We start from the raw sequence: 57,378 nt of genomic DNA on the forward strand, positions 1-57,378 counted from the left end.
TTCACCGGCGGCTTGTCCGACGGCGGCCGATCACCGAAGTCGTTGAACGCGGTGATCCGCGGCCGCTTCTCCACCGTGGCGAGCAGCTCCTCGAGATCCTTGCGATGCAACGTCTCTCGCTCCAGCAGCGCGGTCGCGAGGACATCGAGCACGTCGCGGTACTCGTTGAGAATCGCCCACGCCTCGGTGTGCGCGGCCTCGATCAGGTTGCGCACCTCCTCGTCGATGGCGCCCGCGACCTCGTGCGAGTAGTCCGAACCCATGCCCATCGAGCGACCGAGGAACGGGTCACCCTGTTCCTGGCCGTAGCGCACCGCGCCGAGACGAGCGCTCATGCCGTATTCGGTGACCATCGCGCGCGCGATCTTGGTCGCCTGGTCGATATCCGAGGACGCACCGGTGGTCGGCTCGTGGAACACCAGTTCCTCGGCCGCACGGCCGCCCATCGCCATCACCAGGCGAGCGATCATCTCCGAGCGGGTCATCAGGCCCTTGTCGTCCTCGGGCACCGTCATGGCGTGACCCCCGGTACGACCGCGGGCCAGGATGGTGACCTTGTAGACCGGCTCGATATCCGGCATCGCCCACGCGGCGAGGGTGTGGCCACCCTCGTGGTAAGCGGTGATCTTCTTCTCGTGCTCGCTGATGATCCGACTCTTGCGGCGCGGACCACCGACAACGCGGTCCACCGATTCCTCGAGCTGTTCGCCGGTGATCACCGCACCGTTCTCACGCGCCGTCAGCAGGGCGGCCTCGTTGATCACGTTCGCGAGGTCAGCGCCGGACATGCCGACGGTGCGCTTGGCCAGACCGTCGAGATCGGCCTCGGGCGCGATCGGCTTGCCCTGCGAGTGCACCCGCAGAATGGCGCGGCGACCGGCGAGGTCGGGATTGCTGACCGGGATCTGCCGGTCGAACCGGCCGGGACGCAGCAGTGCCGGGTCGAGGATGTCGGGGCGGTTGGTTGCCGCGATCAGGATCACACCGGTGCGGTCACCGAAGCCGTCCATCTCGACGAGCAATTGGTTGAGGGTCTGCTCGCGCTCGTCGTGACCACCGCCGAGGCCGGCGCCGCGCTGGCGGCCGACGGCATCGATCTCGTCGACGAAAATGATGCACGGGCTGTTCTGCTTGGCCTGCTCGAACAGGTCGCGCACCCGGGAGGCGCCGACACCGACGAACATCTCGACGAAGTCCGAACCGGAGATGGTGAAGAACGGCACGCCCGCCTCTCCCGCGACGGCGCGGGCCAGCAGCGTCTTGCCGGTTCCCGGCGGACCGTAGAGCAGCACGCCCTTCGGGATCTTCGCGCCGAGCGCCTGGTAGCGCACCGGGTTCTGCAGGAAGTCCTTGATTTCGTACAGCTCTTCGACGGCCTCGTCGGCGCCTGCCACGTCCGCGAACGTGGTCTTGGGCATGTCTTTGGACAGCTGTTTGGCCTTCGATTTACCGAAGCCCATCATGCCGCCGCGACCACCGCCCTGCATGCGGGACATCACGAAAATGAACAGGCCGAGCAGAATCACCATCGGCAGCACGAACAGCAGAATCTGGGTGAACCAGCTCTCCTGTTTGACCACGGTGTTGAACGGCGCGCCGGATTTCTGGACAGCGTCGAATACCTGCGCGGACGCCTCACCACCGCCCGGATACTTGGCGATGATCTTCGCGGAGCCGCTGGTTGCGTCGTTGCCATTGTTCAGCTCGATGCGCAGCTGCTGCTCGCGGTCGTCGATCTGGACGTTCTTGACGTTGCTCTTGTCGTTCAGCTGAGTCAACGCCACCGAGGTGTCGACGCTCTTCCAGCCGCGCGTGTCATTGCCGAAATAGCTGAACGCATAGATCACGAGCAAGATGCCCGAGACTATGGCCAGGGTGCGAAACACAGTCTTGCGGTTCATAGAGCGTAGGCCGGGCGGCCAGTCCTTTCCGGTTCTCCGGTGCATGCCTGCGAAGCGTCGGGGTCGGCGGTAGCAGTTCTCACCCTGCTCCCAGCCGGATTCCGGGTGGGTTCGGATGCGGACAAGCCACGTTACCGCGTACGGTCTACTCGATACATCGCGCAGTTCGGCAGTTGGTGCAGTTCGACAGGTAAACGGCCGGGGAACGACGGTGGTTCCCGAGGTCTCCGGTCGGGTTACTCCAAGTGGTCACAATCATGGCATGTTCGGCCTATCGTGAGCGACGACACAACACCGCGGCGTGAGCGACGGGCCCGAAGGCGGTAGCGCAGCGTAACCACGCAGGGCACCGCGAGCGCCGCAAATCAGACAAGAGCGCAGGGGGTATGGACATAGTCGAGCTACGGACACCCACAGCGATAGTGCGGCACGGGCGCGGGCGATTGATCGTCCTACGACCGGGCACCGACGGCGAGCGCGTATTGGATGTGCCGGTCACCGACCTGTTGAAGGTCCGACTGAACCGTCGCGCCGATGATGCCGTCGTCATCGAAATCTATCTTCGTTATCCCACTCCGGTGCTCACGGGCGTGCCTGCAGACCGCACTCCGCTACCGGTATTGATCGCAGAACACGATGTCCCCGCAGCGACCGAGATCGTCGATCGGATCAACGATCAGATCCTGACCTCGCAGCGCATCGACGTGGCCGCCCCCGATCTGAATCCGCCCGCCCCTGCGTGGGGCAAGGCCGGACCGACTCGCGCGGACGTGGATCGGGCCGTGCGACGAATGACGCCCACGCGCGACGCGAAGTCGGCGATAGCCGCACTGCATCGCTATGTCACAGTCGACGAATATGTGCTCGAGACCGCGATCGCGGTGGCGCACCCGCCTGCGGGCACCGGACCGGGCCTGCTCGCCGCGACCACCGGACGGCTGCTGTTCATCTCCATCGGCACCGGTTCCCGCTACGCGCACGAGCTACCCATCCCCGCCGTGCTGTGGGCTCGCACCACCGAGGGCACGGCACCGGCGCCGGGTGAGATCGGCTCGAACCGCGGCGAGACGGGCATCGACGTGCACGACGGTAATATGACGCTGCATTTCACCGGCGCCGACCGGGCCGACACCGAGCGGGTCACCTGCGCGGTGAACTTCGCCGTCCGGCGCGACTCCTCGGACGGTGCGGCAGGCCCTGCCGATCCCGGCGTCTCGCAGCTGTATTCCGAGTGGGAGCTACTGGTCGAGCGGCATTCGCTCGGCATGGTCGACGACACACAGTTCCAGCGCTATGGGCGCGGGATCCTGCGGTCACTCCCCGACGGGAACTGACTGCAAGCCGATCCGCCGCCACGGACTGGTCGTGCGGGTCCACAGGCGCAGTAGTTCCATGCGCCGGTCCACGCCGCCGTTCTTGAGTTCGGCGAGGTCCTCGCAGGCCTGCCAGTAGGTCCAGCCGGTGAGGTAGGCGTCGCCGAACTGACGCCAGTTCTTATATTTGCGCTGTGCCAGTGGCAGGGCGCGCGCCAGGTAGCCCCATGCGACGTCGGCGTCGAGATAGCCTGCGGTGAAAGCCATTCGAGCCACCGCAACAACCCGGGCCAGATCCCAGGCGTGGATATCACTCGGCAGCGGCCGAGCGAGATGATCGGTGAAGCCGATCTTGATCGCCTGCGACCAGATGTCGTAATCGCGTACGAGCGCCTCGGGATTGTCCATGCCGCGGAACGAGCCGACCTGACGTAGAAAGGCGCGGTGCCGATCGGCCCGTTCGCCGAACCGATCCCGCTCGCTCGCATTGATCGAGGCCATCACCAGCGGATGCACCATGGCGTAGAGCGGCGCGTGCATGCCTTCGAGTAGCTGTTCCATCGAGGCCTGCGCCTCGGTGCCGTCGGTAATGCCCCAGGCACCGGTCAGCGTGTCGATGGCGAGTTCACGGCGGTCACCGAGCGGATGTTCGCGTTCGGGGCCGAGTAGCAGCGCGTCGTGGAAGGCGTCCCATCGAGCCGAATAGAAGGCGCCCAGCGCCAACGATCGCAATTCGTCCTCGGAGACCGCGGCGCCGGACCAATGGTCCTCCTCCCGCTTGTCCAGCTCTTCGTAGGGGAAGGTAGTCAGCGTGGGCACACCGCGGGCAGGCATGCCCCCGATTGTTCCCCATCGATCTTGAAACAACCTGAGTAATCGCCAAGGGAATCGACGGGTGTCGGGTCGGCGGATTCGATCCGCCGGTCGCGACCCGAGCAACCACCACGGTGCGCGTCCGACAAGCGCCGTTCGCCGTCGCGGCAAATAAACCTGATTCTTTCCTGTTTTTTCCCTGTCCTGGGATTCTTGCCGTGCCACAGACGGTACAGAGGGCTAATGTGCATCCATGAGTGGAAACATCACCCTCCTGCGTGGCCTGGATCCTGCCCCTACCGAGCAGGAAATCTATGCTGCCGCACTGCAGTACGTGCGCACGGTCGGTGGCGTTTCCGGCCTGAGCACCACCACGAAAGCCGCTGTCGACAAGGCTGTCGCAGCCATTGCCGCAGCAACGACCCAGCTGCTTGCCGATCTACCCGACGGTAGAGTCGAGCCGCCCCGGGAAGAGTAACGGCCACCGCGTCGACGACCCGATCACGGCAGCACGTCGACACCATAGGTAACGACGCAGGTCAGCGCGAGTTCCAATGGCAGACTGCGCTCTTCGATCGGATAACCGAGCAGTTCCTCGATTCGCTGGATCCGGTAGCGAATCGTGTTCTTGTGCACCCCAAGCAGTTTCGCCGCGGCCTCCGGGCTGCGATGGCTCGACAAGTAAGCGTGCAGCGTCTCGCGCAACCGTGCGGCATTGGCGTCACGGTGGGCAAGCACCTGTAACTCCCTGCCGATGAGCGCACGCATCGCCGCGCCATCAGTGCCTACGAGGTGGGCGATCTCCACCTCGCGATAGCTCGTGACCCGATCGGCATCCACCGGCCCGCGCTCGGCGACTTGCCTGGCCGCGACCGCTTCACGATGGCTCTGCCGAAAACCCGCGACCTGCGCGGCGGGCACCCCGAAGGCGACCCGCACCGGCGGCTCGACCAGTCCCGCGGTCAGCTGCGCCAATCGACCCGGCGCCGCCAGTTCCGCGGCGTGCTGTTCATCGTCGAGGCCGACCCACGCCCACATCCCGCTGGCACCAGACGGCATGCCGAGCACTCGGCCGCTGCCGAGGGCCGACGCGAGCCGCGCGGCGACCCGGTCCAGCAGACCACTCATCGCACCGTCACCGCCCGCAGGCTCGTCGGTCCACAGCACGCAAGCAAGGTGCTGTTGGGCGAGCCGGTAGCCCAGGCGCAGCGAGGCCTGCTCGACATCGGGTTCGTCACCGGCCAGCAGGGCGTGCACGGTTTCGGTGCGCCGATTGAGAGCGGCGCGCAGCACCCGCTCCCGTTCCTCCATGTAGGTGTCGGTGAGCATCTCCACTGAGGTGCTCACCCATCGGGTCGACCGCTCGAACAGCCGCAGCAGCACCGCACGCTCGATCTCCGGTGGCGGTGTCCGCTGGTCGATGGCCTCGGTCATGTACTCGAGCACCGCCTCCTGCCCCACGTGATAGGTCCGTAGCAGCAGCCGCAGGTCATAACCGCGCCGGGCCAGCGTGCGCGCGAATGCGTGCGCCTCCTCGGGCAAGGCGAATTCGAAAGTGTCACTGGTGAGTCCGCTCAAAACCACCCTGGCGTGCGCACGGGTGCTCGCCGCGAGGTCGCGGCGAATATCGCGATCGGCCAGCTCCGGGATACGCGCGACGATCGCGCCGTCGAGTCGGTCGACCACCTGCTCGAGCGCCTCGCTGCGCATCGTTTCGTACACGTACTCGGCGAGCCAGTCGCGCACTACTTCGCTGCTGGGCCCAACTGTGTCGGCCCTGGCTCGCGCGCGTTGCGTCACGATTCCTCCAATTTGTGCCTAGAGAACAAATTCAGCCGCATTCGTTGACAAATCGGTCCAAGAAAGTCCCGCTAACTTGTGCCACGATCATAGGTCAGTGAACTGATTCACAGTATCGTTCGCCAGCGGTGCACAGCACAACATCAGTGGGAGAACAGCAGTGACCAACACCGAATCAGCGACCGGCGCGGCCAAGAAGGCCCCGGCACGCAAGACCCCCGTGAAAAAGGTCGAGCCCGCGGTCGATCCAGCCGTCATCGCGGTACGCAACCCCGGTACCGGCGAGGTTGTCGGCACCGTCCCCGACCAGAGCAAGGACGAGGTTGCGGCCAAAGTCCGCGAACTTCGGCTCTACCAGCCGGAATGGGAGGCCATCGGCCCCGACGGCCGCAAAGTATGGCTACTGAAGCTGCAGGATTGGCTACTCGACAACACCGAACACCTCGCCGATGTATTGCAGTCGGAGACGAGCAAGCCGCGCGTGGACGCCCTCATCGATCCGGCGTTCTCGGTAGATCTGACCGGCTACTACGCGCGCCGCGCCGCGAAGTTCCTCGCCGACGAGCACCCCTCCCCGCACAGCCCGCTCGGCCGGGTCAAGAAGCTCACCACGGTGTACAAGCCCTACCCGGTCGTCGGCGTCATAACGCCGTGGAACTTCCCGCTGGCCATGCCGGTGATCGATGTGATTCCAGCGCTGGCCGCCGGTGCCGCTGTGCTCCTCAAGCCGTCGGAAGTGACCCCGCTTTCCGCACTCGAACTGGCCCGCGGCTGGGCCGAGATCGGTGCGCCGCCGGTGTTCGCCGTGGTCACCGGGGCAGGCGCGACCGGCGCCGCGGTGGTCGATAATGCCGACTACATCCAATTCACCGGCTCGACCGCCACCGGCCGCAAGATCGCCGCGGCCTGCGTCGAGCGGCTGATCCCCTACAGCCTGGAACTGGGCGGCAAGGATCCGGCCATCGTGCTCGCCGACGCCGACCTGGATCGGGCCGCGCACGGCATCGCCTTCGGCGGCATGTTCAATGCCGGCCAGGTGTGCATTTCGGTGGAGCGGGTGTACGTGGAAGCGCCGGTCTACGACGACTTCGTCGCCAAGTTGACCGCCGCGGTGCAGGGCCTGCGCCAAGGCCTCGACGGCCGCGAGTCCAAGCATGATGTCGGCGCGCTCGCCAACGAGAACCAGGTGCAGATCGTGCAGCGGCACGTCGACGAGGCCGTCGCGGCCGGCGCCAGGGTCCTGACCGGCGGCAAGCGCACCGGCGTAGGAACCTGCTTCGAGCCGACCGTTCTCGTCGATGTCGATCACACCATGTCGTGCATCAACGAGGAGACCTTCGGTCCGACGCTGCCGGTGGTGAAGGTCGCCGACGAAGCCGAGGCGGTTCGGCTGGCCAACGACTCGGTCTACGGCTTGTCCGCCTCGGTGTGGACCGGCGACAAGGATCGCGGCGAACGGATTGCGCGCCTGCTGAATGTGGGTGCGGTCAATATCAACGACGTCTTCTCCAACCTGTTCAACTTCGCACTGCCCATGGGCGGCTGGGGGCAGTCCGGCGTCGGGGCACGCTGGGGCGGCGCCAACGGCGTCCGCAAGTACTGCCGCCAACAGGCGATCACCAAGCCGATCCTGCCGACCCCGCAGAAGGAGCTGCTCTGGTTCCCGTACCAGATGCCCAAGCTGCTGTTCGCGCTCGGCGCGATGCGCGCCGCGGGCGCCCGCGGCCTGCGCCGCCTCGACCTTCCGGCCTTGCTGAAGCTCAAGGGAGACAACAAGTGACCGCGGTGCGAGCGACAGGGCCGAACGCGGCAGCACAGCACGCAGGGCACCGGGAGCGCCGCCGATCCACCACAGACGGGGCGAAGATCCGGGGGAAGGTCGTCGTCGTTACCGGCGGCGCGCGTGGGATCGGGCTTGCCACCGCGACCGCTTTGCGGGCGCTCGGCGCGAAGATCGCGATCGGCGATATCGACGAGACCACCGTCAAGGAGTCCGGGGCCGCACGCGACTTCGAGTTCTACGGCAAGCTCGACGTCACCGACTCCACCTCCTTCGAGAGCTTCCTCGATGAGGTGGAACGCACCGTCGGCCCCATCGACGTGCTGATCAACAATGCGGGCATCATGCCGACCGGCAGGGTGGTCGACGAGCCGGATCAGATCACCCGGCGCATCCTCGACATCAATGTCTACGGCGTAATTCTCGGCTCCAAGCTCGGCCTCGCGCGGATGCTGCCGCGCAAGGCCGGGCACGTCATCAATATCGCGTCGCTGGCAGGCGAGACCCACATCCCGGGTCTGGCCACCTACAACGCGAGCAAGCACGCGGTACTCGGGTTCACTGACACACTGCGCGAGGAGTATCGGGGGTCGGGCGTCGAGTTCTCCTCGGTGTTGCCGACCCTGACCAATACCGAACTCGGTTCCGGTGTGAGCGGCCCGAAGTTGCTGCGTTCGGCGGAGCCCGAGGAGATCGCCGATGCCATCGCCGGGTTGATCGCCGCACCGAAGTCGAAGGTCAGGGTGACGGCGGTGGCCGGGTTCCTCTCGCAGCTGGTGAACCTGCTTCCCGAATCCGTCGCCGATGGTCTGGCACGGGTGCTCGGTTCCGGCGATGCGTTTCTCGGCGCGGTGGATGCCGAGAAACGCAAGGCTTACGAGGACCGGGCGCGCAGCGTCTGACCCGAGTACACAGCGAGGCGCTGCGGTCGTGGATGCCCGACCGCGGCGCCTTTCGGCTGTCCGGGTGGCGCCACACGACGGCCGGACATGGCCACCCGATCCACCCGACAAACCTATTCGTGACGAATGTCACACGCAGACCGATCGCGGCCCCCCAGGGCCTCGACGTCGATTCCCCGGCGGTGGCCGGCAATCCTCCAGCGGTCTCCATCGAGCCGCGCGCGGACACTTCGAATCCCATAGCCGCTGGTCAACCGTCCATGATCGCCGACAGCGGCCATACCCACGGCGGATGCGAGAAGTTCGCGGGCTCGATGATGCAAATGACCACGACAGGCAATATGCTGTCTTTAACAAACCCGTCGACTGTTTCTGCACCACTATCCGAACTTTTCGGCCTAATTAGGCTGGAAATTCAGGACCGATTCTGATAGCAAGGGGCTATGGACCCGCATTTGCGCGACCTGCGGTATTTCGTCGCTGTCGCTGAGGAACTGCATTTCACCAACGCCGCGCAGCGGCTGCACATCGCTCAACCCACCCTGTCGCGTCAGATTCGTCAGCTGGAACGCCAGCTCGACGTGGTCCTGTTCGACCGCAACCAGCGCAGTGTCGCGCTGACCGTCGCGGGCAAGGAACTGCTCGAAGGTGCCCGCAAGATCCTGGAGCTCTGGGAGGTCACCAACGTCTCACTCCAGGAAGCGGGCGAGGTGCTGCGCGTCGGCATCCAATCCGCGCTCGGCCGCGGCCTGATCAACGATCTGGAAAGCGCGAGCGGCCATCGACTGGCCCTGCACGCGGCATCCTGGACCGACCCGTCCAGTGGCCTGGCCGGACGGCAGGCCGACCTTTCGCTGGTTTGGCTGCCTCTACCCGACCCGAACCGCTACCGCTGGCAGGTGCTGCGTACCGAGCCGCGCTGGGTGCTACTGCCGGAGAACCATCCGCTCGCCGATCAGGACAGCATCGCGTTCGCCGACTTGCTCGACGAGCCGTTCATCGCGCTGCCCACCGAGGCCGGCGCGGTGCGCGACTTCTGGCTCGGCAACGACGCCCGCAACGGACGTCAGCCGAAGATCGGCGCGGAAGCCGCGACCGCCGAGGACAAACTGGAGGCCGTGAGCCTCGGCCTCGGCGTCTGCCTACTCGCCGAGAACAATGTCCCGATGTACCGGTGGCCCGGTCTGACCGCGCGCCCGGTAACCGGGCTCGCGCCGTGCGAACTGGCCGTGGCATGGCGGGCCGACGACAATCGCCCCACCATCCTCGAGTTCGCGGGCCGTGCCGCCGACGGCGGTTTCTCCGCGCAAGCGCCACAGCAGTCGGTCGCCTGACAGATCATGGTGGCGCGCCACGGTCACGACCGTCCGGCGCGCCACCATCACGACGTCGAACGCGCCATTGTCACGGCGCGGTGCGCTCCCACGGGTGCAGCGCTTCCAGTTGTGCGGACAACCGCAGCAGGGTCGATTCACTGCCGGGCGGTCCCGCAAGTTGTGCGGCCACCGGGGTACCCGAGCGGGGATGCAGCCCCATCGGCACCGACGCGGCAGGCCAGCCGACGATGTTCCACAGTGGGGTGAATGGTGAGAAACGGGCGCTGGCAACAACATTGGCCAGCCAACCCCTGGTGTGCCAGGCTCGAGCCTTCGGTGGCGCGGCGGCAAGCGTCGGCGTGATCACGACGTCGTAGCGTTCGAAGAATTCCAGCAGTCGAGCCTCTACCCGGTCGACCTGACCGGGGCGAATCACACCGAGTCGCTGCACCAACCTGCCGAGCGCGAGGTGGCGGCGGGTGCGCGGTTGCAGCCGGTCCGGACGGGCCAGCGTCGCGGCTTCGCGCGTGCCGACAGCGAGCCAGCGCAGCAAGACCGAGCTGATCGTTTCGCCATAGGGCAGCGTCGCCGGTTCCACCTGGTGTCCTGCGGCAGCGGCGGCCGATGCTGCGGCGCGGGCTGCCGCGGTCCAGTGCCGATCGACCCGGAACAAGCGGGACGGTGGCGCGACGGCTAGCCCGATGCGTAGTCGACCAGGTGGTTCGACCTCGGCTAGGTCCGGCCTGGCCGCCAGCACCGACAGGGCGAGCGCCGCATCCCCGACGGTTGTTGCGAGCACGCCGTTTTCGATCATGCCCGCCCACGAGTCGACGCCGACCTCCGCGGGCACCGTGTGGCGGCCCGGCTTGATCCCGAACACCCCGCAGCATGCCGCGGGGATGCGCAACGAACCGAGTCCATCGTTGCCGTGTGCCACCGGAACCAGCCCGGCCGCGACCGCTGCCGCAGAGCCGCCGGACGAGCCGCCCGCGCTGCGTGCGGTGTTCCACGGGTTGCGGGTGGTGCGGCCCTCACCGTCGGTCATCGCCCACAGCCCCAGCTCGGGAACCGCGGTCAATCCGACGATCACCGCACCCGCGGCACGCAGCCTGCGCACCACCGGATGGTCGGCGGCCGCCGGATGCGTATCGGTGGCGGCCGAACCGCACAGGTTCGGCTCACCTTCGACCTCGAGGTTGTGTTTGATCGCGATCGGCACGCCCGCAAGGGGGAGCACATCCAGATCGGAGCGCTGTTCCAGCGCGAGCGCCTCGGCCTTCGCCTTGGCCGAGCGAACGACGGTGAACGCGTTCAGCTTCCGGGTGTCGGCGGCGATGTGCTCCAGCGCCGCGTCGAGCACCTCGGTCGGGCTGGTCGAACCGTCTCGCACGCCGGCGGCGATCGCCACGGCGGGTCCGCGCGGCGCGCCGGGATCAATCGGAGAATTCGGACCTGGCGCCTGGTTCGTGCCCGTGGAGATCCGCGGAGCGGCTACTGTCTGCGGAGCTACTTGCGCTACGGCCGTACCGTCCGCCACTGCTGTGGCCTCATTGTGCATGTGCTGGTTCTCCCCCGTCGCATCGTTGTCGAAATCGGGTGATCCGCTGTGCAGGCGCAAGTTATCATTCCGGATACTGCGAGGGGGACGATGTCGTCGGGTGTGGCGGAATTTATCCGCCATACGAACAGACCGACCAGTGCGGATTCTTCGGTATCCGCGGAACCAGTAGGTCCGAGAATGAGTGCGAATTCCGAGAGAAGTTCCGAATCCACTTCGGGTTCCACGACCGGAGTGAGTCACGGTAGTGCGGTCGAAGCCTTCGCCACGGCGTGGAAATCGGCTGCCAGGCAATCACCCCAGCGACCGCCGGAGATCGCCGATTACCTACCCGATGCGCACACGCTGCGGCGGGAGGCCCTGATCGAATTGATCCGCGTCGACCTGCGCCACCGGTGGGTGCGGTGGGCCGAGTCCACCGCACCGCGCAAACGCTTGGCCGATTACTGTGCGGAATTTCCCGAACTCGAACCCGACGACCTCCCGGCCGGGCTGGTGTACGAGGAGTTCGTCATCCGCAGGCACAGCGGCGAGCGCGTGGATCCGCGGGAATGCCTGCGCGAATTCCCGGCTCAGGCGGCCGCCCTGCGGGCATTGCTCAACGCCGACGAGATAGATCAGAGCACCCGGCGGGCGGCGGTGGAAGACCCGACCGTGACCGCGCTTGCCGCGACCACAGCCGCGCAGGCCACGGATCTGAACCAAACCACCCAGTTCGCTCGTAATACGGAGGTGACCCGCGCAACCCCCGACCTGACCGGGACGGCGACCGCGACCCCGACCACGGTCGGGACCGGTCCCGGGAACTACGACGCGCTGGACCGGATCGAAATCGGCCAGCGGATCGATGATTTCGATCTGCTGACCGGTCTGGGCAGCGGCGCGTTCGCACGGGTCTTCCTGGCTCGGCAGCGCTCATTGCAGCGGCTGGTCGCGGTGAAGATCTCCGCCGACCACGGCACCGAGCCGCAGACTCTTGCCCAGCTCGACCACGACTACATCGTGCGCGTCTTCGATCAGCGCCTACTCGGCTCCGAAGACATGCGCGACAGTGGCGGCAGGCGGCTGCGTTTGCTCTACATGCAGTTCCTGCCCGGCGGCACGCTGCTCAGCGTGCTGCGCTGGGTTCGCGCCACCCCGCCCATCGAACGCACCGGACGGCTGCTGCTCGACGCGGTCGACGCCGCCATGGAGGAGAAGGGCGAGATCCGTCCGACCGATTCCAGTGTGCGCGCGGAAATCGCCTCGCTCAGCTGGCCGGAGACCGTGGCGTGGCTGGGACGCAGACTGGCGGAGGCACTCGAATACGCCTCCTCGCACGGCGTCCTGCACCGCGATGTGAAGCCTGCCAATGTGCTGCTCACCGCGGAGGCGGTACCGAAGCTGGCCGACTTCAACATCAGCTTCAGCCGCAACGTGGCCGACACCAGCCCGGTCGCCTATTTCGGTGGATCACTGGCCTACATGTCACCCGAGCAGCTGGAAGCCTGCCACCCCGGCCGCGAACGCACGGCAGCCGATCTGGACACCCGCTCCGATATCTATTCGCTGGGCGTGGTGTTGTGGGAATTGCTGACCGGTGCAAAACCTTTCGATGACAGCACCGCAGGCGCGAATGAATACGGCGACGACACCACACTCGAGGCGATGCTGGAGCGGCGCGCTTCGGGCGTGGATACGGTCGCGTTGGACCGACTGCCCGCCAACTGTCCGGCAGCATTGCGCCGGGTGCTGCTGACCTGTCTGGAACCCGACCGCTCCCGGCGCTGGTCGAGTGGCGCGGTGCTGGCCAAGCAGCTGGACCTGTGCATGGACGCACGCGCGCGGGATCTGGTCGACCCACCGAGCGGCAGCTGGCGGCTGAAGCTGCGCTCATGGCGATTGCTGATCGTCACGCTGGCCATCGGGGTGCCGAATGTGCTCGCCTCGATCTACAACATCCTCCACAACCAGCATTTGATCGTCAGCAGAATGAGTGAGGATGCCCAGCAGACCTTCCTGGTCATCACCGGTGTGGTGAACGCGGTGCTGTTCCCACTCGGCGCGGCGTTGATACTTTATATGTCACGCCTGGTGATGACGGTGCCGCACGGGCTGCGCAGAGGCCGACGATACGACGCGGACACACTCCGACGAGCTAGAGCCGATTCATTGCTGTTCGCCGATCGTGCTGTGGTCATCGTGTTCTCACTGTGGGTGTTCGCGGGCATCACCTTCCCGATCGCGTTGAAATTGTCCACCGGCGAGATCGCGGTGAGCGCGGTCGTGCATTTCCTCACCTCGATCGTGGTGTGCGGCGCGATCGCCGTGGCCTATCCGTTCTTCCTGGTGGCCTTCTACATGGTCCGCTGCATTTATCCGGTGTTCCTGCGGCACGGCGAAATCAGCACCGACGACGCGGTGTGGCTGCGTGGTCTCGATCGCCGCGCCAATGGCTATCTCGCGGTCGCCGCGTCGGTGCCACTGCTCGCGGTGGCGGGCGTGACATTCCTGCCGCCTGCCGATATTCCGCAGGTGATCTTCGCGGTCCGAGTGCTGTGCGCGGGCGGCATCGTCGCGTTCATCGGCTCCTACCTGCTTTTCCGGGCCTTGGAGGCCGACTTGAGCGCGCTGGAGCGGGTGGTCGCGCCGACTGATGCGATCGGACGGGAGCCCGCAGCTCCCGCCGGGGCGGAGCTCGAGGCGTGATCGAACCCGGCCTCGATCACGTCGCCAGGTTCGCCGCCGATTGGCAACGCTGCCTGCGCGAGGGCAGGCCCGACCCGCCGCTGGTGGCGGAATATGTACCCGATGGCGCACAAGTGCGGCTGGCGGTGCTCACCGACCTGGTGCGCATCGATTTACGACAGCGTTGGATCCGGCCCGGCCTCGGCAAGCGGATCATGGAGTACTGCAAGGAATTTCCCGAGATCGAGCACAGTCCGATATTGGCTGATCTGGTGTACGAGGAGTTCCTGATTCGACGCAGGCACGCACCCGTCGAGGCCGCGGATTTCCTTGCCGAATATCCGGATCTGGCCACCGAGGTGCGCGAACGTCTCGCCGCGGTCGGGGCCGACGCGGAAGATGAGCACTCCGAAATCCCGAGTGCGCCCGCCGAACTCGACAGCGCACGGGCCGCCGCCCTCGTCGCCGATCTGGCGCCGGGGCAGCGCATGGACGACTTCGATCTGCGTACCGATCTCGGGACAGGCGCACTCGGCCGCGTCTTCCTCGCCACGCAGCGCTCCATGCAGCGTCTTGTCGCCGTGCGTTTTTCCGCGGGTATCAGCGCCGCACCGCGCACCATGGCGCAGCTGGACCATCCGCACATCGTCCGGGTCTTCGATCAGCGCGTGCCCGTCGACTCGGCGGCACTGCGACTGGTGTACATGCAGTATCTGCCCGGCGGCACCGCGCTCGACCTGCTCGCCGAGCGGCGGCGTGGCCCGGAGTCGGCGGGCGGTGCGCTGCTGTTACGGGCCGTGGACGCGGCCATGGAGGCGAAAGGCGAGATCCGGCAGACGGATTCGAGGGTGCGCGCCGAGATCGCCGAGCTCAGCTGGCCGGAGACGGTCGCGTGGATCGGTCGGCGACTGGCCGATGCGCTCGATTACGCAGACCGCAACGGGGTGGCGCACCGCGCGATCAAACCGTCGAATGTGCTGTTCACGGCGGAGGGCATCCCGAAGTTCGCCGATTTCGCGTTGCACGACGCGACCAGGCCGACCGTGCAGGACGATTCGCCCACCTACCGCTCGCCCGAGGAGCTGGCAGCGGCCCTCGATCCTGCCGCGCCCGAACCGGATACGCGCAGCGATATCTTTTCTCTCGGCGTGCTGCTGTGGGAAATGCTCACCGGCAGTCCCCCGTTCGACGACGACAGCGACACCGCGGCAACCCTGCCGCACCGCGCGCTCGACCATCGCAGACGCGGGGTGCCGAGCCCTGCGCTGGAGCGTATTCCGGCGGACTGCCCGGCCGCGTTGCGCCGGGTTTTGCTTACCTGCCTCGCGCCGGAACCCGAACAGCGCTGGCCGAACGGCGCGACGCTGGCACAGCAGCTGGATCTGTGCCTGGATGCACGCGCGCGCGACCTTGTCGACCCACCGGAACGCAGCTGGCGCTCGCGCCTACGGCCGTGGCGGATCCTGCTGGTTTCCCTCGCGATCGCGGTGCCGAATGCCCTCGCCTCGGTGTACAACGTCGAGCACAACGCCAAGACGATGCACTATCGCCAAACCGAGGAGGCCCAGCACCGGTTCGAGATCTTCACCGCGGTGGTGAATCTGGTGTCCTTCTCCGTCGGCGCCGCCGTGCTCGTTTACCTGAGCAGATACCTGATTTCGGTGCCGCACGGATTGCGCAAAGGGGTCCGCTACAACCCGGAGGTATTGCACCGGACCCGCACCGACGCGGTGCTGTTCGGCGATCGCGCGGTCCTGGTCATCATCTCGATGTGGTTGCTGTCGGGTATCTCGTTCCCGATAGCCCTGCACGAGACCTCCGACGGCGTCGCCGCGGCCGACTACGCCCATTTCGTGGGTTTACATGTGGTGAGCGGCGCCATCGCACTGACGTATCCATTCTTTCTGGTGAACTTCTACGTCATCCGGTGCATTTATCCGATGTTCCTGAGTCACGGCGAGATCCGTGCGCGGGACGCGGCGCGGCTGCACGGGCTGCGACGCCGATCAGGGTTCTATCTGAGCCTCGCGGCGTCGATTCCGCTGCTCGCCGTCGCGGGCGCGACATTGCTCGCGCCATCGGATCTCGACAAGATCATCGTCAATGTGCGAGTGCTGTGCATCGGCAGCATCATCGCCTTCGTCGCCGTGTACATCGTGTTCCGAGCACTGGAGAACGATCTGCGCGCACTGGAACGAGTGACCGCGTCACATCCGCACAAGAACGCGGACGCATCGTGAGCGGGGAGAATCAGCAGCGATGAACGCTCCGTTCGGACGCCTGGTCAGTCTGTCGCATGTGCACGATCCGGCGACGACACCGCTATTTCCCGGCGACCCCGAATTTCGCACAGATATCGCGGCGACAGTGGCCGACGACGGGTACTACCTGCGCTATATCCAGCAGGGCGAGCACACCGGAACCCATTGGGGCGCACCGATTCATTTCCACGCCGACGGCCTGGCCGCCGACCAGCTCGACCTCGAGGACCTGCTGCTGCCCGCGGTGAAGATCGATGTGCGGGATCAATGCGAACGCGACCGCGGCTACGCGATCACCGTTGCCGACCTCGAGGAATGGGAAAGCAGGCACGGTCGCATCGCCGACGGGTCCGCGGTCATCGCCTGGACCGGCTGGGATGCGAAATGGGGCACTCCGGAGTTCCTCGACACCACCGGAGCCGGGAATCAGCAGCCGGGTTTCGCGGTCGAGACCATGGAATGGCTACTGCGCACCGGGCGCCTCGGCCATCGCGGTGCGCTCGGCATCGATACCTTCGGGCCGGATCTCGGCAGCGACGACACCTACGCGGTGTCGAAATTGCTGTATCGAGAGCACCGAATCAGCTTGGAATGTCTCGCCAATCTCGCCGCGCTGCCGGTCACCGGCGCCTGGGTGCTCGTGGGCGGTGCGCTGTATCGAGGCGGGTCGGGTTCGCCTGCCACGATATTCGTGCTCATCACCGATGGATCGGCGGAAACGTCGATCCCGGGCGCATTCCGGCGGGCGCCGGAATAGGCGGCGGCGTTCTCAGTTGCCCCCATAGACCTTGGGGTCGAGGGTGCCGATGTAGGGCAGGTCGCGGTAGCGCTCGGCGTAGTCGAGGCCGTAACCGACGACGAATTCGTTCGGGATATCGAACCCGACGTGTGCGACGTCCACGTGAGTACGCAGCGCGTCGGGCTTACGCAGCAGGGTGACAACCTCGAGCGAGGCCGGGTTACGGGTGGAGAGATTGCGCTTGAGCCAGGACAACGTGAGACCGGAGTCGATGATGTCCTCGACGATCAGCACATTGCGGCCCGCGATGTCTTTGTCCAGGTCCTTCATGATGCGCACGACGCCGGAGGACGAGGTGGACGAACCGTAGGAGGACACCGCCATGAATTCCATCTGGGTCGGAATCGACAGCGCCTTGGCCAGGTCGGTCATGAAGAAGATCGCGCCTTTGAGCACGCCTACCAGCAGCAGATCGCCTTCGGGAGCGTCGGCGGGATAGCGCTTGGCGATCAGCTCGGCCAGTTCCTGAGTCTTGGCGGCGATCTGTTCCTCGCTGATCAGCACCGACGCGATGTCATCCCCGTACACGTCAGTTGTGTCCTTCCGTGGTGTTGATCCCGAGCGACCGATCCATTATGTGCCATCGGCCCGAGCTTTATGCGTCATCAGCGCAGACGCATAGTCAGCCTGCCATGTTCGCGCGCCGCGACCAACCTGCTGCCCGGCCCGCCGCCGCCGACCGCGACGCCGCCCTGCCCGCGCCAAGCGGTGATCAATTCGTCCACGGCGTGTAAATGCTTGCCGGTCAGGGCTTTCGCACCGCCTGCGAGCAGCCAGGCCCGGATCGCCCGGCGGCGCAGCGCGGCGGGTGCAGTGGCGAGGGTCTCGATGGACAGGCTCACCCCATTACTCCCGGAGTCGTCACCGACGGCCTGTTCGCTGTCCGAGTCGGCGCTCGCAGCACGCAGCAGTTCGCCCGCCAGCGCATCCAGTACCGCACCGTCGGCGCGCAACTGCTCGGCGGTGCGTGCGAGCGCGGCCGCTACCCCGCCGCCGAGTACGTCCTCCAGCAGCGGCAACACCTCGGTGCGCAACCGCACCCTGGTGAACTCCGGCGCCGAGTTGTGCGGATCCTCGTGGGGGGTCAACCCGAGATCCGCGCACAGCGCTCTGGTGGCCGCCCGTCGAATCCCGAGCAGCGGCCTGCCCCATGGATCGGCGAAAGCCGCCATCCCCTGGATCGAACGTCCGCCCGACCCGCGCGCCAGGCCGAGCAAGACCGTCTCGGCCTGGTCATCGAGGGTGTGTCCGAGCAAGACCGGCAACCCGGCTCGTGCCGCGTCCAGCGCCGCGTAGCGAGCCTGCCGCGCCGCCGCCTCCAGCCCACCCGCGCGACCCACCCGTACCGCGAGCACGCGAGCCGACCGGCAACCGAGTTTCAACGCGGCCGCCGCGGCGACGGCCGCGACCTCCCCCGAGCCCGGCTGCAACCGGTGATCGACAACCAATGCCTCGACGTGCCCCGCCTCCACCACCGCTGCCGCCGCGAGGGCGAGTGAGTCGGCCCCGCCCGACAATGCGACCGCCACGCCGGACGAAGCCGCGGGCGCGTACTCGGCCAGCCAACCCCGCACTGCCCTGCGTACTTCGAGCACCGCCTCGGTCTCGGGGAGACGCGGCACCTTTTTACCAGCCCCCACCTGCGGGTTCCGTGACGTCGCTCGTCCCGCACCGCTCATACCTGGAGCCTACCGACGCACACCGGTTCACCCCGTCCCCGAGGGTAGTGAAGCGGCCTAACCGAGCACCCGGGTGATCCACCGCTGCGGGTCGTCGATTTCGTCCAGCCGCGGCAGGGTGTCCGCATCCGTCCACACGGTGTTGAACTCCGCCATGCCGACCCGATCGACGACATGGTCGACGAAGGCCTTGCCGCGCACGTACTGAGCCACCTTGGCATCGACGCCGAGCAGGGCCCGCAACAGGCGCTGTAGCGGATTGGTCGGGCGCTTGCGGCGCTTGTCGAAAGCAGCGCGGATCTGTTCGACCGATGGGACGACGGCCGGTCCGACCGCGTCCATCACGTGGTCGGCGTGGCCCTCGAGCAGGGTGCCCAGCATCAGCAGCCGATCCAGCGCCGCACGCTGCGGGGGCGCCTGGGTGGCGCGCAGCAGGCCGACGACACCACGCGCGCTCGGATCGTCGGTGGTGGCGCCGCTGCGGCGGTCGCGCACCTCGGCGAGCAGCCGGGACAGCATGTCCGCCAGCGGCTCGTCACCGACCGCGCCGAGAGTGTCGACATTGGCGCGCATGTATTCCGCCAGCCACGGCGCGGAGGAGAACTGCACCCGGTGGGTCACCTCGTGCAGGCAGACCCAGAAGCGGAAGTCGGTCGGCGAAACACCGAGCGCGCGTTCCACCGCCATGATGTTGGGCGCGACGAGCAGCAGCGTGCCGTCGGGACCGGTGAAGGGGTCGTATTGGCCGAGGATCGCGGTCGACAGAAAGGCCAGCATCGCCCCGGCCTGCACACCTGCGGGCTTGCCCGCGAACACGCCGCGCTGAGTGTCGGCATCGAGTCCGGTGCCGGTGAGCTGGCCCATGGAGTCGGCGGCTGCCGCGATCCAGCCGGGCCGGTCGACGATTCTCGCCGCGGGGATCGGCTGGTCGTCGAGCAAGCCGCTCACCTCGCGGACCGGCCCTTCGGCCCGTATCGACGCGTCGGCCAGTTCGGCGACGACCCGCTCGGCGGAATATCGCGAAGCCCGCGGCCCAGCGGGGACAAGGGCCGCACCGGTGCGCGCGGCCAACCGCCAGTCGACCGCGCCGGACAATCCGGAACGACGCCGTTCGGAGGCAGCGCTGTCTGGCCTCGAGCGGGTATCGGCTGTTTTGTCAGCGCCTTCGAACATCGTCATCCATCCGTCATGAGCATCCACAATTACGTAGCGTGCCTGCTATCGCGTCCAACGCGGGCCTGCTGGCCTCCGGTGGCCGATCGTTGGACATCAACGCGAACGTCAGCACCCGTCCATCGCGGTCGAGTACATAACCCACCAACGTGCTGGCCACCGACAGAGTTCCGGTCTTGGCACGTACCCACCCCGCGCCCGCCCGGTCCCGATTGACGTAGCGGCCTGCCAACGAACCGGTCGCACCGGCCACCGGCAGGTCATCCAGCAGCGGCGCCAAAGTGACCGCGAGCTGATCGGTTTCGGGCCTGGCCATGGTGTTGTTCGGCCGCACCGCGCTGGATCCGCTCGGCTTGGCCGCGGTGGCCAGGATCTTGTCGAGCAGCCGCGGCGGCACCCGATCCTCCGTCGAGAGTCCGCTGTTGTCCTGCATGGACATTCCGGTGAGATCGAATCCGGCTCGGCTCAGCGCGGCGGTCACCGCGGAAACCGCCCCGGTGAACGACGGCTCGGCTCCGGTCGCGGCCGCGATCTCACGGCCGATCGCCTCGGCGAGCACGTTGTCGGAGTGGACCATCATCTCGCGCAGGCGGTCCCGCAGCGGTGCGGACTGCACGTTCGCGACCTGCCGCGCACCCGGCAGTGCCGTGCCGATGCGGACCCGGCCCGGGTCGAGGCCGAGTTCGGTGGCCAGTCGCCGTCCGGCGTCCAGCGCCGGGGTCGCGGTGCGCGGGGAGTATTCGACGAGGGGATCGAGCCTGCCGCCGTCGATCATCACCGGTTCGATCGGCGCGATCGACCCCTCGGGGATGTCGACCGGTTCCCAGCCCGGCGCCATGGTCGGCCCGGCGAACGCGGAGATATCCACCACGATGGTGTCCACCGCACCGCCCGCGGCGTGGACCTGGGCCACCAGATCCGATAGGCGCGGCCCGTTCGGGTAGTAGCCGTTGCCATCGGGCTGCGCGGTCAGCGTCGGATCGCCGCCGCCGACCAGCACCAGTTCGTTCGGCGCCGAGCCGGCCACCACGCGAGTGATCACCCGATGGTCCTGCGGCAGGGTGAGCAGCGCGGTAGCCGTGGTCAGGATCTTCGCGGTGGAGGACGGGATCATCGGCTTGTTCGCATCACCGCTCCACAGCACGGTCGCACTGGCGGCGTCGCTGACCGATCCGGCGAACGCGCCCAGATCCGGATTGCCGATGACGGCGGCGAGCGCGGCGGCGATGCCGGCGGAGGTCGGTGCGGGCGCATTCGACGGCGCGGGCGCGACCTGCGGGAACGCCCGGGCCGGCGCGGGCGGGGCCGCGATCCTCAGCCCGCCGTGCCGAAATTCATCCGTCCACGGCTTCAGCGCGAGCAGCGCCGCTCCGGTCGCCACCAGCAGCACGACCAGGACAATCGAGAATCCGACCCACATGTTGCGGCGCCGCCGGGCGGCCAGACCACCGATATTTCTACTGCTCCGACCAACCACGTCCCGCCGTCTCTCCTCAACGCGGCCGCCTGCCGCACCCATGTGCTCGCCGACCACACTATCCTCGTTGCGCAACCGTTCCCCCGAACAACCTGACGAGTCGGCAGTTCGTGCCTGCTCGGCTCCTAAATGCACCGGAAGAAGGAGATGGCGTGGAGTTCGACGTCACGATCGAGATCCCTAAGGGTTCCCGTAACAAGTACGAGGTCGATCACGAGACCGGCCGGGTCCGGCTCGACCGGTTCCTTTACACGTCCATGGTCTACCCGACCGACTACGGCTACATCGAAAACACCCTCGGTGAGGACGGTGACCCGCTGGACGCGCTGGTCCTGCTCCCCGATTCGGTGTTCCCCGGCGTGCTGATCGAGGTGCGTCCGGTCGCGATGTACAAGATGACCGACGAAGCCGGCGGCGACGACAAGGTGCTCTGTGTTCCCGCGGGCGACCCGCGCTGGGACCACATCCAGGACCTGGCCGATGTGCCGGAGTTCGAGCTGGCGGCGATCAAGCACTTCTTCGAGCGCTACAAGGACCTCGAGCCGGGCAAGTTCGTCAAGGGCTCGGAGTGGGTCGGCCGCGCCGAGGCCGAGGCCGAGGTGGAGGCCTCCATCAAGCGGCTGCAGGACAACGGCGGCCACTGATTCCCCGGCACACAAGAGCGGGAAGTCCAGCGCGAACGGACTTCCCGCTCTTGTCGTTTCGATGCTTCCGGCCCCTGCGCGCACCGAGTCACGGGCGCTCGATGACGCGTTGGTACCGGGATCGACGCTCGGCGACGACCTGATCCAGATGTTCGCGCAGCAGCAGCACGATCGACGCTTCCAGCTCGTGGTCGAGCCGCTCGTGGGTGAGATGCGGATCCGGCATCGGTGCGAATATCTCGGCGGCCGCCCGGAACACGCGCGCGGAATCCGCCGCCCGCCCGAGCCTTTGCAGGATCACACCGTGCAGGACCAGCACTCGTGCACGGTGCAGCGGACCCGTCGCCCGCGTCAACGCCCGCACCGCGCCATCGACGACCGGCTCGGCCTCGGTCAACCGCCCCGCCATCAGGTACACGTGGGCAAGACGGGCCAGCGCCCAACCCTCCCGCAGCAGCACACCACTGAGCCTGGCCAGCCGAACCGCGGCGCCGCACAGTGCCACCGCGGCGCGATGATCGCCCTGATAGCTACGGCTCACTCCCAGCTCATGCGTGGCCAACGCCTCCAGCGCCGTATTACCGATCACGGCGGCCAGCGCCACGGCGCTGCGGGCATGCGCCTCGGCCTCGGCGAATCGACCGGCGTCGGACAATGTCTTGCTCGCGTGCACCAGGCAGGTGCCTTCGATCGCCGGATCGCCGACGCGACGCGCCAATCGGATCGCGCGGTCTACATGTGCGAGCGACGCGGCGTCCTCGACGCCCATTCGAGTGGAGGAGGCGAGCAGTTGCGCCGCGAAGGCCGTCAGCCTGGCATCGGTGTTCGAGTCGCTGCCCAGCGACAACGCGATCCGCTGATGATCGCGACCCGAACACATCGCACCGAGCGCGTAGGTGAAGATCGCGCCGAGAGCGACCCTGACCCGGCATTCGACCGCGCGGTCACCCGCGAGCAGCGCCGCGTCGAGCAGTAGTTCCAGTGCCCGCGCCAACTCCTGGCAGTTGGGCCCACCATCGATCAATTCCGCAGTGGCCCATGCGATGTCAGCGGCCACCGGCAGCGCGTCCCCGCCAACCTGCGCCGCCTGTTCATACAGCGAGACCAGATTCGGGCGTTCCGCGCTCAGCCACGCTTGCGCGGCCGTGCTGTCGGCGAAGGACATCCCCTTCGAGCCGGTGTTGCGTAGATGTTCCGGCAGTCGGGTGCCCGGATTACACACCGCCACCACGTTTTTCACGGTGGCGAGATAATGATCCAGCAGCCGCGACAGCGGTCCGGACGCGGGATCGGCTGCGGGACATGGCGGTAGGTCACGCGCGAACAATCGCGACAGATCGTGATAGCTGTAGCGGCCGGGTGCGGTGGACTCCATCAGGTTGAGATCGACAAGGGATTCACACACCTGCTCGATCAGCGCTCGGCCCGCACCCAGGATCGCGGCCGCACCGTCGAGCGAAATCTCGGCGACGCCGGGTACGGCCAGCATCCGGAATGCGGTGGCTTGTTCCACATGCAGCTGGTCGTAGCTCAATTGGAACGCCGCTTCCACGGCCAGATCGCCGGTGCGCAACAGCCCGAGACGCTGCTGTTCGTCGACGAGCCGTTCGGCCAGGGAACCGACGGTCCAGCTCGGCCGTGCGGCCAGCCGCGCGCCGATAATCCGCACCGCGAGTGGTAGCCCGCCACACGCGGCGATCACATCCTCGACCGCGGTGGGCTCGGCGGCGACCCGATCGACGCCGATGAGGGTGGCCAGCAGCTCACGCGCTTCGTCCCGGCCGAGCAGACCGAGTCGGACGTCGAGTACGCCGGGCAACTCGGCCATCGCCGATCGACTGGTGATCAGCACCGCCGAACCGGGCGTACCGGGAATCAGCGGGGCGACCTGCTCGGCGTCGCGCGCGTTGTCCAACACGACGAGCACCCGCCTGCCGTCCAGACAGCTGCGGTATTGGGCCGAACGCTCCGCGAGGGTGGGGGCGATTTCGCCCTCGGGTACCCCGAGGGCGCGCAGGAAATCACCGAGGGTGTCAATGGCAGGCGTCCCGGAACGCTCGGTCCCGTGTTGCCCCGGCTGGTGTGTGAATCCGTACAGATCCACATGCAATTGCCCGTCCGGGAACCGGTCCCGAATGCCGTGGGCGACATGTACGGCGAGCGCGCTCTTGCCGATCCCGCCCATGCCGCCGATCGCGCAGACAGCGACAGCACTGTGGTCGGTGCGGGTGAGCCGGTCGGTGATGCGCCGGATCATGTCGGCCCGGCCGGTGAAGTCGGCGATATCCGCGGGCAGCTGGGCGACGCGCTCCAGTGGGCGACGGGCGAGAGGCAGTGGCGCCTGCGTTGTCTCGACAAGTCCCGGTGCAGGTAACTCGGCGCACAACATGCGCTGGTGCAAATCGGCAAGCCGTTTGCCCGGCTCGATGCCGAGCCGCTCGATGAGCATGCGTCGGGTGTCGGCGTACACGGCGAGCGCTTCCGCTCGGCGGCCCGCGTGATACAGCGCGGTCATCAGCAGCGCACGGGTCTGTTCGCGCATCGGATGTTCGATGCTGAGCGGCGCCAGTTCGGCGATGGCTTCGGGGTAGCGGCCGAGCCGCAGATCGAGTTCGACGCGTTGTTCGAGCAGAGCGGCCCGGCGTTCGATCAGGTGGGTGCGCTGCCGGTCGGCGTAGGGGCCGGGCAGCCCGGCCAGCGGCGTGCCCGACCATAAGCGCAGCGCGGTATCCACACGCTGCCTTGCCGATTCCACTCCGTCGCGAGTGGCGGACTCGCGGTACTGCGCCAGGCAGTCCTCGACGAGCTCGACATCGACCGCGTGCGGCTCGAGCCGCAGCGCGTAACCACCGCCGATACCGACGAGCACGGTGGGTGGCGCGCCGGCCCGGCGATCGGGTTCCAGGACCCGGCGCAGGTGCAGGATGTGGTTGCGCACCGCACCGACCGCGCTCGGTGTCGGATGCTCGCCCCACAGGCCCGCCACCAACTCGTGGACGGTCGCCGTGCGCCCGTGACGCAACAGCAGCGCGGTGAGCAGCGCCCGGCGCTGCCTGGATCCGAGGTCGATTTCCGTCTCGCCACGCCAAGCACGAACCTCACCGAGCACAGCGAACCTCAGCATGAATTCCCCATCTCTGACCACTCCGCGACAACACCGATGACCCTGCACCATCGAAATGACACTCAACCAGAGCACTTATGAGACTTTCATGACGGCGAAAGGGACACCCGGCACAAGCCGAATGTCCCTCTCTGGTCCGCGGATTCGATCAGTAATAGATGTACAGATCCCAGCCGCTCCAGGTTTCCTGGCATTCCCAGTACCAGCCGCCGGTAACCGGAGATTCACCGTCGGCGCGGCAGGCGCCGTATGTCGCGTAAGTGCCGTAGTAGTAGCCGGTCGCGCTCGCGCGGTATTCCGGTGCGGCCGAGGCACTCGCTGCAGTCGACACCCCGGCGACGGCAGCGATGGCCAGCAGGCCCGCGGCAAGGAAGGATTTGAGACGCATTTTCATTGCTCCTGAAAAGCGAGGTCGATTCTGACCTCGTTCACGTTATGGAGTTCGAGTGCCCTGAACAGCCACCCCTAGGGTTCGATCGGCCAAGCCCTTGGGAGGTTTCACCTTCGCCACCCGATGCCGAAACCCGTCAGTGGTAGTGCTGGCACTACCGCTCGACCCCCGCGGCCGGTACCCCGAATTCGGGTACGCGTGGCATGGGCGGTGGATGTCGGAATTCCTAGGCTCGAATCCGAAAGGGAGCAATGACGACTCCCGGGCTCGAACTGGAGGAAATCACTGCTCATGAACATCATTCGGCGAAAGTCCACCAAGGTTGCGCTGTCCGGAATCGCGGTGGGGGCGATTTTCGCCGCGACCGCATGCAGTGCTGACACCTCGACGCCCGCCACCCCGGCTGCGGCGCCGTCGCCGGCGCTCGTCAAGGCCTTGGACCAGGTCGTCGAGCGCGGCTACCCCGGTGTTCAGGCGGTCATCGACGGCCCCGGCGGGCATCGAGTCCTGACCGCGGGGGTCGGCGATCTGCAGACCGGCACACCATTCGCCGCGGACGCACAGGTCCGGATCGGCAGCAATACCAAGACCTTCGTGACAACGGTGCTCCTGCAGTTGGTGGCCGAAGGTACGGTGCAACTCGACGCGCCCATCGAGCGGTACCTGCCCGGCGTGGTGCAGGGCAATGGGAACGATGGCAACCGAATCACGGTGCGGCAGTTGATGCAGCACACCAGCGGCATACCCGACTACCTCGGTCACGGCACGGTCGACGGCGGCATAGCGAGCGAGGGCACCCAGCTCGACCCCACCTCCGAAGCTATCCGGTGGCAGCGCTTCGAGCCCGCGGACCTGGTCCGCAGGGCGATGGCCATGCCGCCGACTTACGAACCCGGCGCGCGCGCCGAGTACACCAACACCAACTACATCGTCCTCGGCATGCTGATCGAAAAGGTGACCGGCCGGTCGCCCGCCGCCGAGATCACCCGCCGGATCATCGAACCGCTCGGCCTGCGGGCCACCTACTTTCCCGCGCCGGGCGACACCGGAATCCGCGATCCGCATCCGTCCGGCTACCACTCGAGCGCGGGGCAGCGCATCGATGTCACGAATGCCGAAACCTCCTGGGCAGGCGCAGCCGGCGCGATGATCTCGACCGGCGCGGAACTGAATCGGTTCTTCGGCGCGCTGCTCGGCGGAAAGCTCTTGCCCGCAGCGCAATTGGCTGAGATGCAGCAGACCGTGCCGTTCGATCGCGAACCGGGATCCGGCTACGGACTCGGACTGATCCATCGACCCGTGCCCTGCGGCAAAGAGGTCTGGGGACACGGCGGCAGCATCCCCGGCTTCGAGGTCCGCACCGGCGTCGCCTCCGACGGCACCGCGGTCGTGGTGTCGACGAATCAACTGCCGACCGACCAAGCGGAGTTCGACGCGGTCGAGAACGTCGTCAAGGTCGCCATCTGCGGCTACTGACCAACGAAACCCACAGTCCTCTACCAGCGTATTCGATCGAGCATCGGAGAACCGACAGTGAAACGCCATAAGGCGACGATGGCCGTCCAGGCCACCTTGGCCGCCCTCCTCGCGGGCACCGGTCTGGCCTGCACCGCCCCCGCAGACGCCCACCCCGCGCCCCTGGATCGCTTCTACAGCCAACAGCTGCAATGGAAATCGTGCGACGACCCACGCCTGGACCCGGCGGGGGCACAATGCGCCGATATCTCGGTGCCGCTGAATTACTCCGAACCGCAGGGCGAAACGATCACGGTGGCGATCTCGCGGCTGGCCGCCACCGATCCGGCGCGGCGCCACGGAGTAATGCTGTCCAATTCCGGCGGCCCCGGCGGCCCCGGACTCGATTTCATGGTCGAGGTCAGTGCGGGCATGACCCCCGACGTGCGGGCCCGCTACGACCTGATCGGCATGGATCCACGCGGCGTCGGGCGCTCGTCGCCAGTGGACTGCCATTGGCCGCGCGGCTTCGGATTGCAATCCGCAGGCGTCGATGCCGTCGGCTTCGCCGAATCCGTTGCCACGCAGAGCGATCTGGCCGCCCGCTGCGCCGCCACCGAGGGCGAGCGCCTGCGGTACTTCACCACCCGCAACACCGCGCGGGACATGGATGTGATCCGCGGCGCGCTCGGCGTCGAGAAGGCCAGCTACTTCGGCACCTCCTACGGCACCTACCTCGGCGCGGTCTTCACCCAGATGTTTCCCGAGCGCAGCGACCGAATCGTGCTGGACAGCAGCGTGGACCCGGACCGGTACGGCGCGATCGGCATGATGCAGGACATGGGCCCCGCCAACGAGGCCGCGCTGGACCTGTGGGCGGACTTCATGGCCGCCGGCGACGGCGAGTACCACTTCGGCACCACCCGAGAACAGGTCCGCGGCAAGATCCTCGACCTGATCCGACGCGCGGCCGCGGATCCGATCCGGCTGGGCAAGTTCGCCATCGACGACCACACCCTGCCGATAATGCTGTTCATCGGACTCGACGACCCGCACAACTACGCGACGCTGGCCGGGCAGATCCGTCAGGTCGCCGACGCCGCCGAAGGCAAACCGGTCGAGATCGCACCAGAACTCGACACCGCGTTCTCGTTCATGCTCGACGCGAAGCCGCGCGACAATTCGGCGCAGATGGCCATCATGTGCGGTGACGTCGCAACGCCTCGTGACCCAACGCTGTACTGGCGCAATATCGAAGCCGCTCGCGCGACCCAACCGATCTTCGGCGCGTTCGCCAACAACATCACCCCGTGCGCCTTCTGGGCGCCGCCCGCGGAACCGCCGACCCAGGTGCGCAATGCGGTCCCCGCCCTGATCGTCCAGTCCACCGGCGACACCCGCACGACACACCAGGGGGCGGTTGCCATGCGCCGCGACCTATCGGCGTCGCGCATGGTCACGTTGCAGGACGTCCCGATCCACTGGATCTTCGGGAACTACCCGAACACCTGCACCTACGACGTGGTGAACACCTACCTCCGCGACGGCACCCTGCCGACCGACGACGTCACCTGCCGAACCGACTGATACCGCCACACCATCGTCCCGACAGATCTCGGATCGGGGTGGGCCATGATTCCGCCGTTTGCCGCAACAGTGGACAGGTAATCGCCTGAGCCTCACCGAGGTTCAGGCGATTCAGGGTGCCGGCCTGTGACAAATCATGCGTTCAGATACGCGAGCACCGCGAGCACCCGCCGGTGGCCCACCTCATCGGCCGACAGCCCGAGCTTCGCGAAAATACTGCGGATGTGCTTGTGCACAGCGCCTTCACCGACCACCAGCCGCTGGGCGATCGTCGTGTTGTTGTGCCCCTCCGCCATCAGCGCGAGCACCTCCCGTTCCCGGGCGGTGAGCGCACCGAGCGGGTCATCCGCGGTGCGGCGCACCAGTAATTGCGAAATCACCTCGGGGTCCATCGCGGTGCCGCCGTCGGCGACCCGGCGCAGCGAATCCAGGAAGCGGTCGACCTTCCCGACTCGTTCCTTGAGCAGGTAGCCGACGCCGCCCGCACCGTCACCGAGCAGTTCCGCGGCGTAGCTGTCCTCCACATACGACGACAGCACGAGCACCGGAAGGCCAGGATGTAGGGCGCGGGCGCGGACCGCCGCACGCAGCCCGTCGTCGGTGAAGGTCGGTGGCAGCCGGACATCGACGACCACGGCGTCCGGTCGATCGGCGGCCACCGCGGCAAGGAAGTCGTCGGCATTGTCGACCGCCGCGACCACCTCGATGCCCGCGGTGCTCAGCAGCAGCACGAGACCCTCGCGCAGCAGGGCATCGTCCTCGGCAATCATGACCCGCACGGCAGCTCCACCCGCAACACAGTAGGGCCACCGTCAGGACTGGTCAGCTCCATCCGGCCGTCGAGCGCCGCGGCCCGCCGCCGGATGCCTGCGAGCCCGCCGCCGTAGGCCTCCCGGGCGCCGCCGACGCCGTCATCGGAGATCTCGATCGCCAGTACCTCCGACACACCGCCGAGCACGATCGAAATAGATTCGGCGCCAGAGTGTTTGGTGGCGTTCGTGAGCGCCTCGGCAATGACGAAATAGGCGGCCGCCTCGACAGCGGCCGGCCGCCTGCCCGCGTGGCTCAGGTCGAGCACGACCGGGATGGGACTGCGGGCGGCGAGCGCCGAGATCGCGCTCGCCAGCCCGCGGTCCGAGAGCACCGGCGGGTACACGCTGCGCACCACATCTCGCAGCTCGGCCAACGCCGCCGTCGCGGTGTCCTGCGCTTTGCGTACTAATCCCTGTGCCGCTTCCGGATCCTGCTCGCGCAATTGGTCGGCCAGGCCGAGCTGCATGATCACCGCGGCGATCCTGGCCTGCGCACCGTCGTGCAGATCGCGTTCGATCCGGCGTAACTCCGCGCCGTGCGCATCCAGCGCGGCCGCCCGTGTCGCGGTCAGCGCCGCCACCCGGTCTGCCAGCAGGACATCCTCCGGTGGCGAGAGCAGTATCCTGGCCGCCGTTGCCTGCCAGCCCGCGATCACGGGCAGTTGTAAAGCCACGGCCCCGACCGGGACCGCGATCAGCATGCTCAGCAACGCCGTCGGCCAGGAGTCGACCGCCATACCGAAGTTGTCGACCGCGCCGGCGGGAACCAACCGCCAATACGCCGGAATCACCAGCTGATTGAGGGCGCTCAGCGGCAGCGCGACAGCCAGTCCCCCGACATAGATTCCGGTCGTCGCATGCAGCAGCAACCACCCGATATCGCGGCGATTGGCCGGATCGGTGAATGCGGTGACCAGGCGCCTGGACAGGTCGCCTTCCATCGGCCGATAGACCGCTTCGATGGGCTCGCCGAGCCGCCGAGCCGCCCGGCGGCGTTCGACTCCGGTCAGGGATCGCAGCACCCGCAGCGCCTCGGGTATCGCCGGAATCCCGATACCGACCAGGCTCAGCGCGACCACCAGCAACAGTCCGATCACGGCAAGAAGGGACAAGACCGAGGTGACGCTGCCGATGACCAAGTAACCGATCGCCGACGGCAGCCGCCGTAGCCGGTCCCGGAGGTAGTGCATGGTCAGCGCACCCACAACATCGTCACGACGCGACCGTAACCCACGCTGCTCGCGCCGATCCCCGCACCGTCGCGTCACCCCACCGGAAACTCCTCCCGGCGCAGGGCCTGATGATTGCGGTGCGGGTGACGCCCGCGGCGGCCAGGATCGCGACGACCAGGATGCCGCCGCCCGGCACCGACGAGACCGGCGGAACCAGGCGGCGACAAGGTGGTGGGTTCACGCCGAGTCGGCGCTACCTACCGTGTGCGGCCCCGCGCCGTTCGAACTCGCCGCACCGTTCGACTTCACCGCGCCGTTCGAACTCGCCGCACCGTTGCCCGACATCGCCACGGCTTCGACCGAATCTTCCGACGGATTCAAGACCTCGCCACCTGCGAGCGGCAGTCCCGTCCGTTCCACGACATCCGGTCCCGCACCGTTCGCCGATTCCGCCGCGTCGCCCTTGGCGGCCTGGATCCCGCTCAGCATCCGCAGCGGCACCTCCTTCCAGAACAGCACCAGGATCAGCGCGAGCAGTGCGACCGCGGTCGCCGTCAGGAACACCGTCGACATCGATTCGGCGAACCCGACCTTGAACGGCCGCGCCAGGTCGGGGTTCAGCTGCTGGATGATCGAACTGTCCTTCAGCACCTCACTCGCCGCCGACGTGTCCTGGGCGAGCAGGCCCTTCGCGAGTGCGGCATCAGCGGGGTTGCTGCCCTGCGCGCCCTGAACGACCGCGTGCTGGAAGGTCGGATCGGTGGCCGCGGACTTCATCTCGGTGGAGATGTTCGGGGTCAACTGCGCGAACAGAATCGAGAGGAACACCGCGACACCCAGCGTGCCGCCGATCTGCCGGAAGAAGGTGGCGGCAGCGGTGGACACGCCCATGTCCTTGGGCGGCAACGCATTCTGCACCGCGAGGGTCAAGGGCTGCATCAGGTTGCCGAGGCCGAAGCCGGTGCAGGCCATGAAGATCATGACCAGCCACAGCGGGCTGTCGGCGTCGAGGAAATGCAGCAAGAACAGGCCGAGCGTCAGCATCGACGCACCGATCAGCGGGAAGGCCCGGTAGCGGCCGGTGCGCGAGATCAGTTGTCCGGACACGACCGAACCTGTCATCAGCCCGAGCACCATCGGCAACATCTGTAGACCCGCCAGCGTGGGGCTCGCACCACGCACCACCTGCAGATACTGCGGCAGCAACGAAATTCCGCCGAACATCGCGGCGCCGACAACGAAGGAGATGACAACGCCGAGCGCGAAGGTGCGGTTGGTGAACATCCGCAGCGGGATCAGCGCCTTGTCCTTCAACGCCTTCTCGACCAGGACGAACCCGATGATGCCGAGGATGCCGATCGCATAGCAGAGCACCGAACGCCCACTGGCCCAACCCCATTCGCGGCCCTGTTCGGCGACGATGAGCAGCGGCACCAACCCGACCGCGAGCACGAACGCGCCCCACCAGTCGACCCGGTCGGTGGAATGCGGGCGCTTGGGCAGCTTGAGCACCTTGGATACGACGCCGAGCGCGATCAGCCCGACCGGCACGTTGACCAGGAAGACCCAGCGCCATCCGCTGACCCCGAGAATGGTGTCCTGACCTGCGAGCACGCCGCCGAGCACCGGGCCGACCACGCTGGAGGTGCCGAACACCGCGAGGAAGTACCCCTGATACTTGGCGCGTTCACGTGGACCGACGATGTCGCCGAGGATGGTCAGCGCCAGCGACATCAAGCCACCCGCGCCGAGCCCCTGGAACGCGCGGAATGCCGCGAGCTGGTACATCGACTGCGCCAGTGTGCACAGCAGCGAGCCGACCACGAAGATGGTGATCGCGGCCATGAAGAACGGCTTGCGGCCGAACATGTCCGACAACTTGCCGTACAGCGGCGTCGCCAGCGTCGCGGTGATCAGGTAGGCCGTGGTCGCCCAGGCCTGCATCGAATAGCCGTTGAGATCATCGGCGATAGTGCGGATCGCGGTGGACACAATGGTCTGGTCCAGCGCCGCGAGCAGCATGCCGAGCATCAGGCCACTGAGAATGGTCAAGATCTGCCGGTGGGTGAAACCGGTGGACTCCTCCACGGTTGCCGGTGCGGTCACGAATCGTTCTCCGTCTCACTGTTGTACAAGTCCTGGTTGCCGCGGATGGCCGCGAGCATGCCGGGTTTGGCCTGCTCGAAATCGTCGACGAACTGCCGCAGCAGCCCGGCGAAGAGGGCCCGGTCCTGCGGCGTCCAAGCCGCCATCACCCTGGTCAGGTTTTCGTGCCTGCGCCTGCGGATCTGCTCCGCAAGGGCGCGGCCGGGCTCGGTGACGACCAGCACAGTGGCACGGCCGTCGGATCGATCGGCCTGCCGCTCGACCAATTGCCGGTCCACCAACTGCGCGACCTGGCGGCTGACTGTCGAGGCGTCCGAATGCACCGCCTCGGCGAGGGCGCCCGAGCGCATCGGCCCGTCGCAGAGCAGCCGGAACAGGATCGCGAATGCCGCGGGATCCACGCCGTCCTTGGTGCGCAACTGCGCCGCGACTCGGTCGCGGTGCCGCTGCAGCCGGGTGAGCTGGATCGCGATCGTTTCGACCGACTGGTCGTCAGCGTCCACTCGGCCCTACCTTTACTTGCGTGAATCAATTAGTTGTGTGATGCAAGTATGTAGACGAGCCTGCGGCTAGGGCAAGCGTTTTACCGGCCTTTACCGTCCCTTGAACTCCGGTGCCCGCTTCTCGAACACCGCCTGAATGGCCTCCGTGAGGTCCTCCGAGGGCAGGAATGCGGAGTTCCACGCGGACACATAGCGCAGCCCTGCGGCCACCTGGTCCTTGGTCCGCTGCTCGAGTACGTCCTTCGCGCCCTGCACCACCAGCGGCGGGTTCGCCGCGATCTCGCGTGCAGTGGCATGTGCCGCGTCGAGCACCGCGTCCCGATCAGCGAACACGTCGTTGACCAGGCCGATCTTCTCGGCGCGCGCGGCGTCGATGTCCTTGCCGGTGAAGGCGAGCTCGCGCAGGTGCCCCTCACCGATGATGCCGGGCAGCCGGTGCAGCGACCCGATATCGGCGACAATCGCCACCTTCGCCTCACGCAGGCTGAACTTCGCATCCGCGCTCGCGTAGCGGATATCGACGGCAGCGATCAGGTCGAGCCCGCCGCCGATGCACCAACCCGCCACCGCGGCGATAACCGGCTTGCGGCAGTCCGCCACCGCGGTCACCGCGGCTTGCATCCGGCGCACCTCGTACAGGAAATCGGTGCGCGGCGCGGCGAACGCCTTATCGGCCAACACCGAACCGAACGTGCCCGCCATCGCGCCCAGGTCGAGACCGTAGGAGAAGTGCTTGCCGGAGCCGGTGAGCACGATCGCGCGCACCTCGGGGTCAGCGTCGAGGCCATGGAAGATCTCCGGCAGCTCACGCCAGAAATCCGGGCCCATCGCATTGCCCTTGCCCGGACCGGTCAGCGTCACCTGGGCGACGTGATCCTTGGTTTCGACGGTGAAAGCCTGCCAATCAGTCATTTGTACAGCGTATCGAGCCGAAGGGAGACCAACACTCCGGATCCCGGAAATGCCGGCACCCAGCGGCACTGCGCCCGGAACGCCGCATGTAAACGCTGTGCAAAGAACGGTGCGCCGCGCTGGTCCTCGCCCGCCGTCGGCTCCATGATGGAACGAATCAGCAAACTTGCTCGCCGGGCTCGGAGGTCATCATGCTGATGCATCAAGGAATCGGTCTCGACCGCTTCAACACGATCAGTCGCGGCCGCGCCGTACATGCTCTGTTCGAATGCTGCAGCAATGTCACCTGGGCAGCCACGATCGCCGACGCTCGTCCGTTCCCGGACCGGGACGCGCTGCTGGCCAAGGCGGATGTCGAACTGCTCGCGCTCTCCCAGCTCGATCTGCATCGCGCCTTCGATGCGGTTGTGCACGAACAGTTCTCGCGACGCGTCGTCACCGAGCTCGCACGGATCACCCGGTCGCGCATCGACGCCATGCTCGGGCCCTCCGACGGCTACCCGGATTACTGACCGATTCACTCACCCGGCGTACCGCCCGCAATCGCTCTACTCTTGTTTCATGCGCAGGTCCCTACCACCGGTCGCATGCCGGGTCGCGGACACGTTGATCGCGCGCGGCCATCACGGTGTGATCGTCACGCAGCCCGCACCGACACCCACCGCCGCCGATGCCGCGCGGGCACTCGGCGTCGAGGTGGGAGCGATCACAAAATCACTCGTATTCCTGCTCGACGAAGACCCGGTGCTGCTGCTGGTTTCCGGCGCGCATCAGGTCGACCTGCGCAACACCGGTGAACGTCTCGAGGGAACACTGACCCACGCGCCCGCCGCGATGGCGCAGGAGGTCACCGGCCAGCCGATCGGTGGTATCGCTCCGGTGGGACACCCCACAAACCTGCCTACCTGGGTCGATACCGCGCTCTCCTGCCATCACGAGCTATGGGCCGCAGGCGGTCATCCGAGCACCGTATTCCGCACGTCTTTTCGCGAACTGGTGCGCATCACCGCCGGACTTCCGATCGACGTGGATTGAATCTCGACCGATCGCGATCACGCCGGGCGAGCAGCACAGCAGCCGGTGAGAACATCAATCGAACAACGACGTCGGCGCCCAACACTCTCGAACCGGGCGTAGCTTCGACATGTGACCGAAGCACAACGGCCCGCCTCTAATTTCCGGATTCCCGACGATCTGAGCGGCATTACCGCCGAGCAATACCTCGCCTCTATGCGCCACTATCCCGCTGGCGTCACGGTCGTCACCCTCTGCTCCGAGACCGGCCCGGTCGGCTTCACCGCGACATCCTTCGCGTCGTTGTCGCTGCAACCCCCGCTGGTCTCCTTCAACATCGCACACACCTCGTCGAGCATCGCTGCCCTGCTGAAAGCCGATTCGGTGGTCATCCACTTCCTCGGTGAACACCAGCACCACCTGGCCCAGCGCTTCGCGCGCGCCGCGGCGGAACGTTTCACCGACCGCTCGCTGTGGACCACCCTCGACACCGGCGAGCCGGTCCTGCACGGCACCCCCATCTGGGTCCGCGCCGTTCTCCAGCAGCTCATCCCCATCGGCGACCACACCTTCGCCGTCGGCTTGGTCACCCGCGTCCACGACAACACCGATGAAAAACCGGCCGCCGCGCCGCTGCTCTATTACAACGGCCGCTACCACCGCCCGAACGCCCTCGGCGAATGAGCCCGGTTACCCGACGTCCAGGGTGTTGAAGAAGATCTCGACGGGGAATGGCTCGCCGAGTAGCAGCACATCCCACCCCCGAAGTTCGGTCAGCCGAGGTGGCAGGGTGCGGCGCCGACAGCGGTGTCGGGGCTGGTGAAGGGGCGGGTTTCGGGGGTGGGGTTCCATAGGCCGTCGGTGGCGGCGTAGTTCCAGGTAGCGCCGGATTCGACAAGGGCTGCGATGGCCTCGACGAGGCGGTCGACGTCGGTGGAGCTGGTGCCGAGGCCGATGCTGGCGCGCAGTGCGCCGTCGAGACCGAGGCGGGCCAGCAGCGGGTGGGCGCAGAAGCGGCCGTCGCGGATGCCGATGCCGTGTTCGGCGGAGAGATAGGCGGCGACGTGGCCGGGGACGAAGCCGTCCAGGGTAAAGGCGACAATGCCGACGGTGTCAGGGCTGTCGTCCCAGATGCGCAGCAGGTTGACGCCGGGAATGGCGGACAGGCCGGCGCGGAGTCGGTCGGCGAGCAGGCGTTCGTGGGTGGCGAGGGTTTCGGGATCGATCGCACAGAGCGCGTCACAGGCGGCGGCGAGCGCGGCCGCGCCGAGGACGTTCGGGGAGCCTGCCTCGTGGCGCTGCGGTGCCGGGGCCCAGTCGGCGCCTGTGGTGGTGACTTCGCGAACCGCGCCACCGCCTGCCAGATACGGGTCGGCGGCATCCAGCCAATCGCGCCGCCCGACGAGCACACCCGCGCCGTAGGGCGCGTACAGCTTGTGCCCGGAGCAGGCGAGATAGTCGATGCCGCTGTCGCGCAGACTGATTCGGCGATGCGGAGCCAACTGTGCGGCATCGACCAGGATGCGCGCACCACACTGGTGTGCGATGGTGGCCAGTCGCTCCAATGGCAGCACCTCGCCGGTGACGTTGGAGGCCCCGGTGACCGCGAGCAGCGCGGCGGGCTTGCTGCACAGTTCGGCGACCAGCAGCCGGATGGTCTCGGCCACGGTGTCCGCGGCCCGGACTACCCGGCGGCCATTGCGCGTCCACGCCAGGAAGTTGGCGTGGTGCTCGATATCCAGCACCACGGTGTCGCCGGGTACACAGGCGGCGAGCAGGTTCAGCGCGTCGGTGGTGTTGCGGGTGAACACCACCACCTGGTCGTCGTCGGCATCGAAGAATCCGGCCACCGAACCGCGCGCCGCCTCGTAGCACTCGGTGGAGATCCGCGAGGCGTAGCCCGCACCCCGGTGCACGCTCGCGTAGAACGGCAGCAACTGCTGCACTCGGTCGGTGACCTGCGCCAATGCCGGTGCGCTTGCGGCGTAGTCGAAGTTCGCGTAGGTGGTCGTTCCGCCCTGGACGAGCGGCACCCGCAGATCGTCGCCGGAGACCCGGGCGAGGGCGGCGCAGGTCTGCTCCACCACAGCAGTCATCACGAAATCCCGTCGGCTATGGGACCCGGAACCAAGGGGGTTGACGAGTCCGCGCTTGCCGCGCCCGGTCGGGCGGCGGCCAGGTCGTCACCTGGAGCACCCCACCGCGGAGGAGGGTTGCCGACCAGCTAGCCAGGGCTTGATGCTGGTACTCATGACCTGCACCGAGATTGGCAGACCGCACCGGCCGCTGTCAACCGGAATCGGAAACACCACACTCGCGACCAGGAGAAGGCGAGCATGGTTTCGACACGCCGAAACCCGGTTGCGCCATGTCGTGATGTGCGGTCCCCTCGGTGAGTGACGCTTTCCCTGCTGCTCAGTTTCGTCGGCCTGTGCGTGCTGCTGTCCATCACGCCCGGCCCCGATTCGTTCCTGGTGCTGCGCTTCTCGATCGTGGACGCGCGACCCGGGATCGCGGCAGCGATCGGATCGGCGCTCGGCGGCATCGGATGGGCCATTGTGGTCGCGGCGGGCGTCGCAGCTTTGCTGGAGCAGTCGGCGACGGCCTATCGCGCACTGAAGATCGTCGGCGGAATCTACTTGGTGTACTTGGGAGTTCGGGCGCTCATCGATCACCGGCGACAGCGGCGGGCCGCCCTCGACCCGGCCGAAGCGGTTACCGCGCAGGCGAATTCCGCTTCCCCCGCCTCGATTCGCTCGGCATTCGCCGCAGGGCTGGTGTCGTGCATGTTCAACCCGAAGGTCGGTCTGTTCTACCTGGCGGTGCTGCCCCAGTTCCTCACCGACGTCACCTTCGCCAACACCCTCGCCCTCGGCGCGGTCGAATCGAGCATCGCCGCGGTGGAGATGGTGCTGCTCGCGATCGCTGCCTCGCGCGCCGTGGCGATGCTACGCAGGCCGAAGGTCCGCGCTCGCCTGGAGCAGGCGAGCGCGGCTGTCCTCGCTGCCCTCGGTATCGGCACTGCAGCCTCGGCCGCCTAGGTCACCCTTTTTCCTTGCGCCACAAGAGGATCGATGCAACGAGCGCGACGGCTCCCGCACCGGTCAACCACCCGAACGACCGCTGGAAGCTCACATCGATGGACACACCCGCCGCGGCCGCACGATAGAGGACGACCGCCATCAATGCCGCACCGACGGCGCCACCCACCCGCTGCACGATATTCACGAACGACGCGGCATCCGGGAGTTGCTCGCGACCGACTGCCGCATAGGCCGCCGTAACGATGGGCATTCCGGTCAGTCCCGCAGCAATCCCTCTGACCAGCAACAACGCCTGCACAAGTAGGGGATTCAGCGAGGCGTCCGACAGCGCGAACGACACCGTTGTCGCGACGATCAACGCATTGCCCGCCACCGCGACGACACCACCCCCGTAGCGGTCGGTCAGCCGTCCCGATACCGGCAGCGCGACGATGCCGCCGAGACCGAACGCGAACAGCGACAGCCCGGTGGCGATCAACCCTTTGCCATGCAGTAGCTGGAAATACAAGGGCAGCAACAGCATCGACCCGAACATCGCCACGCCTGCGAAGAAGTTGGCCACGTTCGCGGTCGCGAAGATCGGATTGCGGAACAGGCCGACATCGAGGACCCGCGGCCCGCGCCCGCGCACCGAGCGCAGGACGAAGCCACCGAGCGCGACCGCGCCGACCAGCACGGGAACCCACACCGACACCGCGGCAAGCCTGCCCCGACTACCGAATTCGCCGAGTCCGTAGACCAGTAGCGAAAGCCCGGCCCCGATCAGCACGAACCCCGCGACATCGAACGGCTCACCGCTGCCGCGCACGTCCTCGCGCGGCAGCACGCGCCGTGCGAGGACAAAAGCCACCGCGCCGAACGGAATATTGATCAGGAACAGCCATTGCCACGACAGCTCGGCCAGGAGCACGCCGCCGATGGTCGGCCCGATCGCGGGCGCGGCGACCACCGCGATCCCGACCACGCTCATCACCCGCCCCAGCCGCTGTGGACCCGCGACCCGGCCGATCAACGTCTGTCCGGCGGGCACCAGCAGCCCGGCGGCCAATCCCTGCACAACGCGCAGCCCGATCAGCCAGCCGATATTCGGAGCAAGCGCGCAGAGACCGGAGACCACCGTGAAAGCGACCAACGCGCCGAGCCACACCCGATCGGTCCCGACCCGGCGACCGAGCCACCCGCACAGCGGCAACGTGACCGCGAGCGCGAGCAGGTAGGCGCTGGCGATCCACTGCGCGCTGTCCAGCGCGGCGCCCAGATCGCGCGCGATCACGTTGAGCCCGATATTCACCAGCGAGGTGTCCAACATGCCCATCACCGCGCCGAAGACCACAACACCGGCTACCCGCCACACCTGTGCGGTGATCGGTTCCAGTGCGGCTCGACCTGCGGTGGCCGCGTTCCGAGTGTCCGTCATGGACCCTCCCCAATCTGTTGAGTTTGTAGATTGCGGAGGTTATCAACAATCTACGTTCTCAACAATAGGTAGAATTTCAGGATGACTGCCGATTCCGAGCACCCGCCCGGCCTACTGCGTTTCCCGACGTATGTGTTCGGCAAGCTGCATCAGGCGCTCAAAAACGAGGTCGGCACGTCATTGCGCGATCAGTGGGTGCTGGTTCACCTGGAAGACAACGACGAACTCAGCCAGCAACAGGTGTCGGACGCGATGCACATCGATCGCAGCGAGGTCGTCCGGATGATCGACGGGCTGGAGCAGGCGGGTTTCGTGGTCCGCACGCGCGATCCGGGCGATCGCCGCAAATACCGCCTATCCATCACCCAGGCCGGTAAAGCCGAGCGGCGCCGCACCGACGAGGTGATCGAGCAGGCCACCGCCAAGGTGCTACGCCGCCTCGACGACGAGGAACGAAAGACCCTGCGTCGCCTGACGCTGAAAGCCCTCGGATACGACGACTGAGGCGACCGACCACCCGGTTCGTTGAACGACGAAAGCCCGGTACCGCAGGTACCGTGGACTGTTGGTCACCATGGCGTTTGCCGATTGGTAACCCTCTTGTGAAACAACACTCGTGAAGCGCTAGGCAGGTCTATGAGAGGTGGGCAGGACGTGATGCTGCAGCCGCAGGTCGACGCCATTGCGGGCGAGGACCCGATCACCTCGGATCCGCTCCGGCGCGCCGGGCTCGCTCCGCAGGTCAGAACCCTTGTCGACATCCTGACCAGCACCACCGCCGCCTACCCCAACGCCGCCGCCATCGATGACGGCACCGTGGTGCTCAGCTATACCGAGTTGCGCGCCGAGATCGCGACCGGAGCCGCTCGGCTGATCGCGGCCGGCGTGCGGCCCGGCGACCGAGTCGGCGTGCGGATGCCGTCGGGCACCCATGAGCTTTACGTCACTATCCTGGCCATCCTGCACGCGGGCGCCGCCTACGTGCCGGTCGACGCCGACGACCCCGACGAACGCGCCAGGCTGGTCTTCGGCGAGGCGAAGGTCACCGCGATCGTGACCGGGGCGGGCATCAAGACGACCGCGGAAGGCGCCGAACGGATCGCGGCGGGAGCCGACTCGACCGCCGCCGACACCATCGATGACTCGCCCCTGCGCCCCACCCCTGGTGACGACGCGTGGATCATCTTCACCTCCGGTTCCACCGGCACCCCGAAGGGTGTCGCTGTCACCCACCACAACGCCGCCGCGTTCGTCGACGCCGAGGCACGACTGTTCCTGCGGGACGCCCCGATCGGACCGGGCGACCGGGTGCTCGCCGGGCTCTCGGTCGCATTCGACGCCTCCTGCGAGGAAATGTGGCTGGCCTGGCGCAACGGCGCCTGCCTCGTGCCCGCGCCACGCGCCCTGGTTCGCACCGGAGCCGACCTCGGCCCCTGGCTGGTGCGCCGGGAGATCAGCATCGTCTCCACGGTTCCCACCCTGGCCGCGACCTGGCCCGCCGAGGCACTCGACCCCGTCCGGCTGCTGATCTTCGGTGGCGAGGCGGTGCCACCGGAACTCGCCGAACGCCTTGCCGGAAACGGAGATTCCGACCGTGAGGTGTGGAATACCTACGGCCCCACCGAAGCAACGGTCGTCGCCTGCGCGGCGCTGTTGGACGGCGGTTTCCCGGTTCGGATCGGGCTTCCACTCGACGGCTGGGATCTCACCGTCGTCGACGCGGACGGAAATCCGGTGAGCGAGGGCGAATCCGGCGAACTGGTGATCGGCGGGGTCGGTTTGGCCCGCTATCTCGATCCGGCGAAGGACGCCGAGAAATACGCTCCGCTGCCGTCGGTGGGCTGGGACCGCGCCTACCGCAGTGGTGACCTGGTCCGCAACGACCGCGCGGGCTTGGTCTTCCTCGGCCGTGCCGACGACCAGATCAAAATGGGCGGCCGCCGCATCGAACTCGGCGAGATCGACAACGCGCTGCAGCATCTGCCCGGAGTGACCGGCGCTGCCGCGGCGATCCGAACCACCAAGGCGGGCAACAAGATCCTGGTCGGCTATCTGACCGGCACCGCCGTCGACTTCGACCTCTCCGCCGCCAGAGCTGTACTCGCCGAACAACTCCCGGCACCACTGGTCCCACGCCTGGCCGTGGTCCCCGAACTGCCCACCCGCACTTCGGGCAAGGTCGACCGCGACGCACTGCCCTGGCCGCTGCCGAACGAGACCGAAACCCCGAGCCACGAACTCACCGCCACTGAGCAATGGGTTGCCGACCTGTGGGATGCGATCCTCGGCGCCGAGGTCACCAGCCCCGATACCGATTTCTTCGACGTCGGCGGCGGCTCACTCGCGGCCGCACAACTGGTCACCGCGCTGCGCGAACGCTACCCGCGCATCGCGGTCGCCGATCTCTATGACCATCCCCGCCTCGGCGCGCTCGCCGAATTGCTGGACGAGACCGCACCGACGGCGGCCACCGAAACTCGTGTCGTGCGTCCGACTCCGCTGCGCGCCCAATGGATCCAGGTGCTGGCGACCGTTGCGCTCTCGACCCTGACGGGCATGCAGTGGCTCACCTGGCTCGCGATCGTCGGAAACATCGCGGGCCGGTCCGGCTCACTGCTGTGGTTGCCGCACCTGTCCTGGTGGTGGACTCTTGCCGCATTCCTACTCTTTATCTCCCCGCCCGGCCGCATGGTCATCTGTGTGACCGGGGCCCGCGTGCTGTTGCGCGGCGTATCGCCGGGCAGTTATCCGCGCGGCGGATCGGTGCACCTGCGCCTGTGGGCCGCGGTCCGGCTGTCGGAGGCCAGTGGGGCCGAAAGCCTCTCCGGCGCACCATGGATGGTGCCTTTCGCGCGCGCACTCGGCGCGAAAATCGGCACCGGCGTCGACCTGCACACCCTGCCGCCGGTGACTGGAATGCTCGCACTCGGCGACGGCTGCAGCGTGGAACCCGAGGTCGACCTGTCCGGATACTGGATCGACGGCGATGTGGTGCGCATCGGACCGATCGTCATCGGTCCTGGCGCGGTAATCGGTGCGCGGTCGATCCTGCTGCCCGGCAGCAAGATCGGCAAGAACGCCGAGATCGCACCGGGCTCCGCGGTCTCGGGCAAGGTCAAGGCAGAACAGGAATGGGCAGGCTCGCCCGCGACGAAGGTCGGCAAGGCCCAGCATCGCTGGCCCGACCACACCCCAGCACGGGCCGCGCACTGGATCGCGATCTTCGGCGTGACCTCGATGGCGCTGGCCGCCATGCCGATTCTCGGACTCGCCGCGGGCGGCGCGTTCATCGCGTGGTTCCTCCGCGACGCCCGCACCCTGGTAGGCGCGCTCGGCCGCGGCTTCGCGATCCTGCCCGTCGCCACGCTGCTGAGCCTCTTTGTCTACGCGGTGACAACGCTGGTCGCGGTGCGGCTGCTCAGTATCGGGCTCGTCGAAGGTCATCACCCCGTGCGCAGTCGCGTCGGCTGGCAGGCCTGGGCCACCGAGCGACTACTGGATTCGGCGCGCAACTTCCTGTTCCCGCTGTATGCCAGCCTGCTCACCCCGGTGTGGCTGCGCCTGCTCGGCGCGAAGGTCGGCAAGAGCGTCGAGGCGTCGACGGTGCTGCTGCTGCCGAAATTCACGACCGTCGCCGACGGAGCTTTCCTCGCCGATGACACCATGATCGCCAGCTACGAACTCGGCGGCGGCTGGCTGCGCATCGGCGACGCGAAGATCGGCAAACGCGCGTTCCTCGGCAACTCCGGGATGACGGCCCCCGGACGGCGGGTGCCGAAAAACGGTCTGGTCGCCGTGCTTTCCGCGGCACCGTCCAAGTCCAAGGCAGGCTCCTCCTGGCTCGGCAGCCCACCGGTTCGGCTGCGCCGCGCCTCCGAGACCGGCGATGCCGAACGCACCTTCCATCCGCCGCTGCGCCTCAAACTGGCCCGCGCCGTCGTCGAAACGTGCAGGCTATTCCCGGTGCTGGTGACCTTCGCTATCGGGCTCGGCGTGCTGTTCACCCTGGCATGGACCGCGCAATCGATCGGCTATCTGGCCGCCGCGACGCTGAGCGGCCTGGTGCTCATGGCCGCGGGCGCGGTGGCCTGCGCGAGCGCCATCACCGCAAAGTGGTTGCTGGTCGGCCGCATTCGGGCTGAGGAACACCCGCTGTGGAGTTCGTTCGTGTGGCGCAACGAGGTTGCCGACACCTTCGTCGAAACCGTTGCCGCACCATGGTTCGCGCGCGCCGCAACCGGTACGCCGGTGCTCAATCTCTGGCTGCGAGGACTCGGCGCGCGCATCGGCCGCGGGGTATGGTGCGAGTCCTACTGGCTACCGGAGGCGGACCTGGTGACTCTCGGCGATGGCGCAACCGTGGAGCGGGGCTGCGTGGTGCAGACCCACCTCTTCCACGATCGAATCATGGCCATGGACACCGTCACCCTCGGCGCGGGCGCCACCCTCGGCCCGCATTGCGTCGCATTACCCGCGGCGACCATCGGTGACGGCGCGACCATCGGCCCTGCCTCGCTGGTCATGCGCGGTGACTCAGTGCCGCCGTCCACCCGCTGGTGGGGCAATCCGATCGCACCGTGGTCGAGTCCGGTGCCGAAGCCGAGCGAGGCCGGGGCAGCACGCTGATGCCGGGCAAGTTCTACGAAGAGCCCATCGACGAGTACCTGCCGCAGAACGGAAATCGCGGCTACCGGGTATCACGGTATGAACTCGACCTCGTCTACAAGGTAGCCAGCAACCGGCTGGCAGGCCGCGCCGAGATCACCGCCGTGACCACCGCCGTCCGGCCCCGGTTCGCGCTGGACCTTTCCCAATCACTCACCGTCTCCAAGGTGTTCGTTAACGGGGCGAAGCCGGCAAAATATGTACACCAGCACGGCAAGCTGGTCCTCACGCCGCAGCACGGCATTCCGGCGGGTGGGGTGCTGTCGCTGGTTGTCCAGTACAGCGGGATTCCGCGACCGGTGCACGGTCCATGGGGCGAGGTGGGCTGGGAAGAACTGACCGAGGGTGCGCTGGTGGCCAGCCAGCCCAATGGCGCCGCGTCCTGGTTCCCCTGCGACGACCATCCGAGTTCTAAAGCCAGCTACCGGATTTCGATCACCACCGACACCCCCTACTACGCGCTGGCCAATGGCACCCTGATGCGCAAACAGACCAAGGCGAGCCAGACCACCTGGGTCTATGAACAGTCGGAGCCGATGTCGAGCTACCTGGCCACCATCCAGATCGGCCCGTACCAGAAACATCGGATCGATTCCACGCACGGCTCGGTACCGATGCAGGCCATCGTGCCCGCCCGGCTGCGCGCCGCCTTCGACCATGATTTCGGCCGCCAGCCGCAAATGATGGACCTGTTCACCGAGCGTTTCGGCCCGTACCCCTTCGAGGGATACACAGTGGTCGTCACCGACGACGAGCTGGAAATCCCCATCGAGGCCCAAGGCATTTCGATCTTCGGCGCCAACCACTGCGACGGCCGTCGCGGCGCCGAACGGCTCGTCGCGCACGAACTGGCGCACCAGTGGTTCGGCAACAGCCTCACCATCCGGCAGTGGCGCGACATCTGGTTGCACGAGGGCTTTGCCTGTTATGCCGAATGGATCTGGTCCGAAGCCGCAGGCGGGCCCACGGCCGACCAGCTGGCCCGGGCCGCCAGGCATAATCTGGCACGGCTGCCGCAGGACATCACCGTCGGCGACCCCGGCCCGCAGCGCATGTTCGACGATCGGGTCTACAAGCGAGGTGCGCTCGCCTTGCACGCACTGCGGCTGGAGCTCGGCGATCTGTCGTTCTTCGATCTGATCCGGGAATGGACCGTCCGCTACCGGCACGCCTCGGTCACCAGCGAGGAGTTCACCGACCTGGCAGGCCATTACAGCCTCGTCCCGCTGCGCCCGCTCTGGGATGCCTGGCTGCTCAGCGAGCCGCTGCCGCAGCTACCGCCCTACAACGGTTTATCGTCCGGAGGCTGACTCCGGCGCTGCCGCGGTCTCAGAAAACGAGATAACGGGTGGCCAGCTCTTCGATCAACGGGTCGTCTTCGGCGACGCCGTTCAACGCATCGAGATCCGCCGCCACCGCGATCTGCCGCGGATCGTCGCGCTCCGCGTCCGGAGTGCCGTCTTCGGCCAGCTGGCGCTGTAGCTTCGCGCGGACGCGGTCCTTCAAAGAGTCACTCATGATCGAAGCCTGCCCGGCCGGCGCGGAAAGATTCGCCGATGCCACGTCGCGCGCCGCTCATACCGGCGTCAGCCAACTTCCCCATGGTGTGTTGCGCAGTACCGAGTACACCGCGAACAGGCCGAATATCACCCACATCGTGCTACGGCTGATCCGCGGCAAGCGCATGCGCTGACCACGCCAGGCGCGCACCGCCCAATCACTCACCAGCAGGATGAAAGCGAGGACCAGCGGCACGGCGAGCACATTGCTGTGCAGCGAATCGATGAGGTGGCCGTCGGTGAGGTTGTGCATAGCGCGCAGCCCGCCGCAACCCGGGCAGTAGTACCCGGTCAGCCCGTAGACCGGGCAGATCCCGTAGGAACCCTCGCTGTGCGGATCCCGGAAGTGCAGCAGCACCGCGGCTGCGATACCGACGCCCGCAACCAGCGACGGCATCCCGAGGGCGCGCCACCCCGAGCGATGCGCACCGTCCGGGTCCGGGTGCGCCGCCGGGCCGGATGCTACGTGCGTGGTCTCCACAAGCACCAACGGTAACCGTGCCGGACCTGCCGCCGCCACCCGCTGAAATCCCGCTCGGCCACGGCTGGTCGGGTTGGGCGAAACGCAAGGTGTTGCCCGACGGGTCGACCAGTTCGAGGCCGGGCCTATCCCTCCCATCCGCCGGGCCGCCCAGCTCGGCAGGGGCGGTGCTGCTTCGCGGCCGACTCGGTGCGCAGCGCGTTGATGTCGTTCACCGCTATCCACACGACCGATCCCGGGGAGTGCCGTCGCCGTGATGCTCGCTGAGGTGGATCGTGGCCGTCGACCGCGAGAGTTGCGCGTAGCGCGGAAAGTCGGCGCCGAACCGGTGTCCCCAGCCGACCACGAATCCCAGGTAGTCGCAAAAGAACTCGTACGCCTCGACGGAATCGAACATGCGCAGTACCGGAATGGGTGCCGCGCGACCGATCGCGTCGGAAGCCATGACCGCGATGATGGCGCCGCGATCGGACATGCTCGAAGAGCTTGCCGGTCATGATCAAAAAACTCCGACGTTTCCGCAGCTAGAGTACAATTTCTCGACGTGGATGCCGCTGGTGTTACCCGGCTCGACGGATTCGGGGTCAGTGCGGCTCGCAAGCTCGAATTCGGGCATGTGGGCCACTGGCATATACCTCCGGACAGTGATCACCCAGGCTCGGTCGCGGTGGAAGTAGATCCCGGCGACGGTTCCTCTGTGGTGGTTTTCGTCCGAGCACCCAATCGCCGCGACATCCCCGGCGATTTCCATCCCGACGACCAGGTTTGCCTGGTCATGCCGGAGGCCATCGCCGCCCTCTACTCCATCGGCTGACCGGCCACCACCGCCGGATAACAGCACTCCCCTGTCTCGATAACCCCTACGTGACGATTCGGCGTCGTCCGGGATATCGGGAAGTGCTCACTCGTGCCGGATGTTTCTTCTGGAAGAACCGTTCACCTGTCCGATCGTCGGGCATCCACGTGAGTGGGCGAGCTTTTCCGGAAGCGAGCGCTTGCACTAGCAAGCACCTTGCTTGCGCGGTACTGTGTCGGCAGACACAAAGGAGTGCTCTAATGCTGGTGAAGTCGATGAGGACGCTGGCGGAGGCGCGAAATGGCGCCCTGACCGCCGCCTACCGTGCCGGACTACGATCGCGTACCTACCGGACCGCATCGTTGAACGCGCCCACCGTTGCGCACGAGGTCATCCCTGTCACCACCGTGGACGGTGCCCGCCTTCGGGTGCATGCCTACGGCCCCGCCGACGGCGAGGTGATCGTGCTGATCCACGGCTGGAGCTGCAGCATCGAGTACTGGAATCCCCAGATCAACGCCTTCGCCGACCGGTACCGCGTGGTCTGCTACGACCAGCGCGGCCACGGCGAGAGCCAACTCGGCACCCTCGACATCGGCGCGCAATCGCTGGCCGACGACCTGTCCACCGTCCTCGACGCCACCCTGCGCCGCGGTCAGCGCGCGGTGCTCGTCGGGCACAGCATGGGCGGAATGACGTTGCAGGCGTGGGCAGCTCGCTACCCCGAACAGGTGCAGCGCAGCGCGTCGGCGGTCGTACTGCTGAATACCACCTCGGGCAACGTCCGGGCCGACAGCCAGGTGCTTCCGCTGCTCAACAGGCCGCTGACGATCGCGAGCAAACCCGTCACCCTCTTCGGATCCACCGTGCGCCTGCCGGACTTCGTCGCCGAAACAGTGCTGACCACACCGGTTCCGCTACCCGGCGGCTGGCCGGCGAGCGCGATCTTCAAGGCACGCGTGATGACCAAGGACGCCACCGACGACCAGGTGGACTTCGCCTTCGGCGTCGTCCGCTCCTGCCGCCCGCTCACCAGCGGTCGCCACGCCGCGGCACTGGCCGATGTCCAACTCGGCGACGCCGCACAGCATCTGACCGTCCCGACCACCGTGATCGCGGGCAGCAACGACCACCTGCTCCCCGAGAGCATGTCCCGCCCGATCGTCGAAACACTCTCCCGCACCGGCTATCTCGCCGCATACCAGATCTGGCCGACCGGCCACCTCGGGAACATCGAAGCCACCGATCGCTTCAACACCGAACTCGAACACGTCATCCAGCGCGCGAACCCGACCGCTGTCGCAGGCTGACCCCAACTGTTCTCCTGGGCCGGCCAACGTCGCCCGGCCCAGGAGCAACACCCACGCTCCCGCCGCGCGTCAGTGCTCGCGCGAGCGTACGAGGCGAGCATCGCTCATCTCATCTCGCTTCACGCCCGAAGAAGTAGCCGACGACAATTCCGGCCAGGCCCGACACCGGCGCAAGATATTGCGTCAGCTCCGGCGCCGGAAGACCTTTGACAATGCCGAAAATCACCCCGGCGACCGTGCCGGCCACGAGCGTGGCGGCTAGTCCTGCACGGAAGCGAGCCTCCAGGATCTTGTTCCTCGCTTCGGCCTCTTCCTTCACGAGCTCGGTGCGCCTCGACTCCGCCTGCAGCTCATGGTCGCGGCGAGCCCGGTCGACAGCCTCCGTATCGGAATACGCCGACGCCTGGTAGTCGCGCTTCGCCGTGATGTAGGTCATCAACTGATCGAACGACATGGATTCGAGGCCCATTAGTCGCGAAGCACTGATGATGTCTTGGATCTCGACCTGAGTGTCGATCATCTCGTCATAGATGATCGACCCTGAATCACCTTGCACAGCAACAGCCGAAGGGTCCTCGGCCATCTCACGTTCGGCGGTCATGGAATGAGTATCGCCCGCTGCTCGGTCGAATGGTGGGCAGTCGGAAGCAAGATTTTGCACCGGCTCGAGGATCGAGCCATCCACGGACAGGATGCGCGTGCGAGATCGCCGCAGCGGTTCTACTCGCCCTCGCGCGGCGGCAAGGGCGCGTAGCTCAGGTCCGCGTCGGGGTCGGCGCTATAGCCTTCACTCCACTTCAACTCACCGTCGCGCTCGTACAGCTCCTGATGGGGCAAGTAGGCAGGGTTCGCGTTTTGCTGGTAGTAGTTCTCGTCGGTTCCGTAGCGCCACCACGACGGAGCATCATGCGGATTGTGGACCTGTACATCGGAGGTCAACGCGCGGTAGGGGTCGGCAACTCGGGTGAGATCCAGCGAGCTACGCGCGCCGACGGTCGTAGTCGATACATCGACTTTGGGTCCGTACACCTCGAGCACGCCCGTGCGGGCCTTCAGAGCATCGAGGTCCGCGTCGGTCAAGGTCTTGAAGGGCTTATCGGGCAGTAGCACCAATGGTCCCCCCTGTCGCCCTGCGGCCTGTTGCAGATACTTGCTCGAGGCTTGTACTCGGAGGAAAGTTTCTTCATCTACACATACTGTTTCGGTTCGCCGTCCCAGAATTCCGCTTTTGATCGTCAGCAACCTCTGGCGCTCAGGAGCGCCATCCGGCATACGCGCCGTTCCCGGAGGCAAAGGCTCGTCCAAGGCCCTACTTCGGGAAAATATCGGTTGCTCCGGCGATTCGAAACGCATCCAATGTGCAATGACAGGCTTGGTGATCCCGGGGTCGCCATGAACGGTGTATTGGTGATCAGCGGTTCTGTAGTTTGCCGCGGCCCAATACTGCCCGTGGCGGGTACCTCCCACCGGAAAATCCGCTCCGGACAGGTCCCTACTAGCGGTACCGTTAGGTCCGTAAAGAGGCTCAACGACGACTTGGGAAGCTGTGAATGTCCGTTCGGCGGCAGGTTCGAAGTTGCTCAGGGCGATAGCGCCGGCGCGATCGCCATCTCCGTCTATCTCGATGACCCCACGCAATATTCCCGCCGTCCCCGTCATGGGTTCGCTCACCAAATCGCGTTCTCTGGTGAACGCTGCCGTCAATCGGGGGAGAATCGATCTCATTTTAGCGGCGAGCACGGTTCGGCCTTCACGACTCGGAGGTTGTATGCCGCAAGGCATTCACCGTCAGACGGAAGGGGGCATATCCGTTGGGGTTGACGAGGATATCGGTGCCTGCTGGGACGATGTCCGGCAGCGCGCTGCCCACCACGGGCCACCAGCTGTCCACGGCAATGCCGCGCTTCTGCCACTGGGCGGTGGCTATCAGCGCACACGGGATGCCATCGGAGGCCGTAGTCACCGCCGGCTGGTTGTCTTCGTCGCACCCGATCTCGACAACCGAGTCGAGCATGATGGACACGAACTCATCGGCGAGTCGCGGCTCGCCTTCAGCGATCAGCCGCAGTATCGCATCGAGCGGGTCGGTCGGTGTCGCCTCCCCCGCCGGTACGTAATCGGGGTTCGGCTGAAACGGCCCCGCACTACCGTTTTCGTTCATCATCCAACCGCCCACGATCACCTCCGACGGTGGATGCTCCGTCGGCGTGCTCGATTCCCATTCCGGTGCGACCAGGACCAACCATTCGCCTTGCCGAATCACCGCGGGCACGGACTGATCCATTACCACTCCTGCGCCGGATCGTGTCGCAGCCACATAATCGATAGTCGATAATCAAAACTTATCAACCGGACGAGGTGGCTGCTGAAATCCTGGAACCAAATAGAAAATTCCATGACACACCTCCGTCGCGTGCCATGGTAGCCACTCCCCGACCATACGAATTCCCCACGCCGGGAAGAATCGACAAGTGCGGCGACCGGAACAAAGTGTGCGATCAACGCCGGATTCGATACCCGCTCGACGAGGTTCTCTCGATTCTCACGCCTTCGTGCGGCCTTCGGGCGCGATTGCCATGGCCGGCCCTTCGACTTCGACGGCTCGTTCGAGATACCCCCCACACACCTGTTCGGCATCGGCTCGTGTCCGCTCGGCGATAACATGCAGCGCTTCGCCTGGAGTTGCGGTCTCGCGATCAACGGCGGTGCCGACCACAGCAGTTCCCCGGGCCGTTGATGCTGCGCCGGCTGCCCTATCAGCGATCCGGGCAAACGCGGCTGGCGAGTTGTCGGATGCGACGACTGTTCGACGGAGAGCTTGCTGGTCGCTCGGCGCAGGACGCCGAGGCCGGCAGCAGCCCCGCATGGACTGCTTGCACTTACTATGCCCCTCAGGCAAACTGATTGCATATTGCAACCAGAAAGGGCATTTCGATGACACAGCTCGTGCGCATCCATAACTTCAACGTCTCCAGCGACGGGTACGGCGCGGGGACCGGACAAAGCCTCGAGCGTCCGTTCGGGCACGCCGACCCGGAAACCATGTTCGCGTGGGCGGGGGCGACCGCGAGTTGGGTCAACCGCACCGAGCCAGGAGGGACACGCGGCCTCGACGACTACTGCACGCGCGAGTTCGCCCGCAATATCGGGGCCGAGATCATGGGGCGCAACAAGTTCGGACCGCACCGCGGCCCATGGGAGAACTATCAATGGCAGGGCTGGTGGGGCGAGGAACCGCCGTTCCGCACACCGGTGTTCGTTCTCACCCATCATGAACGACCCTCGTTCACCTTGGGGGAAACAACGTTTCATTTCCTGAATACATCACCGGAGGACGCCTTGAAGCAGGCGATGGCGGCCGCCGACGGAAAGGACGTGCGGATCGGCGGCGGGGTCGCCACGGTGCGCGCATTCCTGGACGCCGATCTCATCGACACCATGCACTTCGCTGTCGCACCCGTCGAACTCGCCCGCGGCGAACAACTCTGGGACAGTCCCGATCACTTGCTGGACCGCTTCCACCTGGAGAAGATCCCGAGCCCGAGCGGGGTTGTCCACCACTTCTTCTGGCGCCGCTGAACCGCCGTTATCAAGCTTCGAGCTGCCGCCCGTAGCTACCTAGTGCTGCATCTAATCCAGTAGTGGCGCAAAGAATCCGACAACTCTGATCCGATGGGTGCCATGTCGCATCGGACACTCTCGAAGAGTGGGAAAAGCAAGTAGTTCAAGTCGAACCGGAGGGGACCGGCAACCTGAACGCCGCCGCCGGACCGGACTCTTGCGGACCAACCTCGGCAGCACCTGGGTATTCGGCGGTGGCTACGCGGATGCCCTGGGGGCCACGCTCGTGGCGACATAGCCAAGTAGCGCCCCTCCGCGTCAATACGGTACGCGATGCTGTATCGCTCCTGCGCAGGTGAGCACGTCTTTTCGTGCCCCAGTGTCAACATTCGTACCGTGACGTCGGCACGCATCCCAGACGACACAGTGCACGCACACAACACACATCCACACCGCACGTCGTGGGGCATACGTCAGCGCCACCCAGATTCCGACGAACAGCCAGCATTTCACATCCGCAGAGGGAATTCTCTAGGATACTGGCGACGTGGATGATCTCTACGCGCGCTTCGCGATTCAGAAACCCCCCTACCTCGCCGAGGACTACTGGAACTGCATCGTTGCTGAGGCCAACCGGTTACAACGATCGATGGACGCCAAAGACGCCTCTCAAGCTCTCAGCGATGTGAAATGTTTGGTGGAGTCGATTGCAAAAATCGTGCTCGATATCAACGGCACACCGTCCGCAAAGAACGATGCATTCGACAAGGTCGTCAAGAAGGCTCACGAACTGCTCGCGAAACAGCCCGGCTACGAGCTGGCCGATAGGTCACCGTTCGGTGTTATGGCGACGCAGGCGTCTAAGGTCGCGCTGAATCTCTCCGACATCCGCAACGATTTTGGTGGCGGTCACGGCCGTTTCCACACCCCCGACCTTGAGGACGAGATGCTGCACATGGCGCTCGACGGGGGCTTGATGTGGGCAAGATGGGCGCTGCGGCGCATCGGTTACTTCGCAATCGGGCGACCCACACAGCTGATCGAAGCACTTGTCGGCCCGCAGTCGATGAGCTTCACGAGCGGGCCACCAAATCCCTTGAAGGATCGACTGATGGCTGCAAATCTCTCCTCGCTTGAGAGCAAACACCAGCGCAGTATCGGTGTCGCTGTCGGGCAGCGTTCGGCGCGGGATACGTTTATGGTGCTCATCGACGGTGTGGAGGCCTGCGGGGAATCAAGCGACTTAACCAAATGGCCGGAGGGATACCGGATCGGGGTGGTATCGGGATTGTGGGTCGACCCGCACGGCCAAGTCACCATCAGCAGCCGGTGGATTCAACATGCGATGAAGGTCCTCGAGCCAGTTCCCGACTGCTCAGCGGAGCTGACCAACCTCGTTGATGAAGTCATGAACTCGGGCATCGACCTCACCGCTAAAGAAGCGGCGTCGGACGTGCGGGCGATGCAACAGGAACTGGTGAAGTGGATACCGAACCGCCCCGCCAGCGAGACCGCAGCATGGGAGAAGCTGGCCGCACACATCACACCTGATCCGTTCGCCTGAACCCGCCACTTGCGGGTGCCAAGGTCACAACTTGCCACGGAGTCCATCGTCACCTGTTCGGACCAGCGCCTGACGTCTCTTACGTTGCTGTCGCACACCATCAAGGCGACACCGATGAAGGAGACGACGATGACCACGCCCGCCGCGAAGAAGACCACCACGAAGCCAGCCGAGGCCCTGACCACCAAGCAGGTTGCCGAAGCGCTCGGCACCGACCCCAAGACGCTGCGCGTGTTCCTCCGTGCATCGACCGACTACGAAGCCGTGGGTGCCGGGTCGCGCTACTCGTTCACCACGAAGACGTCGGCCCGATGAAGACCCGTTTCGCCAAGTGGCTCAAGGAGCGCGAGACCGCGAAGGCTGCCAAAGCAGAAGCCGCGAAGCAGACCGAGGAACCCACACCCGACGCCGAGTAACCCCTCGTGCCTCTCAGCCCTGGCTACGGCCGGGGCTTTGTGGTGGACGCACTACTCGACGATCCGCCACTCACCGAACGGTGGGCGCTCATGCGAGACAACGCGGATATCGAGGTTGGGCTTGCCCGGGTCGAAGATGACCTTCTCTACGCGGAACTTGAATCCGTTCTCATCGAGCCACCAACCCTCAGTGCCTCGTTCGTGGTCGGACTGCATGATGTTCAGCGTCTCGTCCCCGCGCTTCAGATCCTCGTAAATGCCTGCGGTCGACGGTCCCAACGCGAACTCAACCAGCCCGTCGTTGTCGATCCGCTCCCATATGTGACTGCCCGGCCTGACGGCCATGCTGCCTCCTCGGCTCGTGTTGATCCGAGCGTACCGACAGCTACCGACACACTGCCCTCGTTACGCCCGTGCGGCCCTGACGAATCGCCACCATGCAATCCACTTGAGCGTGTGTATGTCAGTCACTTAGAAGACGAAGCAGGGATGGATACGGTAGGTCATCGCGTCATGCGTCGCGATCGGTGACGACGGGCAGCTCCATCGTTGTCTCAGAGGCCATCTCGTAGTACTTGACGCTGTGCCGTCCCGGCGGGCGCGGCGTGGAGCGATGGCCGCCCAGCATGAAGCCGAGCACGAATGCCGCTACTACGGCGAGGCTGAAGACGATCACGACCATAGCGACTCGCAAGGTAAGCGCGGCATGCCATCGCGGATTTCATCGTCTATCAGCACAGGAACGCCGAGCCATTGCCCAACGTCCTTGGCGTACAAGATCGCCGCTTGCCTCGCTGCGCGGTAGTCGAACACCAGAGGCCCGAACATGATGCGGACGTGACACTGATCCTCTTGCACGCCAATACCTTTCGGCGAACGATTGGTTCTGAGTCGGGTGAAGGACGTGGACACCTCACCCGACCCATTGCAGTTAAACCTAAGAACCTGACCGCGAAAACCTGAACGATATTTCTCCGAATTTCTCGCTGGTACGATTTCTGTTGACTAGTTTCTCCCGGTATTCGACGATTGACGTATGGAAGAAATCACGCGAAACGCCACGATGGAAGACGGACCGTTGCGCTTAACGTTCCTCGGTAAGAACACCCAGAACGGCGGGAGCCCAACGCTCTTCGCCACAAACAGGGGCACTTACGTCATCCAGAGCTGGAGGGTGAAGGGACATGATGACCAAGTGGAGATTCCGCACCGGCTACTTGCCCACACCCAACCAGGGACCAGCGTCGGCGCACCGTTGGAGGACACCGGACGCGGCACGTTCATCCTGTCGGGTACTCCAGTGACAGACGTTGCGGCGTTGGCACAGATGAACACCCCGGACCACGAGACCAGCATCGAGGTTCCCGTAGGACAGGAGATTTGGATTCATGCAGCTACTCCAAGGTGAGGAAATCGACAACTTCCTCCGATCCTGCGAGCACAGCGCCTACCACCTCGAAGTTCTCGACACGTACGAGACGCCGGAGGAAGCCGAGCCGTTCCGCAAGTTTTTGGCCGGCGAGCCCGACGACTACGCATGGGGCACGGACTGGTGGAACCTGATTCGTGATGTCACAAGCACGGGGCGAGGGGTTCGCCGTGCCCGCATCGTCACCGAGCCACACACCGACTACACCCGCTGGGGCCTCGTCGTCGCAGAACAGAACATCGCTGTGGGCGAGGAAATCCGCTACCTGCCCCGACATCTCATCAACTCTGCCGAACTGACCACAGATGACTTCTGGCTCGTCGATGACCGGACGCTGGCGTTCACCGTCTTCGAGCCGTCAGGCCGATACGTCGGCTGGGGCATAAGCCACGACCCGGTCATAGTCGAACACGCTCGGGCGGTGTGGAATCGAGTGTGGGACAAGGCCGTCCCTCACGCTGAGTACGTCAAGGCGTGACCACTACCGCGAAAGAGGCCCGCGAGGCGTTCGGTGAGCGCCTGCGCAACCTCCGCAAGGATGCTGGGCTTACCGGTAGGCAACTCTCTGAGCTTGCCGGTTGGCCCCCTTCCAAGGTCTCGAAGATCGAGTACGGCAAGCAGGTGCCGACCGATGACGACGTGCGCGTCTGGTGCATCCACACCCACACCGCCGATCAAGTACCCGACCTCATCGCCAACCTGCGCAACGTCGAAACGGCCTATCTCGAATGGCGTCGGATGCGCTTGCCGCACAGGCAGAAACAGTCGATCGCATCAGAAGCCAAGACGAGCCTCATGCGCTGGTATGAGCCCGTGCTTGTGCCGGGCTTGTTGCAGACCCCGCCCTACGCTGAGGCGATTCTCCGTACGGTGCTCGACTTCTGCGACGAACCAGAGACCGAGATAGACGCCAGTCTTGCCGCGCGGCTCGAACGTCAGCAAGTCCTGTACCGAGGCAATCACCGGTTCTATTTCATGCTCGCTGAACAGGTTCTCCACACCCGCGTTGGCACCGCGGATTTGATGCTCGAACAGATGGACCGATTGCTCACCGCGATGTCTCTTCCTCGCGTCGTGCTGGGCATCGTCCCGTCGGCGCACACCTACACCGCGCCCACCAACAACTTCATCATGTTCGACACCCGCATGGTCCAGGTCGAGACCATCTCCGCTGAGCTGACGATCACCCAGCCCAGCGAAATTGCATTGTACGACAAGGCATTCCACCGACTCAAGGAGCAAGCCGTCCACGGTAAGGACGCGCGGGCAATGATCGCTGCGGCTATGGCCGACCTACGCGGCGACTGAGATCATTTGCGCCAGAACCGGAAGCACTCAGCGAGCCCGCGCAATGCATCAGCGCGATACCTCCCGGGCACACCGCGCACCGTGAGCGCAACCGCTACGGTCCGGCCAATGGTTGCGATCGCCAGGGACAGAGCCGCGATCACCAGGGCGGTAATCATCATGGGCGACCGCGCTTTACGCGGATTGAGCTCGAATTCATCACGCCTTCCTCGGTCTTCGGATCAAGTCGAGTGAAGCGTGACGGTATGAACCGACGTGTGCCAAACCGGACTGTGCACACACCTGTGGATAACCAGTTGATGGAGGGTTATCCACACTGTGAATTGCTGGGGATAACTTGCGAATTCCGATGGACGCGCTCAACATAGCCGCTGGTCGGCATCAACTTCCCGGAACTACATGCTTGGGATTAGATTCGTTCCGGCGTGTCTCAGAATCCGCCATCTCGGGCATGTCGCAATCTGATCATGATCTACACACACAGCTTCCGACGTGCGGTGTGGGACCACTCTTCTGATCAGCGATCAGATGTCATGTTAGGCAAAGTGTCGGACCCGCCAATTAGAGTTGAATCTGAACCGTCACGGGTTGGGGGCCGCTTCTTCCTAGTGGAAGATGGTTCCCATCATGACGAAGCGTTACCCGCCCGAGGTTCGTGAGAAGGCCGTT

At 66.1% G+C, this 57,378-nt stretch carries 53 protein-coding genes and 1 riboswitch (1 of these 54 running past the window's edge); of the genes, 27 read left to right on the forward strand and 26 right to left on the reverse strand.

Going from position 1 to position 57,378, the window contains the following annotated elements; all coding sequences use genetic code 11:
* Positions 1-1,901: the 5' portion of an ATP-dependent zinc metalloprotease FtsH gene (gene ftsH, locus AB0M74_RS19835; RefSeq protein ID WP_366527713.1), read on the reverse strand. The gene continues 505 nt to the left of window position 1, outside the view; only the first 1,901 of its 2,406 coding nucleotides appear in the window; its start codon is at positions 1,899-1,901; its stop codon lies off the left edge, out of view.
* Positions 1,902-2,287: 386 nt separating this feature from the next.
* On the opposite strand from ftsH, the gene AB0M74_RS19840 reads away from it, so the two are divergent.
* Positions 2,288-3,235, forward strand: a complete 948-nt coding sequence (locus tag AB0M74_RS19840; RefSeq protein ID WP_366527714.1) for a hypothetical protein — start codon at positions 2,288-2,290, stop codon at positions 3,233-3,235.
* On the opposite strand, the gene AB0M74_RS19845 is transcribed toward AB0M74_RS19840, so the two are convergent.
* Positions 3,215-4,048: a DUF1266 domain-containing protein gene (locus tag AB0M74_RS19845; RefSeq protein ID WP_366527715.1), complete on the reverse strand. Its 834-nt coding sequence runs from the start codon at positions 4,046-4,048 to the stop codon at positions 3,215-3,217. The two genes, AB0M74_RS19840 and AB0M74_RS19845, sit on opposite strands and share 21 nt — an antisense overlap.
* Positions 4,049-4,280: 232 nt before the next feature.
* Here AB0M74_RS19845 and AB0M74_RS19850 point away from each other — a divergent pair, with 232 nt between their 5' ends.
* Positions 4,281-4,505, forward strand: coding sequence for a DUF2277 family protein (locus tag AB0M74_RS19850; protein WP_328408485.1), 225 nt, complete (start codon positions 4,281-4,283; stop codon positions 4,503-4,505).
* Between the two features lie 23 nt (positions 4,506-4,528).
* Here the strand turns inward: AB0M74_RS19850 and AB0M74_RS19855 are convergent, their stop codons facing one another.
* Positions 4,529-5,827: a helix-turn-helix domain-containing protein gene (locus tag AB0M74_RS19855; RefSeq protein WP_366527716.1), complete on the reverse strand. Its 1,299-nt coding sequence runs from the start codon at positions 5,825-5,827 to the stop codon at positions 4,529-4,531.
* 220 nt (positions 5,828-6,047) lie between these two features.
* Between AB0M74_RS19855 and AB0M74_RS19860 the strand changes: the two genes are divergently transcribed.
* From AB0M74_RS19860 to AB0M74_RS19875, 4 genes are all read left to right on the forward strand, one after another.
* Complete coding sequence (locus tag AB0M74_RS19860) at positions 6,048-7,607, forward strand: aldehyde dehydrogenase family protein (protein ID WP_366527774.1); 1,560 nt, start codon at positions 6,048-6,050, stop codon at positions 7,605-7,607.
* A gap of 86 nt (positions 7,608-7,693) precedes the next feature.
* Positions 7,694-8,509 carry an SDR family oxidoreductase gene (locus AB0M74_RS19865; protein WP_366527775.1) on the forward strand — a complete coding sequence of 272 codons (816 nt, stop codon included), beginning with the start codon at positions 7,694-7,696 and terminating at the stop codon, positions 8,507-8,509.
* Between the two features lie 119 nt (positions 8,510-8,628).
* Entirely contained in the window at positions 8,629-8,940 is a 312-nt protein-coding gene (locus AB0M74_RS19870; protein WP_366527717.1) for a hypothetical protein, read from the forward strand.
* Between the two features lie 12 nt (positions 8,941-8,952).
* Positions 8,953-9,843 (forward strand): LysR substrate-binding domain-containing protein, encoded by an 891-nt coding sequence (locus AB0M74_RS19875; RefSeq protein WP_366527718.1) that lies wholly within the window; start codon positions 8,953-8,955, stop codon positions 9,841-9,843.
* 70 nt (positions 9,844-9,913) lie between these two features.
* Here the strand turns inward: AB0M74_RS19875 and AB0M74_RS19880 are convergent, their stop codons facing one another.
* Positions 9,914-11,233, reverse strand: a complete 1,320-nt coding sequence (locus tag AB0M74_RS19880) for an amidase family protein (RefSeq protein WP_366527719.1) — start codon at positions 11,231-11,233, stop codon at positions 9,914-9,916.
* 384 nt (positions 11,234-11,617) lie between these two features.
* On the opposite strand from AB0M74_RS19880, the gene AB0M74_RS19885 reads away from it, so the two are divergent.
* From AB0M74_RS19885 to AB0M74_RS19895, 3 genes are read left to right on the forward strand one after another with little or no spacing between them, the layout of a single operon-like run.
* The gene (locus AB0M74_RS19885; protein ID WP_366527720.1) at positions 11,618-14,071 is read left to right on the forward strand and encodes a serine/threonine-protein kinase; all 2,454 of its coding nucleotides are present in this window, start codon (positions 11,618-11,620) and stop codon (positions 14,069-14,071) included.
* Complete coding sequence (locus AB0M74_RS19890) at positions 14,068-16,290, forward strand: serine/threonine-protein kinase (RefSeq protein ID WP_366527721.1); 2,223 nt, start codon at positions 14,068-14,070, stop codon at positions 16,288-16,290. The genes AB0M74_RS19885 and AB0M74_RS19890 overlap by 4 nt, the downstream gene beginning before the upstream one ends.
* 19 nt (positions 16,291-16,309) lie before the next feature.
* The gene (locus AB0M74_RS19895; RefSeq protein WP_366527722.1) at positions 16,310-17,068 is read left to right on the forward strand and encodes a cyclase family protein; all 759 of its coding nucleotides are present in this window, start codon (positions 16,310-16,312) and stop codon (positions 17,066-17,068) included.
* Positions 17,069-17,080: 12 nt separating this feature from the next.
* Here AB0M74_RS19895 and hpt read toward each other — a convergent pair whose 3' ends face one another.
* The 4 genes from hpt to dacB all read right to left on the reverse strand — a co-directional run bounded on the left by hpt (position 17,081) and on the right by dacB (position 21,382).
* Positions 17,081-17,638 (reverse strand): hypoxanthine phosphoribosyltransferase, encoded by a 558-nt coding sequence (gene hpt, locus AB0M74_RS19900; protein ID WP_366527723.1) that lies wholly within the window; start codon positions 17,636-17,638, stop codon positions 17,081-17,083.
* 77 nt (positions 17,639-17,715) lie between these two features.
* Positions 17,716-18,789 (reverse strand): tRNA lysidine(34) synthetase TilS, encoded by a 1,074-nt coding sequence (gene tilS, locus AB0M74_RS19905; protein ID WP_366527724.1) that lies wholly within the window; start codon positions 18,787-18,789, stop codon positions 17,716-17,718.
* Between the two features lie 57 nt (positions 18,790-18,846).
* Complete coding sequence (locus AB0M74_RS19910) at positions 18,847-19,962, reverse strand: zinc-dependent metalloprotease (RefSeq protein ID WP_366527776.1); 1,116 nt, start codon at positions 19,960-19,962, stop codon at positions 18,847-18,849.
* A gap of 13 nt (positions 19,963-19,975) precedes the next feature.
* Positions 19,976-21,382, reverse strand: a complete 1,407-nt coding sequence (gene dacB / locus AB0M74_RS19915; RefSeq protein ID WP_366527777.1) for a D-alanyl-D-alanine carboxypeptidase/D-alanyl-D-alanine-endopeptidase — start codon at positions 21,380-21,382, stop codon at positions 19,976-19,978.
* A gap of 209 nt (positions 21,383-21,591) precedes the next feature.
* Between dacB and AB0M74_RS19920 the strand changes: the two genes are divergently transcribed.
* A complete protein-coding gene (locus AB0M74_RS19920; protein ID WP_366527725.1) occupies positions 21,592-22,083 on the forward strand; it encodes an inorganic diphosphatase in 492 nt (163 codons plus the stop codon).
* A gap of 88 nt (positions 22,084-22,171) precedes the next feature.
* On the opposite strand, the gene AB0M74_RS19925 is transcribed toward AB0M74_RS19920, so the two are convergent.
* Together AB0M74_RS19925 and AB0M74_RS19930 are read right to left on the reverse strand one after the other, a co-directional pair.
* Entirely contained in the window at positions 22,172-25,207 is a 3,036-nt protein-coding gene (locus AB0M74_RS19925) for a BTAD domain-containing putative transcriptional regulator (protein ID WP_366527726.1), read from the reverse strand.
* Positions 25,208-25,355: 148 nt separating this feature from the next.
* On the reverse strand, positions 25,356-25,595 hold the full coding sequence (locus AB0M74_RS19930; protein ID WP_366527727.1) for a hypothetical protein: 240 nt from the start codon (positions 25,593-25,595) through the stop codon (positions 25,356-25,358).
* Positions 25,596-25,889: 294 nt separating this feature from the next.
* Here AB0M74_RS19930 and AB0M74_RS19935 point away from each other — a divergent pair, with 294 nt between their 5' ends.
* Positions 25,890-27,074, forward strand: a complete 1,185-nt coding sequence (locus tag AB0M74_RS19935) for a serine hydrolase domain-containing protein (protein WP_366527728.1) — start codon at positions 25,890-25,892, stop codon at positions 27,072-27,074.
* Positions 27,075-27,131: 57 nt separating this feature from the next.
* Positions 27,132-28,640 carry an alpha/beta fold hydrolase gene (locus AB0M74_RS19940; RefSeq protein WP_366527729.1) on the forward strand — a complete coding sequence of 503 codons (1,509 nt, stop codon included), beginning with the start codon at positions 27,132-27,134 and terminating at the stop codon, positions 28,638-28,640.
* Between the two features lie 134 nt (positions 28,641-28,774).
* On the opposite strand, the gene AB0M74_RS19945 is transcribed toward AB0M74_RS19940, so the two are convergent.
* The 5 genes from AB0M74_RS19945 to AB0M74_RS19965 all read right to left on the reverse strand — a co-directional run bounded on the left by AB0M74_RS19945 (position 28,775) and on the right by AB0M74_RS19965 (position 34,145).
* Positions 28,775-29,419, reverse strand: a complete 645-nt coding sequence (locus AB0M74_RS19945) for a response regulator transcription factor (protein ID WP_366527730.1) — start codon at positions 29,417-29,419, stop codon at positions 28,775-28,777.
* Positions 29,407-30,720, reverse strand: coding sequence for a sensor domain-containing protein (locus tag AB0M74_RS19950; protein WP_366527731.1), 1,314 nt, complete (start codon positions 30,718-30,720; stop codon positions 29,407-29,409). Before AB0M74_RS19950 ends, AB0M74_RS19945 begins: the two co-directional genes overlap by 13 nt.
* A gap of 141 nt (positions 30,721-30,861) precedes the next feature.
* Positions 30,862-32,730, reverse strand: coding sequence for an MDR family MFS transporter (locus AB0M74_RS19955; RefSeq protein WP_366527732.1), 1,869 nt, complete (start codon positions 32,728-32,730; stop codon positions 30,862-30,864).
* Positions 32,727-33,233 (reverse strand): MarR family transcriptional regulator, encoded by a 507-nt coding sequence (locus tag AB0M74_RS19960; RefSeq protein WP_366527733.1) that lies wholly within the window; start codon positions 33,231-33,233, stop codon positions 32,727-32,729. Before AB0M74_RS19960 ends, AB0M74_RS19955 begins: the two co-directional genes overlap by 4 nt.
* Before the next feature lie 90 nt (positions 33,234-33,323).
* The gene (locus tag AB0M74_RS19965) at positions 33,324-34,145 is read right to left on the reverse strand and encodes a crotonase/enoyl-CoA hydratase family protein (protein ID WP_366527734.1); all 822 of its coding nucleotides are present in this window, start codon (positions 34,143-34,145) and stop codon (positions 33,324-33,326) included.
* 191 nt (positions 34,146-34,336) lie between these two features.
* On the opposite strand from AB0M74_RS19965, the gene AB0M74_RS19970 reads away from it, so the two are divergent.
* The 3 genes from AB0M74_RS19970 (at position 34,337) to AB0M74_RS19980 (ending at position 35,843) form a co-directional block, all read left to right on the forward strand.
* A complete protein-coding gene (locus AB0M74_RS19970; RefSeq protein WP_366527735.1) occupies positions 34,337-34,657 on the forward strand; it encodes a 2-oxo-4-hydroxy-4-carboxy-5-ureidoimidazoline decarboxylase in 321 nt (106 codons plus the stop codon).
* Between the two features lie 49 nt (positions 34,658-34,706).
* Positions 34,707-35,180 (forward strand): YbaK/EbsC family protein, encoded by a 474-nt coding sequence (locus AB0M74_RS19975; protein ID WP_366527736.1) that lies wholly within the window; start codon positions 34,707-34,709, stop codon positions 35,178-35,180.
* Between the two features lie 111 nt (positions 35,181-35,291).
* On the forward strand, positions 35,292-35,843 hold the full coding sequence (locus AB0M74_RS19980; RefSeq protein WP_366527737.1) for a flavin reductase family protein: 552 nt from the start codon (positions 35,292-35,294) through the stop codon (positions 35,841-35,843).
* 89 nt (positions 35,844-35,932) lie between these two features.
* Here the strand turns inward: AB0M74_RS19980 and AB0M74_RS19985 are convergent, their stop codons facing one another.
* Positions 35,933-37,255 carry an aminotransferase class V-fold PLP-dependent enzyme gene (locus AB0M74_RS19985; RefSeq protein WP_366527738.1) on the reverse strand — a complete coding sequence of 441 codons (1,323 nt, stop codon included), beginning with the start codon at positions 37,253-37,255 and terminating at the stop codon, positions 35,933-35,935.
* A 46-nt stretch (positions 37,256-37,301) separates the two neighbouring features.
* Positions 37,302-37,415, reverse strand: a riboswitch (SAM riboswitch).
* Positions 37,416-37,555: 140 nt separating this feature from the next.
* On the opposite strand from AB0M74_RS19985, the gene AB0M74_RS19990 reads away from it, so the two are divergent.
* The gene (locus tag AB0M74_RS19990) at positions 37,556-38,200 is read left to right on the forward strand and encodes a LysE family translocator (RefSeq protein WP_366527739.1); all 645 of its coding nucleotides are present in this window, start codon (positions 37,556-37,558) and stop codon (positions 38,198-38,200) included.
* A 1-nt stretch (position 38,201) separates the two neighbouring features.
* Here the strand turns inward: AB0M74_RS19990 and AB0M74_RS19995 are convergent, their stop codons facing one another.
* The gene (locus AB0M74_RS19995; protein WP_366527740.1) at positions 38,202-39,620 is read right to left on the reverse strand and encodes a DHA2 family efflux MFS transporter permease subunit; all 1,419 of its coding nucleotides are present in this window, start codon (positions 39,618-39,620) and stop codon (positions 38,202-38,204) included.
* Between the two features lie 81 nt (positions 39,621-39,701).
* Between AB0M74_RS19995 and AB0M74_RS20000 the strand changes: the two genes are divergently transcribed.
* The 3 genes from AB0M74_RS20000 to AB0M74_RS20010 all read left to right on the forward strand — a co-directional run bounded on the left by AB0M74_RS20000 (position 39,702) and on the right by AB0M74_RS20010 (position 45,595).
* Positions 39,702-40,124, forward strand: coding sequence for a MarR family transcriptional regulator (locus AB0M74_RS20000; RefSeq protein WP_366527741.1), 423 nt, complete (start codon positions 39,702-39,704; stop codon positions 40,122-40,124).
* 153 nt (positions 40,125-40,277) lie between these two features.
* Complete coding sequence (locus tag AB0M74_RS20005; RefSeq protein ID WP_366527778.1) at positions 40,278-44,246, forward strand: Pls/PosA family non-ribosomal peptide synthetase; 3,969 nt, start codon at positions 40,278-40,280, stop codon at positions 44,244-44,246.
* The gene (locus AB0M74_RS20010) at positions 44,246-45,595 is read left to right on the forward strand and encodes a M1 family metallopeptidase (RefSeq protein WP_366527779.1); all 1,350 of its coding nucleotides are present in this window, start codon (positions 44,246-44,248) and stop codon (positions 45,593-45,595) included. Before AB0M74_RS20005 ends, AB0M74_RS20010 begins: the two co-directional genes overlap by 1 nt.
* A gap of 19 nt (positions 45,596-45,614) precedes the next feature.
* Here AB0M74_RS20010 and AB0M74_RS20015 read toward each other — a convergent pair whose 3' ends face one another.
* The 3 genes from AB0M74_RS20015 to AB0M74_RS20025 form a co-directional block, all read right to left on the reverse strand.
* A complete protein-coding gene (locus AB0M74_RS20015; protein ID WP_366527742.1) occupies positions 45,615-45,803 on the reverse strand; it encodes a hypothetical protein in 189 nt (62 codons plus the stop codon).
* Positions 45,804-45,860: 57 nt separating this feature from the next.
* A complete protein-coding gene (locus tag AB0M74_RS20020) occupies positions 45,861-46,325 on the reverse strand; it encodes a DUF2752 domain-containing protein (protein ID WP_366527743.1) in 465 nt (154 codons plus the stop codon).
* Positions 46,326-46,542: 217 nt separating this feature from the next.
* Positions 46,543-46,800: a glyoxalase superfamily protein gene (locus tag AB0M74_RS20025; protein WP_366527744.1), complete on the reverse strand. Its 258-nt coding sequence runs from the start codon at positions 46,798-46,800 to the stop codon at positions 46,543-46,545.
* Between the two features lie 69 nt (positions 46,801-46,869).
* Here AB0M74_RS20025 and AB0M74_RS20030 point away from each other — a divergent pair, with 69 nt between their 5' ends.
* Both AB0M74_RS20030 and AB0M74_RS20035 read left to right on the forward strand, forming a co-directional pair.
* Complete coding sequence (locus tag AB0M74_RS20030) at positions 46,870-47,139, forward strand: hypothetical protein (protein WP_366527745.1); 270 nt, start codon at positions 46,870-46,872, stop codon at positions 47,137-47,139.
* 242 nt (positions 47,140-47,381) lie between these two features.
* Positions 47,382-48,431: an alpha/beta hydrolase gene (locus AB0M74_RS20035; protein WP_366527746.1), complete on the forward strand. Its 1,050-nt coding sequence runs from the start codon at positions 47,382-47,384 to the stop codon at positions 48,429-48,431.
* A gap of 109 nt (positions 48,432-48,540) precedes the next feature.
* On the opposite strand, the gene AB0M74_RS20040 is transcribed toward AB0M74_RS20035, so the two are convergent.
* From AB0M74_RS20040 to AB0M74_RS20055, 4 genes are all read right to left on the reverse strand, one after another.
* The gene (locus tag AB0M74_RS20040) at positions 48,541-49,032 is read right to left on the reverse strand and encodes a hypothetical protein (protein WP_366527747.1); all 492 of its coding nucleotides are present in this window, start codon (positions 49,030-49,032) and stop codon (positions 48,541-48,543) included.
* Positions 49,033-49,151: 119 nt separating this feature from the next.
* The gene (locus tag AB0M74_RS20045; protein WP_366527748.1) at positions 49,152-49,541 is read right to left on the reverse strand and encodes a hypothetical protein; all 390 of its coding nucleotides are present in this window, start codon (positions 49,539-49,541) and stop codon (positions 49,152-49,154) included.
* Positions 49,542-50,181: 640 nt separating this feature from the next.
* Entirely contained in the window at positions 50,182-50,715 is a 534-nt protein-coding gene (locus tag AB0M74_RS20050) for a type VII secretion system-associated protein (protein ID WP_366527749.1), read from the reverse strand.
* Between the two features lie 258 nt (positions 50,716-50,973).
* A complete protein-coding gene (locus AB0M74_RS20055) occupies positions 50,974-51,147 on the reverse strand; it encodes a hypothetical protein (protein WP_366527750.1) in 174 nt (57 codons plus the stop codon).
* 218 nt (positions 51,148-51,365) lie between these two features.
* Between AB0M74_RS20055 and AB0M74_RS20060 the strand changes: the two genes are divergently transcribed.
* From AB0M74_RS20060 to AB0M74_RS20070, 3 genes are all read left to right on the forward strand, one after another.
* Positions 51,366-52,010: a dihydrofolate reductase family protein gene (locus AB0M74_RS20060; RefSeq protein WP_366527751.1), complete on the forward strand. Its 645-nt coding sequence runs from the start codon at positions 51,366-51,368 to the stop codon at positions 52,008-52,010.
* A gap of 529 nt (positions 52,011-52,539) precedes the next feature.
* On the forward strand, positions 52,540-53,556 hold the full coding sequence (locus tag AB0M74_RS20065) for a hypothetical protein (protein ID WP_366527752.1): 1,017 nt from the start codon (positions 52,540-52,542) through the stop codon (positions 53,554-53,556).
* 114 nt (positions 53,557-53,670) lie between these two features.
* Complete coding sequence (locus tag AB0M74_RS20070) at positions 53,671-53,871, forward strand: hypothetical protein (protein ID WP_366527753.1); 201 nt, start codon at positions 53,671-53,673, stop codon at positions 53,869-53,871.
* A gap of 152 nt (positions 53,872-54,023) precedes the next feature.
* Here the strand turns inward: AB0M74_RS20070 and AB0M74_RS20075 are convergent, their stop codons facing one another.
* Positions 54,024-54,317, reverse strand: coding sequence for a hypothetical protein (locus AB0M74_RS20075; RefSeq protein WP_366527754.1), 294 nt, complete (start codon positions 54,315-54,317; stop codon positions 54,024-54,026).
* Positions 54,318-54,483: 166 nt separating this feature from the next.
* The gene (locus AB0M74_RS20080) at positions 54,484-54,654 is read right to left on the reverse strand and encodes a hypothetical protein (protein ID WP_366527755.1); all 171 of its coding nucleotides are present in this window, start codon (positions 54,652-54,654) and stop codon (positions 54,484-54,486) included.
* A 354-nt stretch (positions 54,655-55,008) separates the two neighbouring features.
* On the opposite strand from AB0M74_RS20080, the gene AB0M74_RS20085 reads away from it, so the two are divergent.
* The 3 genes from AB0M74_RS20085 to AB0M74_RS20095 are packed head-to-tail and all read left to right on the forward strand — an operon-like array spanning position 55,009 to position 56,709.
* A complete protein-coding gene (locus AB0M74_RS20085) occupies positions 55,009-55,380 on the forward strand; it encodes a hypothetical protein (RefSeq protein ID WP_366527756.1) in 372 nt (123 codons plus the stop codon).
* A complete protein-coding gene (locus AB0M74_RS20090; RefSeq protein ID WP_366527757.1) occupies positions 55,361-55,879 on the forward strand; it encodes a DUF6879 family protein in 519 nt (172 codons plus the stop codon). The genes AB0M74_RS20085 and AB0M74_RS20090 overlap by 20 nt, the downstream gene beginning before the upstream one ends.
* On the forward strand, positions 55,876-56,709 hold the full coding sequence (locus AB0M74_RS20095) for a helix-turn-helix transcriptional regulator (protein WP_366527758.1): 834 nt from the start codon (positions 55,876-55,878) through the stop codon (positions 56,707-56,709). The genes AB0M74_RS20090 and AB0M74_RS20095 overlap by 4 nt, the downstream gene beginning before the upstream one ends.
* The last annotated feature ends 669 nt before the right edge of the window (positions 56,710-57,378 follow it).

It is taken from the genome of Nocardia sp. NPDC051463 (genome assembly GCF_040681975.1).
Classification (GTDB): domain Bacteria; phylum Actinomycetota; class Actinomycetes; order Mycobacteriales; family Mycobacteriaceae; genus Nocardia.

Excerpts from the sequence above, each read along its gene's own strand:
- AB0M74_RS20085 (WP_366527756.1), top strand. The coding sequence starts at position 55,009 with ATGGAAGAAATCACGCGAAACGCCACGATGGAAGACGGACCGTTGCGC.
- AB0M74_RS19875 (WP_366527718.1), top strand. The coding sequence starts at position 8,953 with ATGGACCCGCATTTGCGCGACCTGCGGTATTTCGTCGCTGTCGCTGAG.
- AB0M74_RS19975 (WP_366527736.1), top strand. The coding sequence starts at position 34,707 with ATGCGCAGGTCCCTACCACCGGTCGCATGCCGGGTCGCGGACACGTTG.
- AB0M74_RS19910 (WP_366527776.1), bottom strand. The coding sequence starts at position 19,962 with ATGTTCGAAGGCGCTGACAAAACAGCCGATACCCGCTCGAGGCCAGAC.
- AB0M74_RS20000 (WP_366527741.1), top strand. The coding sequence starts at position 39,702 with ATGACTGCCGATTCCGAGCACCCGCCCGGCCTACTGCGTTTCCCGACG.
- AB0M74_RS20035 (WP_366527746.1), top strand. The coding sequence starts at position 47,382 with ATGCTGGTGAAGTCGATGAGGACGCTGGCGGAGGCGCGAAATGGCGCC.
- AB0M74_RS20075 (WP_366527754.1), bottom strand. The coding sequence starts at position 54,317 with ATGGCCGTCAGGCCGGGCAGTCACATATGGGAGCGGATCGACAACGAC.
- AB0M74_RS19850 (WP_328408485.1), top strand. The coding sequence starts at position 4,281 with ATGAGTGGAAACATCACCCTCCTGCGTGGCCTGGATCCTGCCCCTACC.
- AB0M74_RS19970 (WP_366527735.1), top strand. The coding sequence starts at position 34,337 with ATGCTGATGCATCAAGGAATCGGTCTCGACCGCTTCAACACGATCAGT.
- AB0M74_RS20040 (WP_366527747.1), bottom strand. The coding sequence starts at position 49,032 with ATGACCGCCGAACGTGAGATGGCCGAGGACCCTTCGGCTGTTGCTGTG.
- AB0M74_RS20050 (WP_366527749.1), bottom strand. The coding sequence starts at position 50,715 with ATGGATCAGTCCGTGCCCGCGGTGATTCGGCAAGGCGAATGGTTGGTC.
- dacB (WP_366527777.1), bottom strand. The coding sequence starts at position 21,382 with ATGTGGGTCGGATTCTCGATTGTCCTGGTCGTGCTGCTGGTGGCGACC.
- AB0M74_RS19985 (WP_366527738.1), bottom strand. The coding sequence starts at position 37,255 with ATGACTGCTGTGGTGGAGCAGACCTGCGCCGCCCTCGCCCGGGTCTCC.
- AB0M74_RS20010 (WP_366527779.1), top strand. The coding sequence starts at position 44,246 with ATGCCGGGCAAGTTCTACGAAGAGCCCATCGACGAGTACCTGCCGCAG.
- AB0M74_RS19845 (WP_366527715.1), bottom strand. The coding sequence starts at position 4,048 with ATGCCTGCCCGCGGTGTGCCCACGCTGACTACCTTCCCCTACGAAGAG.
- AB0M74_RS19930 (WP_366527727.1), bottom strand. The coding sequence starts at position 25,595 with ATGCGTCTCAAATCCTTCCTTGCCGCGGGCCTGCTGGCCATCGCTGCC.
- AB0M74_RS19895 (WP_366527722.1), top strand. The coding sequence starts at position 16,310 with ATGAACGCTCCGTTCGGACGCCTGGTCAGTCTGTCGCATGTGCACGAT.
- AB0M74_RS20090 (WP_366527757.1), top strand. The coding sequence starts at position 55,361 with ATGCAGCTACTCCAAGGTGAGGAAATCGACAACTTCCTCCGATCCTGC.
- AB0M74_RS20060 (WP_366527751.1), top strand. The coding sequence starts at position 51,366 with ATGACACAGCTCGTGCGCATCCATAACTTCAACGTCTCCAGCGACGGG.
- tilS (WP_366527724.1), bottom strand. The coding sequence starts at position 18,789 with ATGAGCGGTGCGGGACGAGCGACGTCACGGAACCCGCAGGTGGGGGCT.
- AB0M74_RS19840 (WP_366527714.1), top strand. The coding sequence starts at position 2,288 with ATGGACATAGTCGAGCTACGGACACCCACAGCGATAGTGCGGCACGGG.
- AB0M74_RS19925 (WP_366527726.1), bottom strand. The coding sequence starts at position 25,207 with ATGCTGAGGTTCGCTGTGCTCGGTGAGGTTCGTGCTTGGCGTGGCGAG.
- AB0M74_RS20025 (WP_366527744.1), bottom strand. The coding sequence starts at position 46,800 with ATGTCCGATCGCGGCGCCATCATCGCGGTCATGGCTTCCGACGCGATC.
- AB0M74_RS20080 (WP_366527755.1), bottom strand. The coding sequence starts at position 54,654 with ATGGTCGTGATCGTCTTCAGCCTCGCCGTAGTAGCGGCATTCGTGCTC.
- AB0M74_RS20005 (WP_366527778.1), top strand. The coding sequence starts at position 40,278 with ATGCTGCAGCCGCAGGTCGACGCCATTGCGGGCGAGGACCCGATCACC.
- AB0M74_RS19995 (WP_366527740.1), bottom strand. The coding sequence starts at position 39,620 with ATGACGGACACTCGGAACGCGGCCACCGCAGGTCGAGCCGCACTGGAA.
- AB0M74_RS19935 (WP_366527728.1), top strand. The coding sequence starts at position 25,890 with ATGAACATCATTCGGCGAAAGTCCACCAAGGTTGCGCTGTCCGGAATC.
- AB0M74_RS20070 (WP_366527753.1), top strand. The coding sequence starts at position 53,671 with ATGAAGGAGACGACGATGACCACGCCCGCCGCGAAGAAGACCACCACG.
- AB0M74_RS19965 (WP_366527734.1), bottom strand. The coding sequence starts at position 34,145 with ATGACTGATTGGCAGGCTTTCACCGTCGAAACCAAGGATCACGTCGCC.
- AB0M74_RS20015 (WP_366527742.1), bottom strand. The coding sequence starts at position 45,803 with ATGAGTGACTCTTTGAAGGACCGCGTCCGCGCGAAGCTACAGCGCCAG.